This is a genomic window from Amycolatopsis deserti, from assembly GCF_014653945.1.
Taxonomy (GTDB): domain Bacteria; phylum Actinomycetota; class Actinomycetes; order Mycobacteriales; family Pseudonocardiaceae; genus Amycolatopsis_E; species Amycolatopsis_E deserti.
The window spans coordinates 223,729-278,437 of the sequence record NZ_BNAU01000009.1 but is presented as its reverse complement, the minus strand read 5'-3'; the positions used below and the strand labels follow the sequence as shown (position 1 = coordinate 278,437).

General features: G+C 72.3%; 57 protein-coding genes (2 of these 57 running past the window's edge). 32 read left to right on the top strand and 25 right to left on the bottom strand.

What is annotated here, in order from left to right:
• Window positions 1–427 carry the 5' portion of a hypothetical protein gene (locus tag IE290_RS32280; protein WP_191248504.1) on the bottom strand. Its footprint begins 47 nt before the window's first position, so only the first 427 of its 474 coding nucleotides appear in the window; its start codon is at window positions 425–427; the stop codon falls past the left edge of the window.
• Between the two features lie 48 nt (window positions 428–475).
• Here IE290_RS32280 and IE290_RS32275 point away from each other — a divergent pair, with 48 nt between their 5' ends.
• Window positions 476–1,069, top strand: a complete 594-nt coding sequence (locus IE290_RS32275) for a TetR/AcrR family transcriptional regulator (protein WP_191248503.1) — start codon at window positions 476–478, stop codon at window positions 1,067–1,069.
• 157 nt (window positions 1,070–1,226) lie between these two features.
• Here IE290_RS32275 and IE290_RS32270 read toward each other — a convergent pair whose 3' ends face one another.
• Window positions 1,227–2,429, bottom strand: coding sequence for an FAD-dependent oxidoreductase (locus IE290_RS32270; RefSeq protein WP_195830860.1), 1,203 nt, complete (start codon window positions 2,427–2,429; stop codon window positions 1,227–1,229).
• Between the two features lie 103 nt (window positions 2,430–2,532).
• Between IE290_RS32270 and IE290_RS32265 the strand changes: the two genes are divergently transcribed.
• The 3 genes from IE290_RS32265 to IE290_RS32255 all read left to right on the top strand — a co-directional run bounded on the left by IE290_RS32265 (window position 2,533) and on the right by IE290_RS32255 (window position 5,064).
• A complete protein-coding gene (locus tag IE290_RS32265) occupies window positions 2,533–3,555 on the top strand; it encodes a glycosyltransferase family 4 protein (protein WP_191248501.1) in 1,023 nt (340 codons plus the stop codon).
• A gap of 501 nt (window positions 3,556–4,056) precedes the next feature.
• A complete protein-coding gene (locus IE290_RS32260; protein WP_191248500.1) occupies window positions 4,057–4,542 on the top strand; it encodes a MaoC family dehydratase in 486 nt (161 codons plus the stop codon).
• 60 nt (window positions 4,543–4,602) lie between these two features.
• Window positions 4,603–5,064 carry a DUF4383 domain-containing protein gene (locus IE290_RS32255; protein ID WP_191248499.1) on the top strand — a complete coding sequence of 154 codons (462 nt, stop codon included), beginning with the start codon at window positions 4,603–4,605 and terminating at the stop codon, window positions 5,062–5,064.
• On the opposite strand, the gene IE290_RS32250 is transcribed toward IE290_RS32255, so the two are convergent.
• Window positions 5,061–5,666: a maleylpyruvate isomerase family mycothiol-dependent enzyme gene (locus IE290_RS32250; protein ID WP_191248498.1), complete on the bottom strand. Its 606-nt coding sequence runs from the start codon at window positions 5,664–5,666 to the stop codon at window positions 5,061–5,063. The genes IE290_RS32255 and IE290_RS32250 overlap by 4 nt on opposite strands.
• Before the next feature lie 75 nt (window positions 5,667–5,741).
• Here IE290_RS32250 and IE290_RS32245 point away from each other — a divergent pair, with 75 nt between their 5' ends.
• Both IE290_RS32245 and IE290_RS32240 read left to right on the top strand, forming a co-directional pair.
• Complete coding sequence (locus IE290_RS32245; protein ID WP_191248497.1) at window positions 5,742–6,161, top strand: MarR family winged helix-turn-helix transcriptional regulator; 420 nt, start codon at window positions 5,742–5,744, stop codon at window positions 6,159–6,161.
• Between the two features lie 532 nt (window positions 6,162–6,693).
• Window positions 6,694–7,548 carry a hypothetical protein gene (locus tag IE290_RS32240; RefSeq protein WP_191248496.1) on the top strand — a complete coding sequence of 285 codons (855 nt, stop codon included), beginning with the start codon at window positions 6,694–6,696 and terminating at the stop codon, window positions 7,546–7,548.
• Here IE290_RS32240 and IE290_RS32235 read toward each other — a convergent pair.
• The 4 genes from IE290_RS32235 to rfaE2 form a co-directional block, all read right to left on the bottom strand.
• Window positions 7,545–7,703 carry a hypothetical protein gene (locus tag IE290_RS32235; RefSeq protein WP_191248495.1) on the bottom strand — a complete coding sequence of 53 codons (159 nt, stop codon included), beginning with the start codon at window positions 7,701–7,703 and terminating at the stop codon, window positions 7,545–7,547. The two genes, IE290_RS32240 and IE290_RS32235, sit on opposite strands and share 4 nt — an antisense overlap.
• Window positions 7,704–7,771: 68 nt before the next feature.
• The gene (locus tag IE290_RS32230) at window positions 7,772–8,485 is read right to left on the bottom strand and encodes a methyltransferase domain-containing protein (protein WP_191248494.1); all 714 of its coding nucleotides are present in this window, start codon (window positions 8,483–8,485) and stop codon (window positions 7,772–7,774) included.
• A gap of 5 nt (window positions 8,486–8,490) precedes the next feature.
• A complete protein-coding gene (locus IE290_RS32225) occupies window positions 8,491–9,291 on the bottom strand; it encodes a glycosyltransferase family 2 protein (RefSeq protein WP_191248493.1) in 801 nt (266 codons plus the stop codon).
• Window positions 9,288–10,793 (bottom strand): D-glycero-beta-D-manno-heptose 1-phosphate adenylyltransferase, encoded by a 1,506-nt coding sequence (gene rfaE2 / locus IE290_RS32220; RefSeq protein ID WP_191248492.1) that lies wholly within the window; start codon window positions 10,791–10,793, stop codon window positions 9,288–9,290. Before rfaE2 ends, IE290_RS32225 begins: the two co-directional genes overlap by 4 nt.
• Before the next feature lie 94 nt (window positions 10,794–10,887).
• On the opposite strand from rfaE2, the gene IE290_RS32215 reads away from it, so the two are divergent.
• On the top strand, window positions 10,888–11,982 hold the full coding sequence (locus IE290_RS32215) for a glycosyltransferase family 9 protein (RefSeq protein WP_191248491.1): 1,095 nt from the start codon (window positions 10,888–10,890) through the stop codon (window positions 11,980–11,982).
• Here the strand turns inward: IE290_RS32215 and IE290_RS32210 are convergent, their stop codons facing one another.
• Window positions 11,983–13,086 carry an FUSC family protein gene (locus IE290_RS32210; protein ID WP_191248490.1) on the bottom strand — a complete coding sequence of 368 codons (1,104 nt, stop codon included), beginning with the start codon at window positions 13,084–13,086 and terminating at the stop codon, window positions 11,983–11,985.
• A 32-nt stretch (window positions 13,087–13,118) separates the two neighbouring features.
• Between IE290_RS32210 and IE290_RS32205 the strand changes: the two genes are divergently transcribed.
• A complete protein-coding gene (locus IE290_RS32205; protein WP_191248489.1) occupies window positions 13,119–13,595 on the top strand; it encodes a GNAT family N-acetyltransferase in 477 nt (158 codons plus the stop codon).
• Between the two features lie 5 nt (window positions 13,596–13,600).
• Here IE290_RS32205 and IE290_RS32200 read toward each other — a convergent pair whose 3' ends face one another.
• Window positions 13,601–14,347: an ANTAR domain-containing response regulator gene (locus IE290_RS32200; RefSeq protein ID WP_191248488.1), complete on the bottom strand. Its 747-nt coding sequence runs from the start codon at window positions 14,345–14,347 to the stop codon at window positions 13,601–13,603.
• A 312-nt stretch (window positions 14,348–14,659) separates the two neighbouring features.
• Window positions 14,660–15,088: a cupin domain-containing protein gene (locus IE290_RS32195; RefSeq protein ID WP_191248487.1), complete on the bottom strand. Its 429-nt coding sequence runs from the start codon at window positions 15,086–15,088 to the stop codon at window positions 14,660–14,662.
• A 60-nt stretch (window positions 15,089–15,148) separates the two neighbouring features.
• Between IE290_RS32195 and IE290_RS32190 the strand changes: the two genes are divergently transcribed.
• Window positions 15,149–15,946, top strand: coding sequence for an SDR family NAD(P)-dependent oxidoreductase (locus IE290_RS32190; protein ID WP_191248486.1), 798 nt, complete (start codon window positions 15,149–15,151; stop codon window positions 15,944–15,946).
• On the opposite strand, the gene IE290_RS32185 is transcribed toward IE290_RS32190, so the two are convergent.
• Complete coding sequence (locus IE290_RS32185) at window positions 15,943–16,608, bottom strand: alpha/beta fold hydrolase (RefSeq protein WP_191248485.1); 666 nt, start codon at window positions 16,606–16,608, stop codon at window positions 15,943–15,945. The genes IE290_RS32190 and IE290_RS32185 overlap by 4 nt on opposite strands.
• Before the next feature lie 113 nt (window positions 16,609–16,721).
• Between IE290_RS32185 and IE290_RS32180 the strand changes: the two genes are divergently transcribed.
• From IE290_RS32180 to IE290_RS32170, 3 genes are all read left to right on the top strand, one after another.
• Window positions 16,722–17,366 (top strand): TetR/AcrR family transcriptional regulator, encoded by a 645-nt coding sequence (locus IE290_RS32180; protein ID WP_191248484.1) that lies wholly within the window; start codon window positions 16,722–16,724, stop codon window positions 17,364–17,366.
• A 325-nt stretch (window positions 17,367–17,691) separates the two neighbouring features.
• A complete protein-coding gene (locus tag IE290_RS32175; RefSeq protein WP_191248483.1) occupies window positions 17,692–18,768 on the top strand; it encodes an NAD-dependent epimerase/dehydratase family protein in 1,077 nt (358 codons plus the stop codon).
• A gap of 11 nt (window positions 18,769–18,779) precedes the next feature.
• Window positions 18,780–20,369 (top strand): phytoene desaturase family protein, encoded by a 1,590-nt coding sequence (locus IE290_RS32170; RefSeq protein WP_191248482.1) that lies wholly within the window; start codon window positions 18,780–18,782, stop codon window positions 20,367–20,369.
• A 544-nt stretch (window positions 20,370–20,913) separates the two neighbouring features.
• Here IE290_RS32170 and IE290_RS32165 read toward each other — a convergent pair.
• Together IE290_RS32165 and IE290_RS32160 are read right to left on the bottom strand one after the other, a co-directional pair.
• Window positions 20,914–21,348, bottom strand: coding sequence for an SRPBCC family protein (locus IE290_RS32165; RefSeq protein WP_191248481.1), 435 nt, complete (start codon window positions 21,346–21,348; stop codon window positions 20,914–20,916).
• Between the two features lie 56 nt (window positions 21,349–21,404).
• The gene (locus tag IE290_RS32160) at window positions 21,405–21,770 is read right to left on the bottom strand and encodes an STAS domain-containing protein (RefSeq protein ID WP_191248480.1); all 366 of its coding nucleotides are present in this window, start codon (window positions 21,768–21,770) and stop codon (window positions 21,405–21,407) included.
• Between the two features lie 235 nt (window positions 21,771–22,005).
• Between IE290_RS32160 and IE290_RS32155 the strand changes: the two genes are divergently transcribed.
• On the top strand, window positions 22,006–22,437 hold the full coding sequence (locus tag IE290_RS32155; protein WP_191248479.1) for an ATP-binding protein: 432 nt from the start codon (window positions 22,006–22,008) through the stop codon (window positions 22,435–22,437).
• 6 nt (window positions 22,438–22,443) lie between these two features.
• On the opposite strand, the gene IE290_RS32150 is transcribed toward IE290_RS32155, so the two are convergent.
• From IE290_RS32150 to IE290_RS32130, 5 genes are read right to left on the bottom strand one after another with little or no spacing between them, the layout of a single operon-like run.
• Window positions 22,444–23,739, bottom strand: a complete 1,296-nt coding sequence (locus IE290_RS32150; RefSeq protein WP_191248478.1) for a PP2C family protein-serine/threonine phosphatase — start codon at window positions 23,737–23,739, stop codon at window positions 22,444–22,446.
• Window positions 23,736–24,734 carry an ATP-binding protein gene (locus IE290_RS32145; protein ID WP_191248477.1) on the bottom strand — a complete coding sequence of 333 codons (999 nt, stop codon included), beginning with the start codon at window positions 24,732–24,734 and terminating at the stop codon, window positions 23,736–23,738. The genes IE290_RS32150 and IE290_RS32145 overlap by 4 nt, the downstream gene beginning before the upstream one ends.
• The gene (locus IE290_RS32140) at window positions 24,731–25,156 is read right to left on the bottom strand and encodes an anti-sigma regulatory factor (RefSeq protein ID WP_191248476.1); all 426 of its coding nucleotides are present in this window, start codon (window positions 25,154–25,156) and stop codon (window positions 24,731–24,733) included. Before IE290_RS32140 ends, IE290_RS32145 begins: the two co-directional genes overlap by 4 nt.
• Window positions 25,153–25,530 (bottom strand): STAS domain-containing protein, encoded by a 378-nt coding sequence (locus IE290_RS32135; protein ID WP_191248475.1) that lies wholly within the window; start codon window positions 25,528–25,530, stop codon window positions 25,153–25,155. The genes IE290_RS32140 and IE290_RS32135 overlap by 4 nt, the downstream gene beginning before the upstream one ends.
• Window positions 25,530–26,399: an STAS domain-containing protein gene (locus IE290_RS32130; protein WP_191248474.1), complete on the bottom strand. Its 870-nt coding sequence runs from the start codon at window positions 26,397–26,399 to the stop codon at window positions 25,530–25,532. The genes IE290_RS32135 and IE290_RS32130 overlap by 1 nt, the downstream gene beginning before the upstream one ends.
• A 148-nt stretch (window positions 26,400–26,547) precedes the next feature.
• On the opposite strand from IE290_RS32130, the gene IE290_RS32125 reads away from it, so the two are divergent.
• The 4 genes from IE290_RS32125 to IE290_RS32110 all read left to right on the top strand — a co-directional run bounded on the left by IE290_RS32125 (window position 26,548) and on the right by IE290_RS32110 (window position 31,998).
• Window positions 26,548–26,916: an STAS domain-containing protein gene (locus IE290_RS32125; protein WP_191248473.1), complete on the top strand. Its 369-nt coding sequence runs from the start codon at window positions 26,548–26,550 to the stop codon at window positions 26,914–26,916.
• A gap of 158 nt (window positions 26,917–27,074) precedes the next feature.
• Window positions 27,075–27,500: a DUF6292 family protein gene (locus IE290_RS32120; RefSeq protein ID WP_229874839.1), complete on the top strand. Its 426-nt coding sequence runs from the start codon at window positions 27,075–27,077 to the stop codon at window positions 27,498–27,500.
• 86 nt (window positions 27,501–27,586) lie between these two features.
• The gene (locus IE290_RS32115; RefSeq protein WP_191248472.1) at window positions 27,587–27,940 is read left to right on the top strand and encodes an STAS domain-containing protein; all 354 of its coding nucleotides are present in this window, start codon (window positions 27,587–27,589) and stop codon (window positions 27,938–27,940) included.
• 53 nt (window positions 27,941–27,993) lie between these two features.
• Entirely contained in the window at window positions 27,994–31,998 is a 4,005-nt protein-coding gene (locus IE290_RS32110) for a SpoIIE family protein phosphatase (RefSeq protein ID WP_191248471.1), read from the top strand.
• A gap of 616 nt (window positions 31,999–32,614) precedes the next feature.
• Here the strand turns inward: IE290_RS32110 and IE290_RS32105 are convergent.
• Window positions 32,615–33,010 carry a DUF3224 domain-containing protein gene (locus tag IE290_RS32105; RefSeq protein ID WP_191248470.1) on the bottom strand — a complete coding sequence of 132 codons (396 nt, stop codon included), beginning with the start codon at window positions 33,008–33,010 and terminating at the stop codon, window positions 32,615–32,617.
• 61 nt (window positions 33,011–33,071) lie between these two features.
• Between IE290_RS32105 and IE290_RS32100 the strand changes: the two genes are divergently transcribed.
• From IE290_RS32100 to IE290_RS32085, 4 genes are all read left to right on the top strand, one after another.
• Window positions 33,072–33,872 (top strand): helix-turn-helix domain-containing protein, encoded by an 801-nt coding sequence (locus tag IE290_RS32100; protein ID WP_191248469.1) that lies wholly within the window; start codon window positions 33,072–33,074, stop codon window positions 33,870–33,872.
• A gap of 780 nt (window positions 33,873–34,652) precedes the next feature.
• Window positions 34,653–35,552: a sugar kinase gene (locus tag IE290_RS32095; RefSeq protein WP_191248468.1), complete on the top strand. Its 900-nt coding sequence runs from the start codon at window positions 34,653–34,655 to the stop codon at window positions 35,550–35,552.
• Between the two features lie 174 nt (window positions 35,553–35,726).
• Entirely contained in the window at window positions 35,727–36,482 is a 756-nt protein-coding gene (locus tag IE290_RS32090; protein WP_191248467.1) for an IclR family transcriptional regulator, read from the top strand.
• Window positions 36,469–37,074, top strand: a complete 606-nt coding sequence (locus IE290_RS32085) for a bifunctional 4-hydroxy-2-oxoglutarate aldolase/2-dehydro-3-deoxy-phosphogluconate aldolase (protein WP_191248466.1) — start codon at window positions 36,469–36,471, stop codon at window positions 37,072–37,074. Before IE290_RS32090 ends, IE290_RS32085 begins: the two co-directional genes overlap by 14 nt.
• Here IE290_RS32085 and IE290_RS32080 read toward each other — a convergent pair.
• Window positions 37,061–38,137, bottom strand: coding sequence for a carboxylate-amine ligase (locus IE290_RS32080; protein WP_191248465.1), 1,077 nt, complete (start codon window positions 38,135–38,137; stop codon window positions 37,061–37,063). The genes IE290_RS32085 and IE290_RS32080 overlap by 14 nt on opposite strands.
• Before the next feature lie 118 nt (window positions 38,138–38,255).
• Between IE290_RS32080 and IE290_RS32075 the strand changes: the two genes are divergently transcribed.
• Window positions 38,256–39,269, top strand: a complete 1,014-nt coding sequence (locus IE290_RS32075) for an NAD(P)/FAD-dependent oxidoreductase (protein WP_191248464.1) — start codon at window positions 38,256–38,258, stop codon at window positions 39,267–39,269.
• On the top strand, window positions 39,259–39,879 hold the full coding sequence (locus IE290_RS32070; protein WP_191248463.1) for an SAM-dependent methyltransferase: 621 nt from the start codon (window positions 39,259–39,261) through the stop codon (window positions 39,877–39,879). The genes IE290_RS32075 and IE290_RS32070 overlap by 11 nt, the downstream gene beginning before the upstream one ends.
• A gap of 810 nt (window positions 39,880–40,689) precedes the next feature.
• Here IE290_RS32070 and IE290_RS32065 read toward each other — a convergent pair.
• Window positions 40,690–41,805, bottom strand: coding sequence for a sensor histidine kinase (locus tag IE290_RS32065; RefSeq protein WP_191248462.1), 1,116 nt, complete (start codon window positions 41,803–41,805; stop codon window positions 40,690–40,692).
• Window positions 41,805–42,461 carry a response regulator transcription factor gene (locus IE290_RS32060; RefSeq protein WP_191248461.1) on the bottom strand — a complete coding sequence of 219 codons (657 nt, stop codon included), beginning with the start codon at window positions 42,459–42,461 and terminating at the stop codon, window positions 41,805–41,807. Before IE290_RS32060 ends, IE290_RS32065 begins: the two co-directional genes overlap by 1 nt.
• A gap of 120 nt (window positions 42,462–42,581) precedes the next feature.
• Between IE290_RS32060 and IE290_RS32055 the strand changes: the two genes are divergently transcribed.
• Genes IE290_RS32055 through IE290_RS32040 form a run of 4 tightly spaced genes read left to right on the top strand, consistent with a single transcriptional unit; the run spans window position 42,582 to window position 46,085 of the window.
• On the top strand, window positions 42,582–43,115 hold the full coding sequence (locus IE290_RS32055; protein WP_191248460.1) for a hypothetical protein: 534 nt from the start codon (window positions 42,582–42,584) through the stop codon (window positions 43,113–43,115).
• Complete coding sequence (locus IE290_RS32050; RefSeq protein ID WP_191248459.1) at window positions 43,112–44,191, top strand: peptidoglycan-binding protein; 1,080 nt, start codon at window positions 43,112–43,114, stop codon at window positions 44,189–44,191. The genes IE290_RS32055 and IE290_RS32050 overlap by 4 nt, the downstream gene beginning before the upstream one ends.
• Window positions 44,188–44,865: an ABC transporter ATP-binding protein gene (locus IE290_RS32045; RefSeq protein WP_191248458.1), complete on the top strand. Its 678-nt coding sequence runs from the start codon at window positions 44,188–44,190 to the stop codon at window positions 44,863–44,865. Before IE290_RS32050 ends, IE290_RS32045 begins: the two co-directional genes overlap by 4 nt.
• Window positions 44,862–46,085, top strand: a complete 1,224-nt coding sequence (locus tag IE290_RS32040; protein WP_191248457.1) for an ABC transporter permease — start codon at window positions 44,862–44,864, stop codon at window positions 46,083–46,085. Before IE290_RS32045 ends, IE290_RS32040 begins: the two co-directional genes overlap by 4 nt.
• Here the strand turns inward: IE290_RS32040 and IE290_RS32035 are convergent, their stop codons facing one another.
• The 3 genes from IE290_RS32035 to acs form a co-directional block, all read right to left on the bottom strand.
• Window positions 46,086–46,721, bottom strand: coding sequence for a class F sortase (locus IE290_RS32035; protein ID WP_191248456.1), 636 nt, complete (start codon window positions 46,719–46,721; stop codon window positions 46,086–46,088).
• Window positions 46,718–47,317 (bottom strand): excalibur calcium-binding domain-containing protein, encoded by a 600-nt coding sequence (locus IE290_RS32030; protein ID WP_191248455.1) that lies wholly within the window; start codon window positions 47,315–47,317, stop codon window positions 46,718–46,720. Before IE290_RS32030 ends, IE290_RS32035 begins: the two co-directional genes overlap by 4 nt.
• A 157-nt stretch (window positions 47,318–47,474) precedes the next feature.
• Window positions 47,475–49,283: an acetate--CoA ligase gene (gene acs, locus IE290_RS32025; RefSeq protein ID WP_191248454.1), complete on the bottom strand. Its 1,809-nt coding sequence runs from the start codon at window positions 49,281–49,283 to the stop codon at window positions 47,475–47,477.
• A gap of 129 nt (window positions 49,284–49,412) precedes the next feature.
• Here acs and IE290_RS32020 point away from each other — a divergent pair, with 129 nt between their 5' ends.
• The 5 genes from IE290_RS32020 to IE290_RS32000 form a co-directional block, all read left to right on the top strand.
• Window positions 49,413–50,618 (top strand): helix-turn-helix domain-containing protein, encoded by a 1,206-nt coding sequence (locus IE290_RS32020; RefSeq protein ID WP_191248453.1) that lies wholly within the window; start codon window positions 49,413–49,415, stop codon window positions 50,616–50,618.
• Between the two features lie 78 nt (window positions 50,619–50,696).
• Complete coding sequence (gene adh / locus IE290_RS32015) at window positions 50,697–52,214, top strand: aldehyde dehydrogenase (protein WP_191248452.1); 1,518 nt, start codon at window positions 50,697–50,699, stop codon at window positions 52,212–52,214.
• Window positions 52,214–52,573, top strand: a complete 360-nt coding sequence (locus tag IE290_RS32010; RefSeq protein WP_191248451.1) for a DUF779 domain-containing protein — start codon at window positions 52,214–52,216, stop codon at window positions 52,571–52,573. The genes adh and IE290_RS32010 overlap by 1 nt, the downstream gene beginning before the upstream one ends.
• 215 nt (window positions 52,574–52,788) lie before the next feature.
• On the top strand, window positions 52,789–54,081 hold the full coding sequence (gene mdo, locus IE290_RS32005) for an NDMA-dependent methanol dehydrogenase (protein ID WP_191248450.1): 1,293 nt from the start codon (window positions 52,789–52,791) through the stop codon (window positions 54,079–54,081).
• Between the two features lie 63 nt (window positions 54,082–54,144).
• On the top strand, window positions 54,145–54,709 hold the 5' portion of the coding sequence (locus tag IE290_RS32000; RefSeq protein ID WP_191248449.1) for an AAA family ATPase. 467 nt of this gene lie beyond the right edge of the window; 565 of the gene's 1,032 nt are visible here — the first part of the coding sequence; its start codon is at window positions 54,145–54,147; its stop codon lies off the right edge, out of view.

Here is a 54,709-nt window from a genome sequence, read left to right as displayed (position 1 = left end):
CGAACCCGTAGGCCACGTGCGGGACCAGGTCGCTGATCCAGTCGGCGACGCTCCAGCGGCGCGGGTCGGTGATGCGCAGGACGGTCATCGGCCCGTTCGCGGCGACCAGCGCGGCGCCGGTCGCGGCGAGGCCGCCGCGGAGCACGTCCGGCCGCCAGCCCGCGCCGTGCGCCGCGCCGTAGGCGGCGCCGACCGCGGTGCCGGTGACCAGCCCGAGGAGAGCGCCGAGGCCGACTTCCCGGGCCTGCTTCTGCTGTTCGCCGCCGGGGATCCGGACCCCGAGGGTGCGCGCGATCTTCTCGACCGCCTCCTCCGGCAGCGAGCTGGCCGCTCGCCCGCGGACCACCATGTCGACGTAGGTCGCGGCGTTGAGCGCGGTGGCCCCGGCCGCCCCGGCGGCGGCGCCCCGCAGGATCGAACTCAGCATTCCGGCCGGATACCCCCGGCGCGGGCGGGCAACCTCTAGGATCGGGGCATGTCCCGGCCCATGACCTTCACCGAGCGTGCCCGCCGGGAGCAGATCATCGAGTGCACCATCGACCTGATCTCCAGCAAGGGCTACCGCGGCACGTCGCTGTCCGCGATCGCCGAGCGGGCGGGCATCTCCAAGGCCGCGGTGCTCTACCACTTCTCGTCGAAGGAGAACCTCGCGCAGGCCGCGCTGGAGGAGGTGTTCCGGCAGTTCGGCGACTACGTGCGGGACCGGGTGGACCGGCAGCCGGACGCGCGGTCGGCGGTGACCGCCTACGTGCGGGCCATGATCGGGTACCAGTCGGCGCACCGGCGGCACGTCCGGCTCATCACCGAGGTGCTGCTCGACGACGCGAACGGCACGAGGCTCAAGACGCCCGGCTCGCACGACGCCGGCGGCCGCTGGCAGGTGCTGGCCGGCCTGCTCGAGGACGGCCAGCGCGCCGGGGAGCTGCGCGAGTTCGACACCCGGACGATCGCGCTGGCGATCGGCGGCGCGATCGACGGCGTGGTGTCGCACTGGCTCGCGCACCCGGAACTGGACCTGGACGCGGCCGCCGACGAGCTGGAGCGGTTCGTACTGGCGGCGATCTCCTAGCGGTCGCGCCCCGGGCGACTGCCGAGAGGCTGTCCCCCGGTCAACACCATCCGGCGGCTACCAACCTCCTGACCAGGTGCACCTAGTCCGGGAAGGCGTCAAGCACCTTCACCCCACGCGCCCGACACACCGGCCACCGTCGACAACGTCCCTGCACCTAGCGGCGCGCGAAGGCGGGTGCGCGTTCCGGGCGCACGCCGATCCCGCCGAGGTACGCGGCGACCACCGCGAGCGCCGGGATCCGTTGCACCGCGCGCAGCGGCGGCGGCACGCGGGTCAGGGTGCCGTCGAGCGCGGGCTTGAGCAGCATCTCGTGCTCGCCCAGCTGTGCCCGCTGAGCCACCCGCGTCGGGAACTCGCGTCGCTTTTGGACCTTCGCCAGGTCCTGTGTGGACACCCGTCCGGCGGACAGCGGCCCGGCGAGGATCCGGGCGGCCGCGACCGCGTCCTGGATCGCGAGGTTCACCCCGACCCCGCCCACCGGCGACATGGTGTGCGCGGCGTCGCCCAGGCACAGCAGGCCGTCGACGTACCACTGCGGCAGCCGGCCCATCGACGTCTCGAGCAGCTTCACGTCGTCCCACGAGCGGATGTCGGCCAGCACCTCGGCGTCCCAGCCGAACAGTTCGGCGAGCCGACCGCGGAACCACTCGAGGCCGCGGGCGCGCAGCTGCGCGTCCTCGCCCTTGCGGATCAGGTACGAGGTCTGGTGGTACTCGCCGCGGTCCATCGTCACCGCGACCTGCCCGTTGCCGAACACCCCGAACACCCGGCCGTCGCGCTCTTCGTGCGGTGGCGCGGGAATCCGCACCTGCCACACGTCCATCGGCAGGGGGAATTCGAGCGGTCGCAGACCGGCCTCCCGGCGCACCAGGGAATCCCGGCCGTCGCACGCGACCACCAGATCGGCGGACAGCTCACCCTCGCCGTCGGCGTCGCGGTAGGTCACGCCGGTGACGCGGCCGTTGGTCCGGCGCAGACCGGTCACTTCGGTGTTCATGCGCAGGTCGATCGGCTCGGCCGAGGCCAGCAGGTCCAGGAAGTCCCACTGCGGGACCATCCTGATGTGCTTGTGCCGGCCGGGCAGGCGGCCGAAGTTCGCCGCCACCACGGTTTCGCCGGCGACCCGCATCCGCATCTCGGTCAGTTCCGGGCCGGGTACCGCGGCGAACTTCTGGCCCAGCCCGAGTTCGTCCAAAAGGCGCAGCGTCGACGGATGAACGGTGTCCCCGCGGAAGTCCCGCAGGAAGTCCCCGTGCTTCTCCAGGACGGTCACCTTGACTCCGGCCCTGGCCAGCAGGACGCTGAGCATCATCCCGGCCGGGCCCCCGCCTACTACACAGCATGTCACGTGTTCCACACGGACCATGCTAACCGATCGGTCAGAGTCTTGACCGGACGGTTAGGTGTGGGTGATCACAGAACGGGTAGATGATCCGGTATGCCGACTACGTGAGGTGGCGATGCGACGCCTGAGCGTGGCACTGGTGGTGGACAACGAGGGGTTCGGCAGCGCGGAGGTCTACGTCCGGCGGCTGCTGCGGTTCCTGCCGCCGTGGGTGGCGCCGAGCCTCGTGGTGGGCGAGGGTCTCGCCGGCGCGTTCCCGGAGCGGGTGCCGAAGCAGATCGTGCCGTCGGCGGTGCGGAGCGTGTGGGCGCCGCAGATCGAGGGCGCGCTGCGAGCGCTTTCGCCGGACGTGGTGCACGTCAACCTGGCCGACGCGGGGGCGAACCTGGCCGCGCTGCAGGCCGCGGAGTCGGTGGCGCCGACCGTGGCGACGCTGCACCGCACCGGGGGCGCGCCGGAGTCGAGCGTGGTCTGGGACTGCTACCGGCGGCTGGCCGGCGCGGTGGCGCCGTCGCGGATCGTCGAGGCGCGGCTGCGGGAGCTGGGCACGCCCGCGGAGCGGGTGCGGCGCATCCGGCCGGGTGTCGAGGTGCCGCCGGAGCCGGTCGAGCCGTCGGACCGGGCACCGGTGGTGATCGGCGCGATCGGGGTGACGGGGCTGGACCTGCTGCCCGCGGTGGCGGCGCTGCGGCGGCGCGGGCGCGAGGTGCGGGTGCTGGTCGCCGGCGACGGGCGGGACCTGGCGGAGCGGGCGCGCGGGCTGCCGGTGCGGTTCCTCGGGCGGTTGCGGGATGTCAGCGCTTTCCTGCGCGGGCTGGACGTGTTCTGCCTTCCGTCGCGGCGGGACACGTTGTCGCTGGCGGTGCTGGAGGCGATGGCGCACGGCCTGCCCTGCGTGACGACGGCCGTCGGGGAGACGGTGGAGGAACTGGCCGGCGCGGCGATGATCGTCCCGCCTGGGGACGCGCCGGCGCTGGCGGGCGCACTGGACCGGGTGAGCACGGACCTGGCGCTGCGGCGCAAGCTGGCCCACGCGGCCCGGGAGAAGGCCGCGGAGGACTTCGAGGTGCGACGGATGGCCGCGGAGACGGCGGAGGCACTGGCGGCCGCGCACGCGTTGAGCAGCCCGGCTCGCTGAGGCCGGGTGCCGGTGGCTGGAGGACTCGCCCGCCGGAGGTTGCCAAGGCGATGGCGAACTCGTCGCCAGGAGCCGATGCCCGGGGGCTTGGCTGGCGCGTGGATCGAGTCCGCGGTGCCAGGCGACGCGTGCGGGTCAAGTCGCCGCCTGCGTGGCGAGCCGGTGCCCGAGGGGCGAACGGGTGTCTGCGGGGCGAACGGGTGCCTGCGGGCTGTGGCACGCGGTGGCCGTGGACCGGGTGAACGGGCCGATGGCAAGCTCGTCGCCAGGACGGGGTGGCCGGGGCGCCGTGTGCGGAGCCGATGCCCGAGGGGCTTGGCTGGCGCGTGGATCGAGTTCCCGCGGTGCCAGGCGACGCGTGCGGGCGAAGTCGCCGCCTGCGTGGCGAGCCGGTGCTCGCGGGCGAACGGGTGCCTGCCGCGCGCGGGGCGAATGGCTACCAGCGGGCCGAGCCGCCGTCACTCGTGCTGGGCCGGTCCTCCTGCGTGCGATGCTGACGCCATGACGATGACCCTCAGCGAGGCCGACTTCGCCGCGCCGATCGACCACCGCTTCTTCGAGGACTACCAGCCGGGCGCGGTGTACGAGTACGGCCACCTCTCGGTCACCGAGAAGGAGATCCTCGACTTCGCCGCCCAGTTCGACCCGCAGCCGATCCACACCCAGCCGGCGTGGGCGAGCACCGGGCCGTTCGGCGGGCTCATCGCCAGCGGCTGGCACACCGCGGGCCTGCTGATGCGCCTGTTCGCCGACCACTACCTCTCCCGCAACGCCAGCCTCGCCTCGCCCGGCGTGGACGAGCTGCGCTGGCCCGCGCCGGTGCGGCCGGGCGACTCGCTGCGGCTGCGCGCCACGATCCTGTCGGCGCGGGCGTCACGTACCAAGCCGGACCGCGGGCTCGTCCACACCCGCGGCGAACTGCTCAACCAGGATGACCAGGTCGTGTTGAGCCTCGTCGCGATGAATCTCATCGGCCGCCGTCCGTGAACTGGTTTCGAAACGGTATGCGGGGCTATCCGGGAACCAATTCGTCCCTGAGGAGTAGCCATGACCGGGAGTTTCGCAACCGCGACCAGGGCCCGTAGGCCCGTGCAGGCCGCGGCCACCGTCGTCGCCGCCGTGTTCCTGCTGGTCGGGATTCTCGGGTTCATCCCGGGCATCACCACGAACTACGGCGACCTGACCTTCGCCGGCCACCACTCCGACGCGATGCTGCTCGGTGTGTTCGCGGTGTCCATCCTGCACAACATCGTGCACCTGCTGTTCGGCATCATCGGCCTGGCGCTGGCCCGCACGCCGGGCGGAGCCCGCGGGTTCCTGGTGCTGGGCGGCTTCGTGTACCTGCTGCTGTGGGTCTACGGGCTGGTCATCGACCAGGACAGCGGCGCGAACTTCGTCCCGCTCAACAACGCCGACAACTGGCTGCACCTGGGCCTGGGCGTCGGCATGATCGCGCTCGGCTGGGGTCTGACCGCCGTCGAGCGCGGCCGGGAGAAGCGCACCGCCTAGATGCCGGTCAGCTGCGGGATGGTCGCGGTGCGGCCGGCCAGCAGCATGACCAGGGCCTGGATCGGGCCGCGGACCTCCGCGCCCTCGCCCGCGCTCCACTCGGCGTCCGTCGCGATGAGACGGTGACCGGCCAGGCGTTTGCGGGCGTGGAACGGAAAACCGATCTCCCACAGGTGGTCCGCGGCCGCGACCGCCGCGTCGGCGGGCATCGGCAGGCGCCGGCCCAGCGGCATCGCGATGTCCTGGGTGTGGACGTGCACGTCCATCAGCGCGTTGTCGAGGGACTGCCCGGGCGCGAGACGGCGCACGCCGATCGCGCCCCGCAGCATGTCCACCACCTCGGACGGCGAGCGTCGCGCCGACTCCCGCTTGGTCAGGTCGTGGACCATGCGGTTGAAGCTGCCGCGTGCCCGGATCGCGGCCTTGAGGACGGTGCCGACGCTGGCGTAGGGGGCCAGCGCGACGTGCGTGGCGACGTCGTGGACCGTCCAGCCGTCGCACAGCGACGGGTAGGTCCGCTCGACGTCGGTGAGGGAGGCGAAGAGGTCGGCGAGGCGCTCGCGTTCCGCGTCGATCGCCTGCCACTTGTCGTTGTGGTCCATGGAAACCTCGCCCGAAAGTGGTAAGATGGTCTGACTACTTTAATCAAAGTCACTGACTATCGTCAAGGAGCGTGCGTGAACACCGGACTGCTGCTCTACATCCCGTACCGGCACCTGGAGAACCGGGTGATGGACGCGATCCGCGCCGCGGGGTTCGACGTGACGCTCGCGCAGGCGCGGCTGTTGCAGCGGCTGAACCCGGGCGGCAGCCGGCTGACGGAGCTGGCCGAGGCGGCGCAGGTGACGAAGCAGACCGCCGGGTTCCTGGTCGACCAGCTGGAGCGGGCCGGGTACGTGCAGCGGATGCCGGACCCGCGCGACGGCCGGGCGCGCCTGATCCACGCGACGGACAAGGCCCGCGAGGCGGCGCCCCACGCGGAAGCCGAGATAGCCCGAATCGAGGCCGAGTGGGAGAAGCACGTGGGCCGGCGGAGGATGACCCAGCTGCGCGAGACGCTGGAGAAGCTGTGCGAGATCACGGACCCCTACCGCTGAGGGGGTTGGCGGGGGCCGTGGGGCGGCGGCGCAGCTGCGGTCGGTGGGGCGCTGCGCCACAGAGTGGACGGGGTGTGGGGCCCGGGCGATGCGTGGTGCGGCGGGCGTGGCCGTGCGGCGGCGCGCCGCAGTTGGGGCTCCTGCGGAGCCGCGCCGTGCGGCGATGGCGACGGCGGGTGGGCGAGCGCAGCGGTGGGCAGTCGGGTGCGGCTGTGTCGCAAGGCGACGGGGGGCCGCGCGGCGGGTGCGGCCCGCGCACCGGCGCCCAGCCCGATGGTGTGTCGCGCGGATACGGCGAGGCCGCCTACGGCGAAGCCGCGGCGGCGCAGCCTGCCCCGCCCGGAGCGCGGCCGCTCGGTTGCGCCCCAGCTGCGCCGCAGGCGACGGCAAGGGATCGGTTGAGGTGAGCGTGATGCGTAGGCGAACACGGCACGTCCGGCGGCTGCGGCCAGCGTGGATGCCCAGCCTAGCCGGCACCCGTCCACGGCACGCCTCAGCCCGGGGCCACCCGTCGGCGACGAAGGTCGTTTCCGTGCCGTTTCGTCCCAGCTCGCCCTCGACCGCCGCTGTTTATCGGGTTGTCGAGAACGGGCGCGTCGCCTTCGTCAAGGTTCTTCAGGCTCCCCGGCATTCCCCGGTGTTCGCCGCCCTGCCGGGCCATCTTCGGGACCGGCTCACCCGCGAGTTCCCCTGGCGCGCGGAAGCGGACTTCCTCCTGTCCGGCTTCGAACTGCCACCCGCGCTGCGCACCCCCGACGTCTACCGCATCGACGAGCTCGGTGACGGCCGCGTCGCGATGTGGCTCGAGGACGTCCAGTGCGCCGACCTCCCCTGGGACCCGCCGCGCTTCCAGCACGCCGCCTACCTGCTCGGACGATGGGCCGGCCGCCGCTTCGGCGGGCCGCCCGGTCCGGCGCTGCGCATCCTCACCGAGGGGCGGCTCCAGCTCGACGCCTTCACCCGCCTCACCACGAACGACCAGCGCACGCTCGCCGGCCGCGTGCCCGCCCTGCTCGACCGCCTCGACGCGCTACCCCAGGCCACCGGCCACAGCGACGCCTGCCCGCAGAACCTCCTGATCCCGCGCGCGGCCCCGGACACGTTCGTGGTGATCGACGTCGGCTGGCAGTGCCCGTTCCCGGTCGGCGCCGACCTGGGGCAGCTCCTCATCGGGCTGGCCGACGAGGGCACCCTCCCGGTCACCGCCCTGCCCGCGCTGCACGAGCTGGTCATCGACGCCTACCGCGACGGGCTGCGCACCGAAGGTCACCAAGTGAGCCGCGACGAAATCACCTTCGGCTGCGACGCCACACTGGCCATCCGCAGCGCCTTCCACACGCCGCCCGAACTGTCCGCGTACCTGACGCGGCTCGGCCTCGCGCTCTAGGACTGCGCGTCCGGAACCGACGTCTCCGGCTCGTCGTGCTGCCAGAGCGCCGACCACACCAGCCCGCGGTTCTCCGTGCCGCCGGTCCGCGTCGTGCTCTCGGGTTGCTCCGGCCACAGGTTGATCGCACCCGCCGGAATCCTGTGGGTCGTCATGCGGTTCACGGTATGCATCACGCATTTCACGCCAGTCGAGGGGAGTGCGCTGGTGCGAGTCAGGTCACTCAGTCGAAGAATCGGGACAGATGTCCCGCGTCCGGTTCCTCCACCGAACCGTCCTTGACCGGCCGCAGCTCGGCGAAGATGCTCGCCCCGTCGCAGCCCGCGTGCAGCGGGAACCAGGTGCGCGACGAGCCCGGCCGGCGGCAGATGCCCTTGATCGTCTGCACGTCCAGCAGCCGCACGTGCGTCGGATCGGCCACCGCGTTCACGTAGCGCCACCACGGGGATAGCACGTAGGCGATGCCGCCCGGGCGCAGCACCCGGTGCACCTCGTCCACCAGCGGCAGGAAGTCGATCAGGTGCTCCAGGATGTGCACCAGGAACACCCGGTCCGCGCACGAGTCCGCGAACGGCAGCGGCCCGGACAGGTCGGCCACCACGTCCACCTCGCCGGTGGTCACCAGATCCACGCCCAGGTTGCCCGGGTACTGCTTCTGCCCGCCGCACCCCAGGTCCAGGATCAGCGGATCCCGCCCGCCGACCCGCACGCGGTCCCACACCGCGAACACCCCGTCCAGCCGGCCGATCAGCTCACGCGCGGTGTCCAGGTGCGCGCGTTCGCCGACCTCGCCGGTCAGGTGCGCGACGCCGCGGTCGAAGCGGACCTCGAGGTCGAGGCCACGCAACCGCTCGTCGCAGGAGAGCAATTCTTCCGCCGCCCGCTCCAGGTACTCGTCCTGGAGCCGGAGGCGCGTTTCGGAAACGGGCTCGGTCATGATCCTCACGGGGGAACGACGTCGTAGGCTTCGGTGTCCCGGTTCACCACGGTGGTCGGTGACTCCAGGTGCACGGCGCCGGTGGGCAGGATGCCCGCCGCGCCGTACTTGGCCGCGACCTTCATCTGGGCCAGCACGTCCTCACCGCAGTGCTCCGCCGGCAGCTGCTGCCAGAACTCGAACCCGCCGACGTTCACCAGCGCCTCGCGGTCGAACATCGCGCAGCCGCCGACCCACGCCACCTTGTACGCGGTCCACTTCGGACGGTGCCACACCAGTTCCGACAGGTGCGTCGGGTTGGCCGCGTTGTGCAGCGTCCAGCGCTGCCATTCGCGCGTGCCGGGCGTGATCTGCTCCGGCTCCGGGCTTCCCTCCCACTCCTCGTACGGCTCCAGTTCGTCCGGCCGCCGATCGTCCAGGTAGGACAGTCCGGTGACGGCGTTGCCGACCATGCCGCAGCCCAGCTCGGTGATCGCCGAGTGCAGGCGGGTGATCGCGCCAGGGTCGAGCCACACGTCGTCGTCCAGGAACAGCACGAAGTCCGCTTTCGACTGGTCCAGCAGGTAGTTCCGCTGCTGCGCCAGCCCGCGGCGGGGGAGGTTCCGGCTCAGCTCGACCGGGTGCCCGTGGTGCCGCAGCACCCGCACCATCGCCTGGGCCGGTGGCGAGTCGTAGGACGCGTCCCCGTCGGACTGGTCGGCCACGTGCACGGCGAAGTCCGGGAAGTCCTGCGCGGCCAGCCCGGACAGCGTCACGGCCAGTTCGGCGGGCCGCTCGCACGTCGGGATGAGCACGTCGACCCTCACGCGCCCTCCCCGACCGGGGCCGAGGTCCGGATCTTCTCGATGACCGAGGTCGTGGAATGGTCCGCGACGTAACCGAGCACGCGGACCTCGCCACCGTAGGACCGCACGGTCGGCGCCTCGGGCAGCATGTTCTCCGTGTAGTCGCCGCCCTTGACGTAGAGCTGCGGCTCGAGCAGCTTCAGCATCTCCACCGGAGTGTCCTCTTCGAACACCGCCACGTGGTCGACGCAGCTGAGCGCCGACAGCACGGCCGCGCGGTCCTGCGCGGTGTTCACCGGCCGGTCCGGGCCCTTGAGCCGTCGCACGCTCTCGTCGGAGTTGACCGCGACGATCAGCACGTCCCCCAGTCGCTTGGCCTCGTTGAGGTAGGTGATGTGCCCGCGGTGCAGCACGTCGAAGCAGCCGTTGGTGAACACGACCCGCCGCCCGGACTCCCGGTGTGCGGCGACGGCGCGGGCGAGCTCGTCGGCGGGCACCGCGGCCTCGCGTTCCCGGCTCAGCGCCAGGGACAGCTCGGCCGGCGTGCAGATCGCGGTGCCGTCCTTGTGCACCACCACGTTCGCCGCCGCCTGTGCCAGCTCCATGCAGCTCGTGGTCGGCAGGCCCGCGGCCCGCGTCAGCACGAGCGCCGCGGCGAACGTGTCACCCGCGCCGCTGGCCTGGCTTTCCGGCGCGGGATCGGCCCACGTGCGGTAGCCGCGGCCCTCGCCGGTGAGCAACATCGCGCCGTGCCGGTCCATGGTCACGACCGCGGCCGCCGCGCCGGTCTTGTCGAGCAGCGTCCGCCGCTCGTCCTCGAACAGGCGCGCCCGCTCCTCGCCGGGTTCCGGCAGCTCGGCGCCGAGCAGGTGCGCGGCCTCGGCGGCGTTGGGCGTGACGAGGTCGGGGCCGGCCGGCCGCCAGTGCTCGAAGTCGTGCGCGTCGACCACCAGCAGCGGGATGTCCGCGCGCAGCCGCGCCACCGCGTCCCGCAGGGGCTTGCCGAGCAGGCCGTTGCCGTAGTCGCACACCATGAGCGCGTCCGCGCCGGCCAGCGCCTTCTCCAGCGCCTGGGTGAGGCGGTTCGTCTGGACCGCGGGCAGGTCGTCGCGGTCGCCCTCGTCGAAGCGCAGCATCACCTGGTCGTCGGCGACCACGCGTTGCTTGCTGATGCTGCGTCGCGATGGTGCGGTGAGCAGGTTCTGCGTGTCGACGCCGTGGGAGTCCAGCAGTGCGGCCAGTTCCCGGCCGGGGTCGTCGTCGCCGACGACGCTGACGAACCGGACCCGCGCGCCCAGCGCGGCCAGGTTCGCCGCGGTGTTCGCCGCCCCGCCCGGCGACAGGGCGCGCGCCCCCACGTCGACGACGGGTGCCGGGGCCTCGCGGCAGATGCGTTCGCAGGTGCCGGACAGCCACACGTCCAGGATCGCGTCCCCGAGCACCACGACCGTGGGCGCGGTCTCCGACAGCAGCCGGACGAGGTCCGGCGTGATGGGGGCCACGTCCTTGGTCTCGCCTGCCATGTCCACCTCCTTCTCCTCCTGCTCCACCAGTAGCCGGATCTTGGACGGCGAAACATTTCCGTTTGCTGCCTGCGGAATCGGGCACCTTCAGCGCGTGGTGAACTCGGAGCCAGGGCCGGCCGTCGGCCCGATCGAAGCGAAGTGGCCGGATGTGCGCAGGATCGCCGTGCTGCGCGGTGGTGGTCTGGGGGACCTGCTGTTCGCGGTGCCGGCGATGGCCGCGCTGCGCGGCGCCTATCCGGACGCCGAGATCGTGTTGCTGGGCACGGAACTGCACCGCCAGCTGTTCGCCGGGCGCCCGTCGCCGGTGACCGAGGTGCGCCCGCTGCCGCCGTACCCCAACGTGCACGAGCCGGCGGGCCAGCCGTTCGACGAGTCCGAGCAGCAGGCGTGGTTCGACGCGCTGAAGCCGGTCGACCTGGCCGTGCAGCTGCACGGCGGCGGGCGGAACTCGAATCCCTTTCTGCGCAAGCTGGAACCGCGGTACCTGGTCGGCGCGCGGACCCCGGACGCGGCGGAGGCGGACCGGTGGCTGCCGTTCCGCTACTACCAGCACGAGGTGCTGCGGGCCCTGGAGGTCGTCGGGCTGGCCGGGGCGCGGCCGGTGGAGCTGGAGCCGTCGATCACGGTGACCGACGCGGACCGCGCGGCGGCGGCCGCCGCGCTGGAGGGACTGCCGGAGCCCCTGGTCGTCGTGCACCCCGGGGCCGGTGACCCGCGCCGGCGGTGGCCCGCGGAGCGGTTCGCCGAGATCGCGGCCAAGCTCGCGGCCAACGGGCGTGGGGTGGTGGTGATCGGCGCGCCGGACGAGCGTCAGCTGGTGGAGCGGGTGGCCGCGATGGCCGGACCGCCGGTGCGGCCGCTGACCTCGCTGAGCATGTCCGCGCTGGTCGGGGTGCTGGACCGGTGCTCGGCGTTCGCCGGCAACGACAGCGGGCCGCGGCACCTGGCGGCGGCGGTCGGCGCGCCGACGGTCAGCGTCTACTGGATGGGCAATGTGGTCAACGCCGGGCCGCTCGGCCGGTCGCGGCACCGGGTGCTGATCTCGTGGATGTCGCACTGCCCGGTGTGCGGCGTCGACTGCACGCGCGAGGACCTGCCCCGCTGCGAACACGACGACTCCTTCGTGGCGACGGTGTCCGTCGAGGACGTGCTGGGTGAGCTGGAGGAACTGCTCGCCGGGCGGTGATCACCGCCGCGGCGCGACGGTCTCCAGCACGCGCATCGAGCGGGCCACCGCGAGCAGCGCGGCGTCCTCGGCCTGCCGCGTCACGGTGGTGACCCGGTCGAGTCGCACCCGGCCGTCCAGCTCGCGGTGGTGCGCGGCCAGCTCGTCCAGGTAGCCGGGCAGGTCGGTGAGCCGGTCGTCGGTCTGGTCCAGGCACCCGACGGCCCCGGCCAGCTGGTCGAGCAGCCGCGCGTACCCGGCGGTGAACTCGTGGTCGGCCTCGTCCTGCTGGGCCGCCGTGACCAGCGCCTCGGCGATGCGCTTGACCTGCTCGGAAACCTCCGTCAGCGCGCTCAGCGGCGACTCGAAGGACGACGGCAGGGGGCTGCGCCCGCGGCGGCGGTGCACCAGCCAGCGGATGTTGAACCGCACGCTCTCCCGCCCCCAGCTGACCGCCTCGTCGGCCTTCCGCACCGTCGAATCCAGACGCCGGGCGCGCCGCAGCCACTGCGTGGCCGTGTCGTCGTCCCAGTCGTCACGCAGGTCGTCCGCGATCGACCGCAGCAGGTCGCGCACCTCGGCGGCGAGCGCGGTCACCGCGTCGCGCGTGTGCCGGAGGTGCACCGGCGGCAGGATCACCGTGTTCACCGCGAGCCCGATCACCGCGCCGAGCACGCTCTCGCCCATCCGTTCGGCCAGGTAGAGCAGGTTCCCGGCGGTGCCGTAGGAGATCATCAGCAGCGCGGTCACCCCGACCCAGATGCCGCTGCCGCCGAACCGGTGCCACTGGCCGATCAGCATGCCGACGAACACCGCGGCCGCGAGCGCCAGCACCGGCTGCGGGATCAGGTGGGCCGCGGCGTAGGCGACGGCCAGCCCGAGCAGCAGCGCGGCCGTCTGCTGCGCGGCGTTGGTCAGCGAGCGGTAGACCGTCGCGGTCATCAGGAACACCGCGGCGTAGGGCGCGATGAACGACTGCGGCGACGGGATCACCAGGCGCGCTACGAGCCACGCGAGCACCGCGGCGAGCGCCATCTTCAGCGCCTGCACGATCGCCTCGCGCTCCCGCCCGGGGAAGCGCAGCGCCCGGGTGAACCAGGACCAGGGGGACAAAATTCGTGTCATCGGTGTGGCGATACCCGGTCACACTGGTCGCCATGCGCATCAGGACGGCCACCGCGGCCGATTTCGACCGGCTGCCGGAGATCGAACGCTCGGCGGGGGAGTGCTTCCGCGACATCGGTATGCCCGAGATCGCCGACGACGTGCTGCCGACGCCGGCGGAACTGGCGAGCTACCCGTTCGCCTGGGTGGCCGGCGACCCGGACCCGGTGGCGTACCTGGTCGCGGCGCCGGTGGACGGGGCGTTGCACATCGAGCAGGTGTCGGTGCACGCCGCCAGCGCGCGGCGCGGCATCGGGCGCGCGCTGATCGAGGAGGCCGCGCGGGCCGGTTTCCCCGCGCTGACGCTGACCACGTTCGCCGAGGTGCCGTGGAACGCGCCGTACTACGAGCGGTGCGGCTTCGTCCGCCTGGCCGAGGACGAGCTGACGCCGGGGCTGCGCCGGATCCGCGCGGCGGAGGCCGCCCGGGGGCTGGACCGGTGGCCGCGGGTCGCCATGCGCCGCGGCTGACGCGGTCAGCGTGACCGCACGGAGTCCAGCAGATCGAGGGCCACCTGGCGGAGTTTGATGTTCTGCCGCTGCGACTGGTCCACCAGCCGGTCGAACGCCTCGGCCGCGCCGATGCCGTGCACCGCCATCAGCACCCCCTTGGCCTGGTCGATCTCGGCGCGCGAGGTGAGCGCGTTCTCCAGGTGCCGGATCTGCTGGCGCGCGTGGTACCAGCGCCGCGCGTTGCTGATCGCCGCGGAGGCGGCGCCGGTGAACAACCGCATCAGCTTCTGGTCGAACGGGTCGAAGGCGCCGTCGATCCGGCTGTACAGGTTGAGCGAACCGACCAGTTCGTCGCCGTCGCGGGTGCCGCTGCCGAGCAGCAGCGGCACGGCGAGGAACGTCAGGACGCCGCGATCCTGCGCGGCGGCGGCGAATTCCGGCCAGGGTCCAGTGTCCGGTTTGGACACCGCGCGGACCGGTTCGCGCGTGGTGACGGCACGCAGGCACGGTCCGTCGCCCGCCGCGTACTGGGCCTGGTCGATCCCGATCAGCTCGTCGTCGGTGATGGCCGCGGTGCGCGGCCCGGCGTCGTCGAGCAGGGTGACGCTGACCGCGTCGGCGTCCGCGATCGCGTTCACCGCGGTTTCGGCGAGCCGCCGCAGCACCGCGTCGAGGGGCTCCTCGTCGTCGAGGCCGACGCGCAGGTTGTCCAGTGCGAGGGTGACGTCGTCGAGTCTGGCCAGTGGCGCCGGCCGCTCGGGTCTGGTCATGTGTCGGTTCTCTCCGCGTGTGCGCTGCCCGGCACACCGCCGGACCGCCGCGCGGGCAGCGGGCGGTGGACGGATGCCGCGATGGGGTGGGTGATCCGGGATCCGGGATGGATCAGAACCGGAGCCTTCCCACTGCGGATGAGCGCGGACGTGTCCGCCGGAGTTCGTTCATCGCCAAGCCCTTCGCCTCTGTGGTGCCGTCCGCCGTTCGGACGGCGTGGGCGCCGGCTGCTTGACGCTGGCGAGGATCATACGTGGCCCCGGGATGGCGACCAACCAGAGCCCGGAGAAGTGGGGTTGAGCCGGAGTGGCTCAGGAATCCGGTTTGTCGACCGGAGCCCACAGGCTGGGCAGGTTCACCACGATGCCCTCCTGGCTGCTGCGCGCGATGATCACGACCGCGTCCTCCTCGCCGGGGTTCTCCTCGCGGTGCGGAACCCACGGCGGCACGAAGATGTAGTCGCCCGGTTCGGTCTCCAGCCGGATCTCCTCGTCGCCTTGCGCGAACACGAACACCGGGTGCCCGGACTTCACGTAGATCGCCGTCTCGGCTTCACCGTGGTGGTGGTCACCGGAATTGGTGTGCGGGCCCACGTGCGTCTCGCCCATCCAGACCTTCTCCGACCCGGCCGTCTTGCCGGACACGGCCTCCAACCGGCGCATCCCGCTGGTCTGCGCGGTGTCACCGCTCAGCTCGCTGCCCTTGATGTGCCGCAACGGGCGGTGCCAGGCGTCGGTCACGGCCGCGTCCTCCTGCTCCCGGGAAGGTTCCTCCTCCCACGGTAGGGGTATCCGCCCGCCATGACCAACGCACAGAGCAGACCCCTCGCGGTCGTCACCGGTGCCTCCACCGGGATCGGCCGCGAGCTGGCGAAGCAGTTCGCCTCGCACGGCTACGACCTCGTGATCGCCGCGGAGAACGCGGAACTCGACGACGCCCAGCGCGAGCTGATGGCGCTCGGGGCGCAGGTCCTGGCCGTGCGGGGCGATCTCGCGAGTTACGACGGAGTGGAGAACCTGGTCGCCGCGGTGGCGTCGGTGGACCGCCCGCTGGCCGCGCTGGCCGTCAACGCCGGTGTCGGGGTGGGCGGGGCGTTCGTCGACGGGACGCTGCGGGACGAGCTGAACGTGATCCACCTGAACGTGACCTCGGCGGTGCACCTGACCCGGCGCCTGCTGCCGGGCATGGTCGCGCAGGCGGCCGGGCGGGTGCTGTTCACGTCGTCGGTCGCGGCGATGACGCCCGGCCCGTTCCAGGCCGTCTACAACGCGACGAAGGCGTTCCTGGCGTCGTTCGCCGAGGCGCTGCGCGAGGAGCTGAAGGACAGCGGGGTGACGGTCACGGCGTTGCTGCCGGGGCCGACGGACACCGAGTTCTTCGAACGCGCCGGGATGACCGACACCAAGATCGCGCAGGGCCCCAAGGACGATCCGGCGGAGGTCGCCGAGCAGGGCTTCGCGGCGATGATGGCAGGCAAGGACAAGGTGATCGCCGGTTCGGCGCGGAACAAGGTCCAGGCCGCGGCCGCCCGAGCCGTGCCGGACACCGTGAAGGCGGCGATGCACCGCCGGATGGCCGAACCGGGTTCGGGCAGCTAGTCCTCTGTGGACTGCTCCAGGAGCACCGCGGTGAGGTCCTCCGGCGCGGTGACCATGCACTCGTGGCCGGTGCGCAGTTCGGTGACCGGCCACCCCGCCTCGCGCGCCAGCCGCGCCAGCGGCATCCGGTCGTTGTCCAGGCACACGACGGCGTGGCAGGGGATGGCCTCGACCGCGCCGGTCAGGCTCGTCGGGTCGGCGAACGAGCGGCGCGGGTGCGGGACCAGGTTCGCCGCCAGCCATTCGGCGTCGCCGGGATCGGTGACCCCGGTGGCCGAAGCGGGTGGCACGCCGATCAGCCCGTCGGCCGTCATCGAGTCCACCCACCGCGTGAACCACTCCGGGGCGAGGCTGTCCAGCGAGTCGCCGTCGCCGCCGAACCACGCGTCGACGAGCACGATCCGCGCGACCCGGTCCGGGACCTGGTCGGCGGCCTCCCGGACGACGAAACCGGCGTAGCTGTGCCCGACGAGGATGACGTCGTGCAGGTCTTTGAGCAGGGCGGCCACCTCGGCGGCGTGCGTGTGCAGACCGGCGGTGGCGTCCATCGCGAGGTCCGGGGTGAGGACCCGGTGCCCCCGTGCCCGCAGTGGGGCCGCCACGCGGTCCCAGCACCAGCCGCCGTGCCACGCGCCGGGGACCAGGACGTAGGTCTCGTTCATTTCGCTCCTCGGGTTGGTGGACGGCCGTACGGTAAGTTTCACCTGATTGGCTGTACAATTCCGTGATGGGAGTTGATCCGCTGGTGGACGGTCGTCCGGGATACACTGGCCGGATGACGGACGCGCATGTCGACAAGCGGGTGCAGCGCGGGCTGCGGTCGCGGCGGGTGATCCTGGACCGAGCGATGGACATCGCGTCGGTGGAGGGGCTGGAGAGCCTGTCCGTGCGGCGGCTGGCGACCGAGCTGGACGTGAGCAAGAGCGGGGTGTTCGCGCAGTTCGGGTCGAAGGAGGAGCTGCAGCTGGCCACGGTGCGCGCCGCGGTCGAGGTGTTCGTCGGCAAGGTCGTGAAGCCCGCGCGGAAGGCCCCGGCGGGGATCCGGCGGGTGTGGGCGCTGGCTGAGGCTTGGCTGGCGTACGTGCGGCAGCCGGTGTTCGAGGGCGGGTGCTTCTTCATCGCGACGGCCGCCGAGTTCGACGCGCGCCCGGGCCGCGTGCGCGACGCGATAGCGGCCGGCCGGCGCGACTGGCAGACCCTCTACCGCACGACGATCGCCGAGGCGCAGGAGATGGGCGAGATCGCCGCGGACGTGGACGCCGCGCTGCTGGCCTTCGAGCTGGACGCGCTCACCCGGGCGGCCGCGGAAGACGCCCTCCTGCACGACGACCCATCCCGCTACGACTACGCCCGCACCGCGATCCGCAACCGCCTGGCAGCGGTGGCGACCCCCGAGGCGCCCGCCCTGCCGGAGGGCTGACGCCGGGGCGCGCTGCGCCGGAGAGCCGGGGTGGTGGGTTCCCGGGGGAGGGCGCTCGGTGGGTGGCATGCCGGAGGCGCCGGCTCGACTGGAGGGCTGACGCCGGGGGCGCGCTGCGGCGGAGAGCCGAGGCGGTGGGTTCCCGGGAGGACGGGCAGCGGTGACGAGGCTCGGCGCGCGGTGCCGGAGGGCGCACGCTGACGTGGCCGGCGGTGGCGACTCCCCGGCGAGCCGAGCGGCTGCCGGAGTTCCGCGAAACCCCGCGGCGCCGGAGAAGTTCCGTCCCCCGCGGTTAGCGCACGCGCCCGGGTGGAACACGTCCGCCATGAAGGTCGTCGTCACTGGGGCGTCCGGCAGCATCGGCACCGCGTTCCTGCGCGCGGCCGCCCGCAGGCCGGACTGGGAGATCGTCGGGCTGGCGCGGCGTGTTCCGGACGGCCGTCCACCCTACGACCGCGCCCACTGGGTCGACTGCGACCTCGACTCCGACGACGCCCCGGACCTCCTGCCGAAGGTCTTCGCCGGGGCGGACGCCGTCGTCCACCTCGCCTGGGCCATCTACCCCGGTGTGGACGAGCCGCCGCGCAACCGTACCAACATCGAGGGCTCCCAGGAGGTGCTGGCCGCCGTCGCGGAGGCCGGGGTGCCGCAGCTGATCTGCGCGTCCTCCGTCGCGGCGTACACACCGGCCCCGCGCTGGACCCGCGTCGGCGAGGACTGGCCCCGCACCGGCGTCCCGGGCAGCGCCTACAGCCGCGACAAGGCCCGCCTGGAACGCCTCGTCGAACTGTTCGCCCGCCAGCACCCGGACGTCCGCGTCGCGGTGTTCCGGCCGTGCGCCGTCGCCCAGTACGACTCCGGCGGACAGCTCGCGCGCTGGACACTGAGCCCCCTCCTGCCGCCCGCGCTGATCGGCAACCGCCTGCTCCCGGTGCCGCTCTGGACCGGGCTGCGCGCCCAGGTCGTGCACGCCGACGACGTCGCGGACGCGATCTGCCTGATGCTCGACCACCAGGCGGAGGGCGCCTTCAACCTCGCCGCCGAACCGGTCCTCGGCGTCAACGACCTCGCCGATCTGTTCGGCGGCTTCCGGGTGCCGGTGCCGCGACGGCTGGTCACCACGCTCGCCCTGCCGACCTGGCGGCTCGGGCTGCAGCCGATGCACCCGGGCTGGCTCACCCTCGCCGACCGGGCGCCGCTGATCGACACCACCCGCGCCCGCGCGCACCTGGGCTGGGAACCGCGCTACGACGCGAAGGAGGCGCTCGCCGAACTGGTCACCGGCATGCGCGACGGCAGCGGCACCGGCAGCGGGCCGCTCGCGCCGCGGGGTGCGGAATCGTGGCCGGCGCGGTTGGCTGGGATCAGGCTGGGCCGGCCCAGCCGCCAGACGCAGGCCTAGAAGGGAGCGTCGTGACCGAAACCGTGGACGCGGTCGTCGTGGGGGCGGGCCAGAACGGCCTCGTGGCGGCGAACGTGCTGGCCGACGCCGGCTGGAGCGTGCTCGTGCTGGAGGCCGAGCCGGAGCCGGGCGGGGCCGTGCGCAGCGCCGAGATCACCGCGCCCGGGTTCCTCAGCGACCTGTGCAGCGCGTTCTACCCGCTCGGCTACGCGTCGCCGGTGCTGCGCGAGCTCGGTCTGGACTCCTACGGCCTGGTGTGGAAGCACGCGCCGCTGGTGCTCGCCCACGTCCTGCCCGACGACCGGTCCGTGGCGCTGTCCCGGGACCTCGACGAGACGGCCGCGTCGGTCGCGACCTTCGCCCCCGGGGATGGTGACGCCTGGCGTGCGGCGTTCGACCAGTGGCAGCGCGTGCGGCACGACCTGCTGGAATCGGTCCTGCGCCCGTTCCCGCCGGTGCGCTCGGCGGCGACGCTGGTGCGCAAGATCGGTGTCGCGGAAGCCCTCCGGCTCGTCCGGATGGTGACCCTGCCGGTGCGGCGCCTGGGCGAGGAACTGTTCGACGGCGACGGCGCGCGGCTGCTGTTCGCCGGCAACGCGCTGCACACCGACCTCGGCCCGGACAACGCCGGCAGCGGTGTGTTCGGGTGGCTGCTGGGGATGGCCGGGCAGGACGTGGGTTTCCCGGTGCCGGAGGGTGGCGCGGAGCGGATCATCACCGCCCTCGTGCGGAGGCTGGCCGACCGCGGCGGCCGGGTCGAGTGCAACCGCCGGGTGCGCAACGTGCTGATCGCCGGCAACCGCGCGATGGGCGTGCGGGATGAACACGGCGAACTGGTCCGGGCCAGGCGGGCGGTGCTGGCGGACGTGCCGGCGCCCGCGCTGTACCGGGAGCTGGTCGGGGAGGAGCACCTGCCCGCGCGGCTGGTGTCCGACCTGGACCGCTTCCACTGGGACAACGCCACGATCAAGGTCGACTGGGCCCTGTCCGGGAAGATCCCGTGGACGGCCGAGCAGGCGCGCCGGTCGGGCGTGGTGCACCTGGACGCTGATCTGGATGGCCTGACCGCCTACGGTGCCGACCTGGCCTGCCGCCGGGTGCCCGAGCGGCCGTTCCTGCTGTTGGGCCAGATGACGACGACCGACCCGTCCCGCTCGCCCGCGGGAACGGAGTCGGTGTGGGCGTACACGCACGTCCCCAGGGGCGAGCGGTGGGACCGGAGCAGGCTGGAGCGGTACGCCGACCGGATGCAGGAGATCGTCGAGCAGCGAGCACCCGGTTTCACGAGCCTCATCAAGGCGCGGTGCGTGCAGGGGCCGGGCGAGCTGGAGGCGCACAACCCGAGCCTCGTGGAGGGCGCGATCAACGCCGGCACCGCGGCGATCCACCAGCAGTTCGTGTTCCGGCCGGTGCCCGGGCTGGCAAGGGCGGACACGCCCGTTGATCGACTGTACCTGGCAGGCGCTTCGGCTCACCCCGGTGGGGCCGTGCACGGCGCACCAGGGGCGAACGCGGCCCGCGCGGCGCTGGCGCGGAACGGGGTAGCGGGCGGACTGTACGGGGGAATGATCAAGGCGGCGCACCGGGCGATCTATTCGTGAAGCGGCGGCCGGACCGGCAGCACCCCACCTCACCTCACCAACCGCCGCCCGGCAACGCAAGAAGACCGACTACCCCAACCAGACCTCCCCCGCCCCCGATCCACAGCCGATCTTTGGTCGCCGATCAGGCGTGTCAAGGTACTCTTTCCCGCCTTGACACGTCTGCTCGGCGACCGAAACACAATCAGGCATCGGGGGCGGGGGTGGTCGGAAGGTGACCTTTTGGCGCCGTGAGGCGCTTTTTATCCGCCCGCAGGGCGGACTCCCCGCCTGCCGAAGGCGGCGCGGCTTTAAAGATCAAAAGATGTCCTCGCCGGACGGGCAGGCTCCGGGATGACGGAAAGCCCCTCATCTCACCTTGGCGAGGTGGGAGCTGGGTGGTCATCCCGTCGCCTTCCGGTTTGTGCATATCACCTTGAGCCAGGGCCGCAAGGTTGGCATGTCAACTCACGCGAGCACGGAGGTTGCGGCCCTGGCTCAAGGTGATCGTCACGTGTCAGGCGACGGGATGACCACCCAGCTCCGCTGTGGTGCAAAGACCGCGTCAGCGGTGCGTTGCGATGTCGGCCAGGCGTTTGAGGCTTTCGGTGTTCCTCGGTGCCAGCAAGCCGGCCTGGATCGGCCCGGGCAGGACGCTCAGTGGGCCGCGTACCAGCTTCTCCGCCATCTGGACCTCCGTGCCGCCGTCGGTGTCCGGTGTCAGCGTCAGCGTGATCTTCGCGGAGCCCATCGGCCACATGCGGGCCTCCAGTTCGAGGAGGCTGTTCTCCTCGACCGCGAGCACGCAACTCACGTCCTGCACGCTCACCGGCCACGGCCCGACGCTGTGGTGGATCCGCGAACCCACCTGCGGCCAGTGGCTGTCCACCTGCCGGATGTGCGCGGCGCCCACCACCCAGCCCGCGTAGGTCCAGCCGTCGGCGAGGACGGCGAACACCTTGTCGGGCTGGACGGGAATCCGCCTGCTCACCACGATCATGTCTCGCTCCCCGGCTCGGTTCACCGGCAGCGAGTACCCCGCGCCAGCCGGGGCAATCAGCTCGCTTCGGTCGCGGGCGGCGCCACGGCCTCCTCGACCGACGACGTGATCCGCAGCTGCTCGTCGAGCCGGGTCACCTGCAGCGGCCGCAGCACGGCGCGGCTGGTGGCCACGACCCGCAGCTCCACCGAGTTCTCCTCGCACTTCTGCTGCGCGTTGACCAGCAGGCTCAGCCCGATCGACCCCAGGAAGGTCACCTCGGACAGGTCGACCACCACCGGCCCCGGCGGCTGGGTCTCGGCGCAGGCGGACTGCACCGCGCTGTCCAGATCCGGCGCGCTGGTCAGATCCACATCGCCCGCCGCGGACACCACGATGGCACCGTCGACGAGGCGACGCGTGACACGCAACTCGGTGGTCACCCGAGATACCTCCTACTGTCGTCGTTCACCGCGTCCTGCCGTCGGCGGACCACAAGGAAGCTGCACCGATACCTGGAAAGCCGCCACGGCAACAGGCTGGCGGCTCAACCGTCCGCCGATCCTAACCGGGCTGCACCGCGGGTGCGGATCGGGGCGGAAAGTGGTTAACCGGCCCCCTCCGGGGAACCTCCACCACAGCCGATACGCGAGCAAGGACCGCTGGCGGGAGGACACTGTGAGGACCGACGGCTCGCGCCGACCGACGAAGCACCACAGCAGGCCGTCCGAGTGGCGGCGGGCGGTGACGCGGTTGCCGGAGGAGGCACCGGCGGCGGGTCAGGCCAGGCACTTCGCCGCCTCCGCGCTGCGCGCCTGGGAGGTGCCGCCGGACACCCGCGAGGACATCGTGCTCGCCACGTCCGAACTGGTCACCAACGCCGTCGAGCACGGGCACGGCGAGGTCGCCGTGGTGCTGCGCCAGCACGACGACCGCGTGGTGCTGCGCGTGTGGGACGAAGACCTGCACGTCCCGGTCCCGCGACCGGCCGAACAGGATTCGGTGCGCGGCAACGGCCTGGTGATCGTCGACGCGGTCAGCGAGTCCTGGGGCTACGAGACCGGCGCGAACGGCAAGTGGGTGTGGGCCGAGTTCGCCCTGCCCCGCTGAGGAAGCTCAGCGGTGCGCGGGCAGGTGCCGCGCGCCGTGCGAGGACCGCGCGTCCGGCCGCGCCGACCAGCGGCACAACAGCAGGCACACGTCGTCGTCGTGCTCGTCCTGGCCCAGCATCTCGGCCAGGATCCGGTCACCGGCCTCGTCCGTGGGCAGCCCGGTGACCTCGGCGAACGCGCCGGTCAGCCGCTCCAGGCCGTCGTCGAGGACCTCCGCCCGGCGCTCCACCAGGCCGTCGGTGTAGAGCAGCAGGTCGCTGCCCGGGGCGATGGTCTCCTCGTACTCGGTGATGTGGAACGTGAACGGCACCCCCAGCATCGGCGCGTTCGGCCGCTCCAGGGAGCGGACCCCGTCCTTGCCGCAGGTCAGCATCGGCAGGTGCCCGGCGCTGGCCCAGCGCATCCGGCCGGTCGCCAGCTCCAGATCGGCCACCACGGCCGTGGCGAACAGCGTGCTGTCCAGGCCGCGCAGCAGGTGGTGGGCCAGCCGCAGCGCCTCCGCCGGGCCGTGCCCCTCGGCGGTGTAGGCGCGCAGCGCGTTCTGCAGCTTCCCCATCACCACGGCCGCGTCCAGGCCGTGCCCGGTGACGTCACCCACGGTGAGCACCATCGTGCCGTCGGCCCGGGTGAACGCGTCGAACCAGTCGCCGCCGATGTTCACCCCGGTCGCGGCCGGCCGGTACCGCGCGCACAGCTCCAGGTCGTCCGGGGCGCTCAGGGTCGGCAGCATCGCGTGCTGCAGCCGCTCGGCCAGCTCGCGCTCCCGCTCGTACTCGCCGGCGTTGCGCAGGCCGACCGCGGACCGCGCCGCTACCTCGGTGAGGAAGGACACCTCGTCGTCGGTGAAGTCGCTGTCCCGGTTCAGCTCGAGCACGCCGAGCAGGTGCGGGCCGACCGTCAGCGGCAGCAGCAGCCGCTTCGGCTCGACGTGCGGCTGGTGCCCGGTCGCCACCCGCTTCACGTCCGCGTCCGGCGCGCTCTCCGGCCGGGGTAAGCGCTTGAGGGTGCGGCTCTCGCTCGTCGCCAGCCACACGCCGGCGCAGTCGGCCAGGCTCTCCCGCTCGATGAGCCCGACCAGGGCCTCCACGACCTCCCGGCCCCGCAGCGAGGCCGACACGCTCCGGCTGACCTCGTCCAGGAACGCCGAGCGCTGCCGCTGCAGCTCGACCTCGGCGTGCAGGGCCAGCAGGCCCGCGTTGGTCTGTTCCAGCTCCGACTGATGCAGCCGCAGCTCCCGCTCCTGCCGTTCGACGGTTTCGCGCAGCTCGCGCAGCAGGTCCTCGGTGGTGGCCTCGGTCACGGTCCACCACCTCCCGCGACGACGACCACGCACGCGTCGTCCCGCTCGCGGCCGCGCTGGCCCAGGATCCACCCGGCGACGGTCGCCGGGTCGTGCGTGAACAACCCGGGCCAGTCGGTGCTGCTCCACTTGTCCGAAATGCCGTCGGTGTGCAGGATCAGCCAGCTGCGCGGCGACCACGGGTACACGGAGTCCGACGGCCGCGGCCGGGCGGCGACGCCCACGATGCCGTGGCGGGACACGATGCGCTGCACGGACGTGTCCGGGTCCGCGTAGAACCGGGTGGACACGTTGCCCACCCCGCAGAACCGCATGCGCCCCTCCGCCGGTGTCAGCTGCGCGACGGCCACGGTCGCGCCGCGGGTGGAAGCGAGGGACGGCTGCATCAGCTCCAGGATACGAGCCGGCCGCAGCTCGGTGTGCGCCACGACGGTGGAGATCGCCGCGTCACTGGCCTTGGCCGCTAACTGACCGTGTCCCAAGCCGTCACTCACCGCGATGGTCACGCTATCGTCCGCCGTTTGCGCCGTCCAGCGGTCGCCGCACTCGGTTTCACCCGGGGCGGTGAGGACCGCGCTGCCGATCCGCAGGCCACCCCGCAACGGCGACGGGCCCCCGTGCCACCGCGCGAGCACCGAGGTGCCCTGGCCGCGCCGGCTGTAGACGTCGAACACGTCCGCGGCGCGGCGCACCGCGCCCAGGCCACCGCCGAGGGTGCCGGTCGTCGAGTAGCCGTCGCGCATGCTGTCCTCGATCCGGCCGATCCCCGGGCCGCGGTCGGCCGCCACCACGTCCAGCCTGCCCAGCCCGGGCACCACGCTGAACACCCCGCGCCCGGCGTGCTTGAGCAGGTTGGTGGCCAGTTCGGTGGCGGCGAGCGACACCCGGTGGACCCGGTCCAGGGGCAGCCCGGCACGGGCCGCGGCCGACGCGGCGATGACCCGCGCGCGCCCGACGTGGCTGGGTTCGGTCACGACCAGGTCGTCGCGGGTCACGGGCCCGTGGTCCGGCGGGCGGACATGCTGATCTCCACCCTGGTCCCGCGGCCGGGCGCGGAGTCGATCCGGAACTGGTCGGCCAGCCGCTTGGCGCCGCCCAGGCCCAGGCCGAGGCCGGAACCGGTGGTGAACCCGTCCGCCATGGCCGCCTCGATGTCCGGGATGCCCGGACCCTTGTCGGTGAAGGTCATCCGCACCGTCGGGTTGCCGCCGGGGTCCTCCACGGCGATTTCCGCCTGCCCGCCGCCCCCGTAGACCAGCGCGTTGCGGGCCAGCTCGCTGGCGGCGGTGACCAGCTTGGTCTGCTGCACGAGGCTGAACCCCGCGGTGGACGCCGCCTCACGGGCGGCGTGCCGCACATGCACGATGTCGTACTCGTCGTGGATGGCGACCGTGCTCGTCGAAGGCGCGCGTGTCACCGCAGCGCCGTCCGCGCGGGCCCCGGTGGTGGGGCGAGGAGCGAAAGACCCTCCTCGACGGAGAGCGCGGTGAGCAGCCCGGGCAGGGTCAGGCCGAGTTCGACGAGGGTGATCGCCACGGCAGGGCGCATGCCGACCACGACGGTGCGCGCCGCCATCAGCGAGGTGATGGCGGCGATGTCGTGCAGCGTGCGGGCGAGGAACGAGTCGATGATGTCCAGCACGGACACGTCGATGAGCACCCCACGGGCGCGGGTCTCCACGACCTTCTCGGTGAGCGCCGACTCGAACTCGGCCACGGACTGGTCGAGGAGCTCCTCCTGGATGGTGACCAGCAGGACACCGTTCAGGTTGACGATGGGGACACCGGCCATCAGACCACGCCCGGACCCGCCGCCGACCCGACCTGCAGACCAAGCCGGTTCAGGGCGTAGGCCAGCGCGTCGGCCAGCCGCGCCCGGGTGGCGACCTCGCCGAGGTCGATGCCCAGCTGCACCATCGTGTTCGCGATCTGCGGGCGGATGCCGCTGATCACGCACTCGGCGCCCATCAGCCGGGCCGCCATCGCGGTCTTGAGCAGGTGCTGGGCGACCATCGTGTCGACCGTGGGCACGCCGGTGATGTCCAGGATCGCGACCTTGGCCTGGTGGGTCATGATCGACTGCAGCAGGCTTTCGGTGGCGACCTGGCTGCGCATGCTGTCCAGGGTGCCGATCAGCGGGATGGCCAGCACGCCGTCCCACAGCTTGATGACCGGGGTGGACAGTTCGGTCAGCTGCTCGCGCTGGATCGCCAGGGTCTCCTTGGCCGCGGCCAGCGCGGACTCGACGAGCACCAGCCGGAGCGTGTCCACGGCGCTGGAGAGCAGCACGGCGCCCGCTGTGAGCAAGTCCGCATCGGCCTCCTGCCGCCACAGGCGCAGCAGCGGCTTCTTGAGGTCGCTCACCTCGACGGCGGTGCGCGCGCTCACGCCTTCGTTGCCGTCCAGCTGCGAGGCGAGCGCGGTGAGCAGCGAACGCAGGTCGTTGAAGCCCTCGGCGGCGGGGCTGTCCGCGTCACCAGCGGCGATGGCGCGCCGCAGGCCACGCAGGACCTCGGCGCTGTCGCCGGCGGCCTGGTCGGAATCCTGCGCCACGGAGCGGAAGAACGACGAGTCGGCCCACTGCGCGACGATCGTTTCCTTTTGGGCGTCAAGGAAATCGCTGACCACGGCGGTGATCTGGCGGTCGGAGGTTGTCGTCATCGCTCCCAGGCTCCAGCATGGTGGACGGTCGCGGGCACGCGAGCACAATCCACGAAGTTCGTTGCTTTGCGGCAAACTTATTGCACACGGCCGCCGGGCGACAACCGGGGCCGAAGCCGACGCCACGATTTTGGAGTGAGTTCGAACCATGACGACGGACGAAGGCGCGACCAGCTCCGCCACGGCTTCCGTGGTGCGCACGGAGGCCAGCGGGGACAGCGGACGTGTGCTGCTGCTCGGCGAGATCGACCACGGCGCGGTGGACCAGCTGGACCAGGCCGTGGAGAAGCTGCTCGAATCGGGCGCGATCCACCTGGTGCTCGACTTCGCGGGCCTCAACTTCTTCGATTCGGCCTGCATCAGCGCCCTGATCAGGGCGAAGACCAGCGCGGAGGAGCGGGGCGGCACCGTGAAGCTGGCCAACGTGGACCGCTACGCACGGCGAATCCTGGACATCACCGGGCTGCTGGGGTCGTTCACCATCGAGGGTGAGGAGTCACCCAGCCCGCGTGCGTGACCAACGCCTCACGCACACCCACCGTGAAATCACGGGTTTGGGCCTCGCGAGCCCGGGGTAGCCCGGCTGGGCCAAGAGCGGTTTCAAACCCGTCAAGGGGCCGGTTTCCGGCGCGGCGTCAAGCAGCGGCGCTTCCGTCCGGGTACCTGGTGGGCGAAGTGCGAGGGCAGATGTACCTGGAATACGAGGACGCGCAGGCGCGGGGACTGCGACGGTACGTGCGACTGGTGACCGAGGCTCTGGGATTGGGCGGCAACGCCTACTTCGTGCAGATCGATCCACCACCGGCCAACGCCTATCTGGCACTGGAACGGCGCCTACCGGAGTTCCCCGACCGCGACGCGGCCCTCATCTGGAGCGAGGACACCGGCTGGTCGCTGGTCGTCGAATCGCACTGCGGCGAGGACCTGATCGTCCTGGCCTACCTCGGCACCGACGTCCTGCCCGCGCCGCGCGTGGTGGCGCGGTTCGCCGAGGACCTGTGCGACGGCGTCGCGACCGGTGTCCTCGAGCCACCGGCCTGGGATCCGGCGGACGTCGGGGAACGGCTGGCCGCCTACGCGGCACCAGCGCTGGCCGGCTGACGCCGCACGCAGATCGTGCCGACTTCCCGGGCTCGCATTAGGCTGAACGCACCGCAGGTGCCCCTACGCGTGTCCGGGAGGTTTCGGTGCCCGAAGAAGCATTCTCGGTGCGTCACCAGGTGACCGGGGAGGCCGTCGTGGTGACCGTGTCCGGTGGCGTGGACCTGTGTTCGGCGCCCGCGCTGATCAGCGAGATGGACCAGGCCCGCCGCGCGGCCACGCCGCCGAAGCCGGTGATCGTCGACCTGTCCCGCGTGGACTTCCTCGGCTCCGCCGGGTTGTCCCTGCTGGTCGAGGCCGAGCAACGGTGCGCCGAAGCGGGCACGCCGCTGCGCCTGGTCGCGTCGAGCCGCGTCGTGTTGCGTGCGCTGGAGGCGGCCGATCTGCGGCAGGTGTTCACGGTTGCCGAGACCGTCGAGTGCGCCTTGGGTGAGGGCTGACCCGGTCCATGACGCGTCCCGCTGATACGTCTTATTTGGACACACTGGGGGAGATGGGGGCGATGGTCGCCGGCCGTGACTGGTCGGCGAGCGCGCTCGGCCCGATCGCGGACTGGCCCGCCGAACTGCATTCCGCGCTGCGCCTGGTGCTGTCGTCGCGGTTCCCCATGCTGGTGTGGTGGGGGCCGGAGCTGACGATCTTCTACAACGACGCCTACCGCCCGGCCATGGGCGAGAAGCACCCGCGCTACCTCGGGCGCCCGGCGTCGGAGTGCTGGGCCGAAGCGTGGACCGAGCTGGGCCCGCTGACCCGGCACGTGATGACCGGCCAGGGCGCCACCTATTCGGAGAACCAGCTGCTGTTCATCGACCGGCACAACTACCTGGAAGAGACGTACTGGACGTTCTCCTACAGCCCGATCTCCGACGACCGGGGCGAGGTGCTGGGCATCCTGGTCGCGGTGCAGGACACCACGGTGCAGGTGGTCCGGCAGCGACGGCTGGCGGTGCTCAACGATCTCGGCGAGGTGTCCGCGGCCGGGTCGGTGACGCAGACCGCGCGCTCGGCGGTCACCGCGCTGAGCCGGCACGGCGCCGATCTGCCGTTCGCGCTGGCCTACCTGTTCGACGACGGGCAGGCGTCGCTGGCCGCGGCCTACGGGGTCGGCCCGGGGGAACGTGCCGCGCCCGCGGTGCTGGACCGCGGTGAGGCAGAGGTGTGGCCGTTGTGGGACGGCGAAGCCCGCGTGTGCGGCGGGTTGCGGGACCGGTTCGGGCCGGACTTCGTGCAGCCGGTGGTCGTCGGCACGGCGGCGCCGGACCAGGCGGTGGTGCTGCCGCTGGTCGCGGCCGGGCGCGCGGAGCCGGTGGGCGCGCTGGTGCTCGGCGTGTCGGCCTACCAGGCGCTGGACGCGGACTACCGCGCGTTCCTCGAACTGCTCGGCGGGCAGGTGTCGAGCCTGATCACCGACGCGCTCGCCTACGAGAGCGAGCGGCGGCGCTCGGAGGCGCTGGCCGAACTGGACCGCGCGAAGAGCGAGTTCTTCGCCAACGTCAGCCACGAGTTCCGCACCCCGCTCACCCTCATCGCCGGCCCGGCCGAGGACGCGCTCGCCGACACCGGCGAGCCGTTGCCGCCGGGGCAGCGCGAACGGCTGGAGCTGGTGCACCGCAACGCCGGGCGGTTGCGGCGGCTGGTCGACGACCTGCTCGACTTCGCCAAGATCGAGGCCGGGCACCTGCAGCCGGCGGCGGCGCCACACGACTTGGCCGCGCTGACCACGGAGATCGCGGAGAGCTTCGCCCCGGCCGTGCGGCGCGCTGGGCTGCGGTTCGAGATCGACTGCCCGCCGCTGCCGCGCGCGGTGACGGTGGATCCGGACATGTGGGAGAAGGTCGTCCTCAACCTGCTGTCCAACGGGCTCAAGTACACCCGCGAGGGCGGGGTCGCGGTCCGGCTGCGGGAGCGGGACGGGCACGCCGAGCTGACCGTTGCCGACACCGGCGTCGGCATCCCGGCCGACGAGCTGCCCCGGCTGTTCCAGCGGTTCCACCGGGCGCGCGGGCGCGAGGGCCGGTCCCACGAGGGCGCCGGGATCGGGCTGGCGCTGGTGTGGGAACTGGTGCGGTTGCACGACGGCACGGTGTCGGCCGATTCGGTCGAGGGGGCCGGCAGCACGTTCACGGTCCGGTTGCCCCTCGCGGCGGTCGCGCCACCGCCCACCGACCGCGCGCTGATGGCGGCGCCCGCCTACCGCGACGAAGCGCTGCAGTGGCGTGCCGGCGGCGAAGACGCACCGGAGCCGGTGGCCGGCGACGGGTCCGGCCCGACGCTGCTGGTGGTCGAGGACAACACGGATCTGAGCCGGTTCATCGCGCGGTTGCTGCGCCCGTTGGGCCGGGTCCTGCTGGCGCGCGACGGAGTCGAGGGGCTGGAGCTGGCGCGACGGCACCGGCCGGACCTGGTGCTGTCCGACGTGATGATGCCGCGGCTGGACGGGTTCGGGCTGATCCGGGCGCTGCGCGCGGAACCGGCCACCAAGTCGGTGCCGGTGCTGTTCCTGTCCGCGCGCGCCGGGGTCGAGGCGGCGGTGTCGGGACTGGAGGCCGGCGCCGACGACTACCTGCCGAAACCGTTTTCCGGTGCGGAACTGCTCGCGCGGGTGCGGGCGAACCTGGCGCTGTCCGGTCTGCGGCGGCGCGAGTCGGAGTTCCGGCGCGCGTTGTTCGAGTCGTTGCGGGAAGGCGTGTTCGTCGCCGAGAGCGGTGGCGAGGTGGTCGAGGTCAACGCCGCGTTCACCGCGATCACCGGCCACGGCGCGGAAAGCCTGCCGATGGCGTGGCCGTACCCGTGGCTGGGCGAGGACGCGGCCCGCGTGCCTGCTGACGATCTGGTGGGCTACCTCGGCGACGGTCACGAGGTGTCAGTCGTGGTCCGGCGTCCCGACGGCGGTGAGGCGTGGGCGGCGCTGACCCTCACGCGCGTCGCCGAGGGCGACGGGCGCGCTTGGCTGCTGGGGACGTTGCGGGACGTCACGGTCGAGAAGAAGGCGGCGGACCGGGAGGCGGTGCTGGCCGCGTTCGCCGCGGACCTGGCGGCCGCGACCGACGTGTCGGAGGTGCTGCACGCCGGGGTGTCCGCGTTGCGGGCGATCCTCGGTGCGACGCGCGTGGTGGCGGCGGTGTGGCCGACGGTGGAAAGCGGCGGGCTGCTCGCCGGAGATCCGGAGGCCGGCTCGTTCGACGAGCTGGACCCGGAGCTGTACGAGCGGCTGGACCGGGCGCGCCGTCAGCCGCCCGGGCAGATCTGGCCGGGCGCCGCGGGGCGCGAACTCGGCGCCGCGCTCGGTAGTGGTGATTCGGTGGTGTGGGCCGAGCGGGTGGACCAGGTGCTGGGCGCCGAGGACCGGGCGCTGTTCGGGATGCTGGTGGCGCAGCTCGCGCAGGCGCTCGGCCGGGCCCGCAGCTACGACGAGGCGCGCGCGGTCGCCCTGACGTTGCAGCACGCCATCCTGGGCCCGACGGATCTGCCGGGCGGGTTCGCGGTGCGGTACGAGCCGGCGGTGCGGCCGCTGGAGGTCGGCGGCGACTGGTACGACGTGGCGCGGTTGCCGGACGGCCGGATCGCGGTGGTCGTCGGGGATTGCGTGGGGCGTGGGCTGGCGGCGGCGTCGGTGATGGGGCAGTTGCGCAGTGCGTGCAGTGCGTTGTTGCTCAGCTACGGCGATCCGGCGCGTGCGCTGGACCAGCTGGACGGGTTCGCGCGGCAGATCCCGGGCGCGTTGTGCACGACGGTGTTCTGCGCGGTGGTGGATCCGGTGGCCGGGATCGTGACGTATTCCAGTGCCGGGCACCCGTCGGCGGTGCTGAGCCACGCGGACGGCAGCGATCAGCTGCTGGACCAGGCGTTGTCGGTGCCGCTGGCGGTGCGCCGGTCGAAGGACCGCCCGCGCGCGACAGTGCCGCTGCGGCCGGGTTCGGTGTTGTTGCTGTACACGGATGGCCTGGTGGAGCGGCACGGGCAGCCGATCGACGAGGCGATCGAGGGCGCGCGGGTGGCGCTGCGGGAGGTGCCGCGGCGGCAGTCGGCCGAGATCACCGAGCACCTGCTGGACCGGCTGCTGCCGCCGTCGGGGCACAACGACGACGTGGCGGTGCTGGTGTACGTGCACCCGCCCGGGCCGTTGCGCCTGAACCTGCCCGCGGTGCCGCGGAGCCTGGTCGACATGCGGTGGGAGCTGCGGCAGTGGCTGGCCGAGTCCGACGTTCCGGACGAGCCGGCGCAGGACGTGATCCTCGCCGTGGACGAGGCGTGCACCAACTCGATCGAACACGGGTACTCCGGAAGCGGCGAGGGCACCCTGACGCTGACCGCCACGGCCGCCGAGGGGACCGTGGAGGTAGTGATCACGGACGACGGCACCTGGCGGCCGCCGCCCGCGGACCCGGGAATCCGCGGCCGCGGGGTCGGCTTGATGCGCGCGCTGATGACGGAGGTGGACATCACCCCCGGCGAGCAGGGCAGCGAAGTCCGCATGCGGCGCAACTGGAAGAACTGACGCCGGTCTGCCGACCGAGGCGGAGCTGGGTGGTCATCCCGTCGCCTGACACCGGAACGATCACCTTGAGCCAGGGCCGCAACCTGCATGCTCACCGGCGGCCGAGCTACGCAACCTTGCGGCGCTGGCTCAAGGTGATATGCACAAACCGGAAGGCGACGGGATGACCACCCAGCTGCCCACCCACCCGAGGTGAGACGACAACGGTCCCCGTCATCCCGGAGCCTGCCCGTCCGGCGAGGACATCTCTTGATCTTTAAACCCGCGCCTTCTGTTGGCGGGGAGTCCGCCCTGCGGGCGGAGGGCGCCTTACGGCGCCGAACGGTCACCTTGGGCGACCTCCCCCGCCCCCGATTCCTGATTGTGTTTCGGTCGCCGAGCAGGCGTGTCAAGGCGGGAAAGAGTACCTTGACAACCCTGGTCGGCGACCAAAGATCGGCTGTGGATCGGGGGCGGGGAGGTCTGGGGCGTAGTCGGCCCACTTCCGTTGCCGGTCGCCGGATCGCAGGGCTGCCGCGCGGCGGGCCGACCCGCGGACCCCACTGACGTTGCCGGCTGCCGGAAGGGTGGGGCGTGGTCGTCCGGCTTGCGTTGGCAGCCGCGGCACCCCGCCGAATCAGGGCAGCCTGTAGTCCAGCACGAAGTGGTGGTCCGGAAGGATTTCGCCGCGACCGGTGATTCCCGTCAGCTCATCGCCGCCGGAGCCGGGCACGATGGTCCACTCGCCGCCGGAGTCGTCGCCATGCGCGGTGGCGTTGTGGGTCAGCAGGAAGCTGCCCTTGCGCCCGTGGACGCTGCACTCGAACCGCTCGATGCCGACGTAGATCGCGCTCGCCTCGCCGCCCGGTGGGGGCTCCACCTGAAGCATGATGGCTTCGACGACGCTCGTGCCCTCGAGATCGCCGGTGAATTCCTTGAGCCACCGCGTCCGAGCCATCGATCCGCCGGCCCACTCGCGCGGGGTGGTTTCGCTGCTTCGGCTGGTGAAGGTGCATTCCGCGCGTGTCGTCATCACCGCACGCTAGGCGCCCTCCGGCGGCCGGTCTTGAAGAAACGCGACTACCCTCGCAGGCGTGGTCGAGCCGGTCGAGCGGGACAGCCGCGGCATCCTGCACCCGAAGGCGGGGCTGCGGCGGTTCGAGCTGACCCGGTTCCCGCCCTCGCCAGGGGTGGATCGGTTCGTCGACCGCTACTGGCTCGTTTCGTGGGACTTGCCCGACGTCTACGAGCAGCACGTCCTCGTGCACCCGGTGGTCAACGTCGTGTTCGACGACGTGGGCACGGTCACCGGTGTGCGGACCGAGCGCTTCACCCGGCGGCTGTCCGGGCGCGGGCGGGCGCTGGGCGTGATGTTCCGGCCCGGCGGGTTCCGGCCGTTCCTGGGCCGGCCGCTGTCCACGATCACCGACACGGTGCGCCCGGTCGCCGAGGAGTTCCCGGCGCTGCACCCGGCCGAGCCCGCGGTGATCGCGGCGCTGAAGGACGACACCGACGGCGCCGAGATCGCGAAGCTGGTCGACGCGGCCCTCGCCCCGCTGGTGCCGGACGAGCGTCAGCCGTCGGAGGACACGACAGCCCTCGCCGAACTCGCGGCGCGCGACCGGAATCTGCGGCGCGTCGAGGACCTGGCCGCCCGGGGCGGGTTGAGCGTGCGGCAGTTGCAGCGGGCGTTCGCCGACCACGTCGGCGTGAGCCCGAAGTGGGTGCTGCGCCGCTACCGGATCTACGACGCGGCCGAGCGCGCGGCGCGGGCGGAGTCAGTGGACTGGGCGGCGCTCGCGGCGGACCTCGGGTACGCCGACCAGGCCCACCTGACGCGCGAGTTCACCGCCGTGGTGGGGGAGCCGCCGGGCCGGTACGCGCGCCACTCCTGACGGCGCTCGGCGCGACCGGCAGGCTACGGCGGCCCCGGGAGGGTGGCTCGTGCGGGATTGCCGGGGGCGCGGCGCTTTACGCGGCCGAGCGGGTGGGCGGCCGGACGGCCGCATGGATGGCCAAGTGGCAGAGTGGCTCGACCACTTGGCCCCGCGCGGGCCGCTGGGCAAGTGGGTGCAAGTCGGGTGGTTCGGCCACGTTTCGGCCGAGTGGCGGAGTGGCTCGGCAACTGGCCGGGAGGGCGGCTGCGAAAGGTGAGTGGGTGGAGTGGCTCGACCACTGGGCCGGTGGAGTGGCTCGCCCACTGGGCCGCGCGGGCGGCTGGGCAGGCAGGTGGAGGTCGGGATTTGGCCGAGTGGCGGGAGTGGCTTGACCACTGCCTGGCGGGGGTAGCTGGCCGCGGGGTAGCTGGGCGGCGGGCTGGCCGCCTAGATAGCAAGTGGTGCAGTGGCTCAGCCACTGCACCGAACGGGTGGCTCAGCCTGGAGGCGGTGAGTGGCTCAGTGGCTCAGCCACTTGGCCGCGTGGCGGAGTGGCTCGGCCACTGGCTAGCGGGCTAGCTGTGGTCGGCTGGCCTCCTGGCTAAGTGGCTCAGCCACTTAGCCGACCGAGTTCTGATCTGAGACCTGCTGGTCACAGCCGCGGGGTGCCGGTGGCCGCTGATCCGCTGATCCCTGGGTCCGGAACTCGGCGCAGCGAGCCCTCGTCAGAAGCACCTCACTACCGCTGATATATTGCAATAAGAACAACTGCATTGCAACATCTGCAACGGAGGCCGAATGGATGTGCTGACGGTCGGCGAGACCATGGTCATGGTCACGCCCGAGGCGGGCGGTCGTCTGGTCTCCGGAAGCCGCTTCCTGCTGCGGCCGGGCGGGGCGGAGTCGAACGTCGCGGCGTTGTTGGCTCGCCTCGGGCACAAGGCGGCTTGGGCGAGTGCGCTCGGTGCCGACCCGCTCGGTGACCTCGTCCTCGACGACCTCCAGCGCCACGGCGTCGACACCTCCCTGGTCCGCCGCGACGAGCACCGCCCCACCGCGGTCTACTTCAAGGACCCCACCCCGGCCGGCACCCGCGTCTACTACTACCGCGCCGGCTCGGCCGCCTCCGCCATCACGACCGCCGACATCGCCCGCTGGACCGCCCACCCGGCGCGGCTCGTGCACGTCTCCGGCATCACCGCCGCCCTCTCCGGCCAGGCCCGCGAAGCCACCCGCGCCCTCGTCCGCGGTCCCGGCCTCGTCAGCTTCGACGTCAACCACCGCCCCCAGCTCTGGCACGGGGACGCGCCCGAGGTCCTGCGCGATCTGGCCCAGGACAGCGACATCGTCTTCGTCGGCCGGGATGAGGCCGAGGCCCTGTGGGGTACGACCGACGCGGAGAGCGTGCGCGCCCTCCTCGACCGGCCCCGCTACCTGGTGGTCAAGGACGCGGCGGTCGAGGCGGTCAGCTTCACGCCGAGCGGAGTCCACCGTGCACCGTCCACAAAGGTCGATGTGGTGGACGCCGTCGGCGCCGGGGACGCGTTCGCCGCGGGGTGGCTCAGCGGTTTCCTCGACGACCGCGACGAAATCACCCGACTGAAGCTGGGGCACTACGCCGCCGCTCGGGTGCTCGAGGAGCCGTCGGATTTCGCCGAGTTGCCGTCGGCTGCCGAGATCATCGCGGAGTTGGCCTGATGTCCCAGATCGCTCGGGTACTCGAGGAACCGTCGGACTGCGCCGAGTTGCCGCCCGCCGCCCAGATCATCCCGGGGCTGGCCTGATGTCCCAGATCGCCGCACGGGTGCTCGCAGGACCCTCGGACTTCGCCGAGTTGCCGCCCACGTCCGAAATCATCTCGGAGCCGGCCTGATGTCCCAGACCGTCGCCCGCGCGATCGACATCGTCGCGTTCGTCTCCCGCCGCCACCGTACGCTCGGCGAGATCGCCGACCACCTCGGCGTCCACAAGTCGACCGCGTTGCGGATCCTGCAGACCCTCGAGGACGGCGGGTTCGTCCGGCGCGTCCCGGACCACCGCTACGCCATGGGCTTCCAGCTCATCGCCTACGGCCAGCTCGCCCTGGACCAGGTCGAGGCCCGCGCGCTGGCCCGGCCGATCCTGCAGGAGCTGAGCGACCGATCCGGCCACACCGTCCACTTCGCGGAACTCGCTGGCGACCGCGTGGTGTACGTGGACAAGATCGACGGCCGCGGCAGCGTCGCGATGGGCTCGCGCATCGGGTTGCCGGCCATCCTGCACACCGCCGGCGTCGCCAAGGCGATCCTCGCCCACCAGCCGGATCGCGCGCGCTGGCTGTCCATTTGCGACTACGAACGCTTCACGCCGACCACGCTCACCGGCCCCGAGGAACTGTCCGCCGAGCTGGACCGCGTCCGCGAACGCGGCTGGGCCGAGGACGACGGCGAACACGAGGACTTCCTGAACTGCGTGGCACTGCCGGTGTACGACGCGCGCGGCCAGGTGACGCACAGCCTGTCCGTCACCGCGCTCAAGGTCGTCGCCCCGCTGGCCGAGCTGCGTGCCCACCTCGACGAATACCGGACCGCCGCCCACCGGATCTCCCGGGCACTGGGCTGGGGAGGAGACGACCATGGACGCCGCTGACTTCTTCGCCGCGCACCTCGACCGCAACCCCGTGCTGGGCATCTTCCGCGGCCTCGATCCACAAACGACTGTGGACATGTGCACGCGTGCTTGGGAGTTCGGGGTCGAACTGGTGGAGATCCCGGTGCAGACGCCGGACGCGATGCCCTCGCTGCAGGCGGCCGTCGAGGCGGCGGCCGAGCGGGGCAAGAGCGTCGGCGCGGGCACGGTGACCACAGTGGACCAGCTGGCCGCGGTGCGGGAGGCCGGCGCCGAGTTCACCGTGGCGCCCGGACTGCACCCGGACGTGGTCGCCGAGTCGCAGCGGCTCGGCCTGCCGCACCTGCCCGGCGTGGCGACGGCGACCGAGATCGCGAACGCTCTGGCCCTGGGGAACACCTGGCTGAAAGCGTTTCCCGCCCGCCAGCTGGGCGCGGACTGGATCACCGCCCAGCTCGCGCCGTTCCCCTCGGTGCGGTTCGTGGCCACCGGCGGCATCGACGCCGGCAACGCCGCGGACTTCCTCGCCGCCGGGTGCCGGGCCGTCGCGGTCGGCTCGGCCCTGGCGGATCCGGAAGCCTTGGCCGCGCTGAAGCGAGCTATCGCAGGCTGAGCAGGTCCACCACGTCGGTGAGCGACTCGTTGGCGGCGTAGGCGCGCCGCTGGCGCTGGGCGCCGTTGCCGTGCTCGCGCACCCAGGCCAGCGACTCCACCACGAAGCCGATGTCGCCGGTTTCGGTGAGGGCGCCGCGAACCCGTTCGACGAGCTGGCCGACCAGCGCGGGCGTCGGCGTGAGGCGACCGGTCTCGGGGTGCAGCGCGGAGCCGTCCAGGCCGTCCCGGGCCGCGCGCCACAGATTGGCCCGCAGCACCTCGACGGGCACCGGGGGCGGTGCGTAGTCCAGTTCGGACAGTGCGGTGAGGACGAGACCGCGCACCAGCACGGCCAGCGTGGTCGCCTCGCGCGCGGTCGCCGCCACGTCGCTGATGCGGAATTCCAGCGTGGGACGCTTCTCCGACAGCCGGATGTCCCAGTAGATCATGCCCCGGTCCATCATCGCGCCGGATTCGAGCATCGCGGCGACGCGGGACTCGTACTCGCCGAGCGAGCCGAACAGGGGCGGCGGTCCCGCGGACGGCCAGCGTGACCACAACACGTGCCGCCAGCTGCTGTACCGGGTGTCGTGGCCGCTGTCGAACGGGGAATTCGCGGTGAGCGCGAGCAACACCGGCAGCCACGGCCGGACGTGGTTGCTGATCCGCACCCCGGTGCCCCGGTCCGGGATCTTCACGTGCACGTGGCACCCGCAGGTGGTGCCGGTGCGCGCGATCAGGCCGAAGTGCTCGCCCATCCGCCGGTAGCGCGGGGTCGGGGTGAGGCTCGGCGGGTGCTCCTCGGCCAGCAGCGGCGTCCCGGTGGCGATCAGGCGCAGCTGCCGTTTCGCGGCCTCGCCCGCCAGCCGCGAGCGGAAGTGCGTGAGCTGGTCGAGCAGCTCCTCCGCGCCGTGGCACACTTCCGTCGCGAGCTCGACCTGGCAGCGCGCGAGTTCGCGCTGCACGTCGCCGTCGGGCCGCTCGAAAGCCTCGACGATCTCCGGGCCGCGGTCCGACAGGTGCCCCCGCTCGTCGACGAGCAGGAACTCTTCTTCGACGCCGAACGTCGGTATCTGGTCCAAGCCTCGCCCTCTCCACTCGGTGGCCGCTGTTTACCCGCTCCCCGGCTCTTCAAGCCCGGTTTGCCATCCCGGCAAAATTTCTTGTCACCTCGTCCCGGCCGCGCGGATAGTCGCGGACATGAACGAGAAGTACGACGTTGTGGTGGTGGGTGGCGGCGCGGCAGGTCTGGCCGGGGCGCTCGCGCTGGCTCGGGCGCGCCGGTCGGTGCTGGTGGTCGACGCGGGCCACCCGCGCAACGCCCCGGCCGGGCACGTGCACAACTACCTGGGCCGGGAGAGCACCCCGCCGGCCGAACTGGTCGCCATCGGTCGCGACGAGGTGACCGGCTACGGGGGCGAGGTCGTGGCGGGAACGGTGACCGCGGCCGCCCGCACCGAGGACGGGTTCGAGGTGACCCTGGACGACGGCCGGTCGGTCCGCGCGCGCCGCCTGCTCGTGACGACCGGACTGGTCGACGAGCTGCCGGACATCGACGGGGTCGCCGAGCGGTTCGGGCGCGACGTGCTGCACTGCCCGTACTGCCACGGCTGGGAGGCGCGCGACCAGGCGATCGGCGTGATCGGCAGCAACCCGCTCGCGGTGCACGCGGTGCTGTTGTGGCGGCAGCTCAGCGCGGACGTGACGTTGTTCCGGCACCAGGCGCCCGAGCTGACCGACGAGCAGCGCGAAGAGCTGGCCGCCCGCGGGATCCGCGTGGTCGAGGGCGAGGTCGCGGCCGTCGAGGTGACCGACGACCGGCTGACCGGTGTCCGGATGGCCTCCGGGGAGGTGGTGCCGCGGGAGGTGGTCGTGGTCGCGCCCCGGTTCACCGCCCGCGCCGGGCTGCTCACCGCGCTCGGGCTCGAAGTGACCGAACAGGTCGTGCAGGGCCACGTCATCGGCACGTACGTGGCCGCGGACCCGACCGGGGCCACCGCGGTGCCCGGCGTGTGGGTCGCCGGGAACGTCGCGAACGTGACCGCGCAGGTGATCGTGTCGGCGTCCGGCGGGATGACGGCGGGCGCGGCGATCAACGCCGACCTCGTCGCGGAGGACACCCGCCAGGCGGTCGCCGCGCACCGGGCCGGGGTGTTCGCGCGCGAGGGCGAGGTCGGCGAACTCGTGGGAGGTGCGCGGCGCCATGGGATCTGAGGAGTACGGCGAGGAGTTCTGGGAGGAGCGGTACCGCTCGCGCACGACCGTCTGGAGTGGACGGCCGAACCCGCAGCTGGTCGCCGAGGCCGGGGAGCTCCCGCCGGGCGCGGCGCTGGACATCGGGGCCGGCGAGGGAGCCGACAGCTGCTGGCTCGCCGGGCGCGGCTGGCGGGTGACGGCGCTGGACCTGTCCGAGACCGCGCTGCGCCGCGGGGCGGAGCACGCCGAGCGGGCCGGGGTCGGGGAGCGGATCGAGTGGGTGCGGGCCGACGTGCGGACCTGGGACCCGGGTGACCGGCGCTTCGACCTGATCTCGGCGCAGTTCCTGCACCTGCGGAACACGGAGCTGCGTGAGCTGGTCGGGCGGCTCACCGGGTGGGTCACCCCGGGCGGCACGCTGCTGCTGGTGCACCACGACGCGCGCGACCTGGAGACCACGATGGGGCGGCCGAACCTGCCCGAGCGGTTCAGCAGCGCGGAGGAGGTGGCGAGCTGGCTGCCCGCCGGGTGGACGGTGGAGGTCGCCGAGGCGCGGCCCCGGGAGGCCACCGACCCGGACGGCAACGCGGTGACGATCCACGACGCGGTGGTGCGGGCGCGGCGGTAGGGCTCGCGGGGCCGGGGCCGCGCGGCCAGGGGAGGGGCTGGGGGTCGCGGTGGTGCCGCCGTGGCCGGGCAACTTGCCCGGGGGTTTTCGGGGCTGGGGTTCGTGCGGGGCAGGGGGCCCGGCGGGTTCATCGGGACCGGTTGGTTGCCCGCTTGGTCCATCCCCCTCGCGGGGGTACCCCCGCGGCCGGGCAGGACGGCCCGGCGGTTCGTGATCGGCCCCCGGGCCGGGGTCGCGCGGCCAGCGGGAGGGCCAGGGCTGCTCAGCCAGGGGCGAGGCCGGGAGTCGCGGGGGTGCCGCCGCGGCCGGGCAGGACGGCCGGCGGTTCGTAATCGGCCCGTGGGCCGGGCCCGCGCGGCCAGCGGGAGGGGACGGGGCTGCTCAGCGACGGGGCGAGGCCGGGAGTCGTGGGGGTGCCGCGGTGGCCGGGCAGGGCGGCCCGGCGGTTCGGAATCGCCCCCCGGGGCGGGGGCGGGGCTGCTCAGCCAGAGGGCGAGGCCGGGAGCCGCTGGGGTGCCACCGCTGCCGGGCAGCACGGCCGGCGGTTCGAAACCAGCCCTGGGGCGGGGGCGGGGCCGCTCAGCGACGGGGCGAGCCCGCGAGCCGCGGGGGTACCGCCGTGGCCGGGTAACTCGGCAGCTTGCCCGGCGGTTCGGGATCGGCCCCGCGGCGGGGGTGGCCCGCCACGGAAGCCGCGGCGGACGCGTCTCCGGCAGGCCCGCGGCCGCGCCGCCGAGCCCGGGCGGCGCACCGGACGGCGCTCGGTGGCGGCTGCACTTCCGGCCAGGAGAGGGGCAACGGTTCCGCTGGTCACGCCTCCGGCAGATCCACCGTGACCCGCAGCCCGCCCGCCGGTCCCGGCTCCGCTCGTACCGAGCCGTCGTGCGCGGTGGCTATCGAGCGGACTATCGACAGCCCCAGGCCGGCGCCGTTCGCGTGGGACGTGCGGTCCCCGGTCAGGCGGCGGAACGGCTCGAACAGCCCGGGCAGCGCCTCGGCGGGCACCGGCGGACCCGTGTTCTCCACGACGAGCGCGCCGTCCACCTCCGTGCGTACCGAACCACCCGGCTCGTTGTAGAGGATGGCGTTGTGCACCAGGTTCGTGACCAACCGCTCCAGCAGAACCTGTTCGCCCAGCACGGTTTTCGGCCGCAGTGACCGGTGCAGCGTCACCCCGCGCGAGTCGGCCAGGCCGCTCATCGAGTCCAGCACGTGCTCGGCGACCTCGTCCAGCCGCACCGGCGCGCTGCCGGCCAGCCCCTGATCACTGCGCGCGAGCACCAGCAGGCCCTCGATGATCCGCTCACTGCGCTCGTTGGTCACCAGCAGGTGCCTGCCCAGCCGTCGCAGATCCGGGCTCGCATCCTCTTCGGCCATCGCGACGTCCACCAGCGTGCGCTGCACCGCCAGCGGCGTGCGAAGCTCGTGCGAGGCGTTCGCGACGAACCGGCGCTGGCTGTCGAACGACGCGGCGAGCCGGTCGAGCATGCTGTCGAAGGTGTCGGCCAGTTCCTTCAGCTCGCCGGGCGGGCCGTCCAGGTTGATCCGCCGGTCCAGGTTGCCCGCCTCGAGCCGCCGCGCGGTCGCCGTGATCGCGTGCACCGGCTGCAACACCCGGCCGGCCATCAGCCACCCGAGCAGCACGGCCAGCGCCCCGGTCAGCAGCAACGCGAAACCGGACACCACGATCAACGTGCGCACCGCGGAATCCCGGTAGTCCGAAATGGACTGGGTCAGGTCCGGGCCCTTCACGTGCAGCGGCGCCGACCCCGCAGGCGGGGTGTTCTCACTGCTGGCGAACGCGGACGCCTCCGGCAGGTACCGCGCCACCAGCACGTAGTTGACCAGCAGCAGGATCGCCCCGGCGAGCAGGAACAGCGCGCCGAACATGAGCGAGAAGCGGGTGCGCAGCGACAGGTTCCGCATCAGCCGATCCGGTAACCGGCGCCGGGCACCGTCTCGATCACCGGCGGGTCGCCGAGCTTGCGCCGCAGCGTGCCGATCGCGACGCGGACGGCGTTGGTGAACGGGTCTGCGTGTTCGTCCCATGCCTTCTCCAGCAGGTCCTCGACGCTGACCACGGCGCCCTCCGCCCGCATCAGCACTTCCAGTACCGCGAACTCCTTGCGGGACAACGACAGGTGCCGCCCGTCCCGCGACGCCTGGTGCCGGGGCAGGTCCAGCACCACACCCGCCCGCGACAGGACCGGCGGCAACGCGGGCCGCGCCCGCCGGGCGAGCGCCCGCAGCCGCGCGACGAGCTCGCCGAACGCGAACGGCTTGGTCAGGTAGTCGTCGGCGCCGGTGTCCAGCCCGCTGATCCGGTCGTCGATCCCGGCGGCCGCTGTGAGCATCAGCACCCGCGCCTCGCCACCGCCGTCCAGCAGCGCCCGGCACACCGCGTCGCCCGGCGTGCCCGGCAGGTCGCGGTCCAGCACCACCACGTCGTAGCCGTGCACGCCCACGCGTTCCATCGCCGCGTCGCCGTCGTAACAGACGTCGACGGCCATCGACAACCGCCGCAGCCCGTCGGCGATCGTGTCCGCCAGCAGCCGCTCGTCCTCCACGACGAGTACTCGCATCCCGTCCCCTTCCCACGGCCAGTCTGCCCGCGTCGGGGTAAGCGGGGGATAAGCGAATTCGCTTAACGCCGCCAGCGCGCCCGTTCGCTAGACCTGTGGCTCCGACGAAGGAGGAAAACGATGCGAGTTCGACTGGTGCTGGCGGCCGCCGGCCTGCTGGCGGTGCTGACCGCGTGCGGTTCGGACGGAGGCGGCAGCGGGGTGGCGTCCCTGTCGTCGCCGGCTTCGACGACGAAGTCCGCCCCGGCCGCGGGAACCGAAGAGGACCAGGCCCGGGCCTTCGCCAAGTGCATGCGGGAACACGGCGTCGACATGCCGGACCCGAAGACCGACGGCGGCGGCATCAACGTCACCGTCCCGGAGGGCGTCGACCGGCAGAAGGCCGAGGAGGCCACCGAGGCGTGCAAGGGCCTGCTGCCCAACGCGGGCGCGCCGAAGGCGATCAGTCCCGAGGACCTGGACAGGCAGCGCCAGCTGGCCAAGTGCCTGCGGGAACACGGCGTGAACGTGCCGGACCCGACGGCCGACGACCCCGGCATCAAGATCCAGGGCAGTGGGCCGGACGACCCCAGGTATGTCGCGGCGATGGAGGCGTGCCAGCAGTACGCGGGGAAGGGCGGGGAGACGCAGAACAACGAGGAGGGCGGGCGGTGAGCACCGGGCCGCAGCAGGTGCGCCGCCGACGCCGCCTGCGCTGGATCGGCGCGGGCGCGGTGGCCGTGGCGTTGCTCGGGGCCGGCACCGCGGTGATCGTCGCCCGGGTGGGGGCGAGCCCGGCCACGGCGATGCCGGAGGGGCCCGCCGCACCGGCGACCGCCGAGGTCGTGCGCACCGACCTGGCCGAACAGGACACCGAGGACGGCACGCTCGGCTACGGCGTCGAGCGGTCACTGACCGGCAAGCTGCCGGGCACGATCACCGGTCTGCCCGCGGCGAACGACGTCATCGAACGTGGGGAGAGCGTGTACGCAGTGGACGCGAAGCCGGTTCCCCTGTTGTACGGGAGCATCCCGTTCTACCGGGAACTGGCGGCGGGTATGACGAAGGGCCCGGACGTGCAGGTGCTGGAGGAGAACCTGCGCGCGCTCGGCTACACCGGGTTCGGCACGCCGGACACGAGCTTCACCGACGCGACCGCGACGGCGCTGAAGCGGTGGCAGAAGGCGCTGGGGCTGGAGCAGACCGGACGGCTGTCGCCGGACGCGGTCGTGGTGCGGCCCGGCGCGGTGCGCGTCGCGTCGGTGACCGCGCAGATCGGCGACCCGGCCGGCGGCGAGATCGCGAAGCTGACCGGGACCCAGCGGGTGGTGACCGTGCAGCTCGTGATCAGCAGGCGCGGCATCGCCAAGCAGGGCGACAAGGTGGAACTGAACATCACCGGAGGTGGCGCGACGCGGGGCACCGTCAGCTCGGTGGGCAGCACCGCGACGCCCGGCGAGGAGGGCGAGGAGGCGACCGTCGACGTCGTCGTGACGCTCGACGACCCCGCCGCGGCCGGGCAACTCGACTCCGCGCCGGTGGACGTCACGTTCACCACCGGCAGCCGCCCGTCGGTGCTGGCGGTGCCGGTGGGCGCGCTGCTCGCGCTCGCCGAGGGCGGGCTGGCGGTGGAGGTCGTGGAAGGCGACGGCACGCGCCTGGTCGGCGTCCAAACCGGACTGTTCGCGCGCGGGCTGGTCGAGGTGCGCGGGGATCTGCGCGAGGGTCAGCGGGTGGTGACGACGTCGTGACGGTGCTCGAACTGGCCGATGTCGGCAAGACCTACCCCGGCGGGGTGCGGGCTCTGCGGGGCGTGTCGCTGCGGGTGCGCGACGGCGAGATGCTCGCGATCGTCGGGCCGTCCGGTTCCGGGAAGTCCACGTTGCTGCAGCTGATGGGCACGCTCGACCGGCCGAGCTCCGGCACGGTCTCGGTGCGCGGCCACGACGTGGCGGCCCTGCCGGACCGGCAGCTGTCGGCCCTGCGGGCGGCGTGGATCGGGTTCGTGTTCCAGCGGTTCTTCCTCACCGAGGGGCTGACCGCGCTGGACAACGTGGCGAGCGGGCTCGCCTACGCGGGCGTGCCGCGGCGCCGGCGGGCCGGACTGGCGAGGGACGCGCTGGAGCGGGTCGGGCTGGCGCACCGGGCGGCGCACCTGCCGGGCGAGCTGTCCGGCGGCGAGCAGCAGCGGGTCGCGATCGCCCGCGCCGTGGTGACCCGGCCGCCGATCCTCCTCGCCGACGAGCCGACCGGGAACCTCGACACCACCACGGGCGACGGGATCCTCGCGCTGCTGGGCGATCTGAACGCCGCCGGCACGACCATCGTGGTCATCACGCACTCGGCCGAGATCGCCGCGGGAATGCCCCGGCGCGTGGAGGTTCGTGATGGCGAGTTGCGATCGGACAGCGGGGTGGCGGCATGACTGCGCGCACCCTCGTCCCGGCGCCGACGCCGGAGCCGTTGCCCAGGCCGACGCGGCTCGGGCCGCGGGACGTGCTCGGCCACGGCATGCACGGCATGCGCACCAGGCCGTTGCGGGCCGCGCTGTCGGCGCTCGGCATCGCGATCGGGATCGCCGCGATCGTGGCCGTGGTCAGCATCCCGGCATCCGGTTCCCGCGCGCTGCAGGACCAGCTCGCCGCGCTCGGCACCAACCTCCTGCACGCCGAGCCCGGCCAGCGGATGCTCGGCGACGGCGTCGCCGAACTGCCCGCCGCCTCGGTCGCCCTCGTGCGCCGCATCGGCCCGGTCACCGCGGCGGCCGCGACCGGGCGCACGTCCGCGACCGTCCGCCGGACCGGCTGGATCGACGCCGAGGAGACCTCGGGGTTGAGCGTGCTCGCCGCCACCCCGGACCTCCTGCCGGTCCTCGGTGGGCACCTGCACGCCGGGTCTTTCCTGGACGCGGCGAACTCGCGGTTCCCCGCCGTCGTGCTCGGGTCGGTCGCCGCGACCCGGCTCGGCGTGCTGGAACCCGGTCGCCAGGTGTGGATCGACGGCCAGTGGTTCACCGTCGCCGGAATCCTCGACGCGATGCCGCTCGCACCGGAGATCGAACGCGCGGTGCTCGTCGGCTGGGACGTGGCGCAGGCGCGCCTCGGGTTCACCGGTCATCCGACGACGGTGCACGTGCGGGCGGAAGAGTCCGAAGTGGAGAACGTCCGGTCGGTTCTCGGCGCCACGCTGAGCCCGCAGCGGCCCGGCGAGGTGCAGGTGACCCGGCCGTCGGAGGCGCTGGCGGCGAAGCGGCTGTCCGAGTCGTCGTTCAGCGCGTTGTTCCTGGCGCTGGGCGGGGTCGCGCTGCTGGTCGGCGGGGTCGGCGTGGCGAACACGATGGTGATCTCGGTGCTGGAACGGCGACGCGAGATCGGGCTGCGGCGGGCGCTGGGCGCGACGCGTCGGCAGGTGCGGGGCCAGTTCCTCGCCGAATCGGTCCTGTTGTCCCTGCTCGGCGGGGTGGTGGGGGTGCTGGCCGGGGTCGCGGTGACCGCCGGGTACGCGCTCACCCAGGACTGGCCCGCGGTGCTGCCGCCGCTCGCGCTGTTCGGCGGCGCCGGGGTGGCGGCCCTCGTCGGAGCGATCGCCGGCGCGTACCCGGCGATGCGCGCCGCCCGGCTCACGCCGACGGAGGCGTTGGCGTGATCAGCCTCGGTAGGACTGCGACAAGCGCGCGTAGGCGACCACGTTGTCGGCGTAGTTGCGGGTCGACCGGTCGAAGTCGCCGCCGCAGGTGATCATCCGCAGCTCCGGGCCCGCGGTGTCGCCGTAGACCTCGTCGGTCGGGAAACGCGACTTCGGGTACCGCTCGACGCGGTAGACCGTGAACACGGCGGTGGTGCCATCCGCCCGGCGCACGATCGCCTGGTCGCCCGGCTTGGTGTCCTTGAGCCGGTGGAACGCGCCGGGCACGTGGTTGTAGTCGACGTGCGCGGCGAGCACCGCGGGCCCGGTCTCGCCCGGGGACGGGCTTCCGGTGAACCAGCCGGTGGTGACCGCGTCGCCGGGGACCTCGAGTTCACCGTCGTCGGTCAGGCCGAGGTCGATGATCGGGCCGGTGCTGACCCCGATCGACGGCACATCGAGCCGGACCGGCCGGGACCGCGGCAGGGGCCCGTCGACCGGGGTGGTCACCGGGGCGGCGCTGGAGGTCTGCGCCGGCACCGACGACGCCGGGGGCGCTGCCGGCGCGGGCTGCGGCTCGGCCGGGGAGCCGCAGGCGGTGAGGGTGGCGCCGATGGCCGCGAACGCGAGCCATCGACGCCATCGCACGGTGCTCATCGTCCGGCGCGCCGCCGGAGGAGCAGCATGGTGCCGGCGCCACCGCCGACGAGCACGAGCGCACCCACCGCGACGGCCGGGCCCGCGTCGGTGCCCTCGTCACCGCCACCGGTGTCCACGCCACCGACCGGCTTGACCTTCACCTGCGAGCCGCCGCCGGTGGTGTTCTTCTCACCGAACTTGGTCTCGCACGCGATGCCGTCGTGGTCGGCGTCCAGGCGGTGCGGGTCGCTGCGGTCCGCGTCGAGGACGGCCTGGGCCTGCGCCTGGGTGGCGAAGTCGGCGCAGTCCAGGTCAGCCGGGGTGGTCTTGGTGCTGGTGGCGACCGGCGGCGCCTGGGTGGCGGTGCTCGCGGGCGTGGACGGCTGCCCGGCCGGCTTGTGCGGCAGGTCTTCGCAGGCGATCCCGTCGTTGTCCCGGTCCAGATCGTGGGGATCCGAGCGGTCCTGGTCGAGAATGGCCTGCGCGTCCTCCTGGTATTCGAAGTCGGAGCAGTTGTAGTCCTGTTGCTCGACCGCGAAAACCGCGGGCGCTGGGCCCAGCAGTGCGATACCCGCCACGGCGGCCGTGCCGAGGACGCGACTGATCATGCGCATTGGGGACGTCCTTTTCCGGGAAAACGATCTAGGGGAGATTCAGCCGCTTTGTCGTTCCGGAATGCACGAACGTTACCGGCGCAATTCCGGAAATTGTTTTCCCGATTACGCCGGTATTTGGCCGTTGTTCACTGTACAAGTCGTGGTTGGCGGCCGATCACGTGGCCGACTTCTGACCCGCGATCTGCGCCATCACACCGGAATCCGCCAGCGTGGTGACGTCGCCGATCTCCCGGTTCTCCGCCACGTCCCGCAGCAGGCGGCGCATGATCTTGCCGGAGCGGGTCTTCGGCAGCTCGGGCACCACCATGATCTGCCGGGGCTTGGCGATCGGCCCGATCTCCCGCGCCACGTGGTCCCGCAGCTCCTGGACGGACACCTCGGCGGCGTCGCGCGGGATCACGAACGCCACGATGCCCTGGCCGGTCGTCGGGTCGGCCGCGCCCACCACCGCGGCCTCGGCGACCGCCGGGTGGGACACCAGCGCCGACTCGACCTCGGCCGTGGAGATGCGGTGCCCGGAGACGTTCATGACGTCGTCCACCCGGCCCAGCAGCCAGATGTCCCCGTCGGCGTCGTACCGCGCGCCGTCACCCGCGAAGTACGCGCCGGTGAAACGGGACCAGTACGTTTCCCGGAACCGCGCGTCGTCGCCCCACACGCCGCGCAGCATCGACGGCCACGGCTGGTCCAGCACCAGGTATCCGCTCTCGCCCGGCGCCACCTCCTTGCCCGCGTCGTCCACCACCATCGCGGAGATCCCGGGCACCGGCGTCTGCGCGGAGCCCGGCTTGAACTCCGGCGATCCGGGCGGCGGGGCGATCATGATGGCCCCGGTTTCGGTCTGCCACCAGGTGTCCACGATCGGCGCCGTGCCCGCCCCGATGTGCTCGCGGTACCACCGCCACGCCTCGGGGTTGATCGGCTCGCCCACCGATCCCAGCACCCGCAACGAAGACAGGTCGTAGCGCGCCGGGATGTCCTCGCCCCACTTCATGAACGTCCGGATCAACGTGGGCGCGGTGTAGTAGATGGACACCCCGTACTTCTGCACGATTTCCCAGTGCCTGCCTTCGTGCGGCGTGTTCGGTGTGCCCTCGTAGACCACCTGGGTGGCGCGGTTCGCCAGCGGCCCGTACACGATGTAGGAGTGCCCGGTGATCCAGCCGATGTCCGCGGTGCACCAGTAGACGTCCTCGCCCGGCCGGTGGTCGAACACCACCTGGTGCGTGTACGCCACCTGCGTCAGGTAGCCGCCCGTGGTGTGCAGGATCCCCTTCGGCTTCCCGGTCGTGCCGCTGGTGTAGAGGATGAACAGCGGGTGCTCGGAATCGAACGCCTCCGCGAAGTGCTCGGTGGACTGGCCGTCCACCAGCTCGTGCCACCACACATCGCGTTCGCCCATCGGAACGTCCTCGCCGGTGCGGCGCACGACGACGACCTTCTCCACCGCCGATCCGGCCAGGGCCTCGTCGACGTTCGCCTTCATCGGCACGGCCTGGCCCCGCCGGAACTGCCCGTCCGCGGTGATCACGACCTTGGCCTCGGCGTCTTCGACACGCGACCGCAATGCCGACGGCGAGAACCCGCCGAACACCACCGAGTGGGGAGCACCCAGCCGCGCGCACGCGAGCATCGCCACGATCGCCTCGGGGATCATCGGCAGCTGGATCGCTACCCGGTCCCCGGCCCGCACCCCGAGCGAGGCCAGCGCGTTGGCGGCCCGGCACACCTCGTCCCGCAGCTGGGCGTACGTGATGTCCCGCGAGTCACCCGGCTCGCCCACCCAGTGGATCGCCACCTGGTCCCCGAAACCGGCCTCGACGTGCCGGTCCACGCAGTTGTGGGCGGCGTTCAGCCGGCCGCCGGTGAACCACTTCGCGTACGGGGCGCCGGACCAGTCCAGAACCTCCGACCACCGCACGTCCCAGTGCAACCGTTCCGCCTGCTCAGCCCAGAAGTCCATGCCGCAGAGCCTGACCGGCGAACGTTGGCGGGAGGTTGGAACCCTCCGGGCGGGTAGGTGCGCCCGCGCGGTTCGTCAGGCATCATGGAGCACCATTGCGCCGGGCATGAGGACGATGAGGTCGCGGAAATGGCAGAGCGTAGTGCGCTCCACCAGCGCCGGGCGGCCCTGGAACGGGAATGGGCCCGCTGGGTGCCGGCACAGGCGCGTCCGGAAACCCTGGAACTGCGCAGCGAGGTCGCCGAGTCCTGGGCGCGCTCGCTGTCCATCGTGGATCCCGCGCGGGACAGCGCCCCCGCCGCCGGGGACGAGGTGCGCTCCCGCTGGCGCGAATCGCCGCTGCGCGCCCCGGTCACCGAACTGGCCGACGAGCTGCGCAGCATCGCCGACGACGCCGGGTTCGTCGGCGCCGTCACCGACGAGTCCGGCACGATCCTATGGACGTGTGGCGGGCGCGTCATGCGGCGGCGGGCGGAGCGGGTGAATTTCGCGCCCGGCGGCCGCTGGGACGAACCGGACATGGGCACCAACGCCTTGTCGCTGGCGCTGCGCACCGGCCGTCCGAGCAGCGTCTTCTCCGCCGAGCACCTGGTCGCGGCCCTGCACGGCTGGGTCTGCTACTGCGCCCCGATCCGCGATCCGCGCGGCCGTCACCTGGGCGTTCTCGACCTGTCGACCACCTGGGACCGGTCGCACCCGCTGGCGATGTCGACGGTCCGCACGCTGGTCACCGCCATCGAGTCGCGCCTGCAGGCCACCCCGCCCGCGGCGCCGGGCATCCGGCTGTCCTGCCTCGGCTCCGGGAGCGCCACGTTCGACGGCACCCCGCTGAGGTTGTCGCCGCGGCAGCTGGAGGTGCTCACGCTGCTCGCGCTCGAACCCGGCGGGTTCTCGCCGGACGGGCTGCGCGAAGCGCTGTACGGGGACCTGCCGGTCACCAGCACGACCCTGCGCGCCGAGGCCTCCCACCTGCGGCGGATGCTGGGCGGCGCGCTCGCCAACCGCCGCTACGCCCTCACCACACCGATCGACTGCGATGCCCTCGACGTGCTGAACGCGCTCAAGGCCGGGGACACCGCGACGGCGGTGCGCCGCTACAGCGGGCCGCTGCTGCCCGCGTCCGAGGCGCCCGGCATCACCCGGTGGCGCGACCACCTGGAGGTCGCCGTGCGGGAGGCGGTGCTGGCCTCGCGTGAGCCGGACCTGGCGTTGACCTACGGCGAGCGGCACCCGTTCGACCTGCAGGTTCACGAGCACGCGCACCGCCTGCTCGCGCCCGGCGACGGGCGGCGCGGCATCGCGGCGGCCCGGCTGCACGAGGCCCTGCGCGACTGAGCGCCAACGTTTCGCCAACCCGGGTTCGGCACGGTGGCACCCATCACACCGATGTGATCGAGTGAATGGAGTGCATCCATGGCCTACGCCAAGCCCGGTGCCGACGGCAGTGTCGTCAGCTTCGCCGCGCGGTACGACAACTTCATCGGCGGTGACTGGGTCGCACCGGCCGAGGGACGCTACTTCGAGAACCCGTCGCCGGTCGACGGCAAGGTGTTCTGCGAGGTGGCGCGCTCGTCCGCGGCCGACATCGACCTCGCCCTCGACGCCGCCCACGTCGCCGCCGAGAAGTGGGGCGCCACCTCCACCACCGAGCGCGCCAACATCCTGAACAAGATCGCCGACCGCATCGAGGACCACCTCGAGGAGCTCGCGGTGGCCGAGACCTGGGAGAACGGCAAGCCGGTCCGCGAGAGCCTGGCCGCCGACCTGCCGCTGGCCGTCGACCACTTCCGCTACTTCGCCGGCGCGATCCGCGGCCAGGAAGGCAGCATCGCCGAGATCGACGCCGACACGGTCGCCTACCACTTCCACGAGCCGCTGGGCGTGGTCGGCCAGATCATCCCGTGGAACTTCCCGATCCTGATGGCCGCGTGGAAGCTCGCGCCCGCCCTGGCCGCCGGCAACTGCGTGGTGCTCAAGCCGGCCGAGCAGACCCCGGCGTCGATCCTCAAGGTGATCGAGCTGATCGCCGACCTGCTCCCGCCGGGCGTGCTCAACGTCGTCAACGGCTTCGGCGTCGAGGCAGGCAAGCCGCTTGCGTCCAGCTCCCGGATCGCCAAGATCGCGTTCACCGGTGAGACCACCACCGGCCGGCTGATCATGCAGTACGCCAGCGAGAACATCATCCCGGTCACCCTGGAGCTGGGCGGCAAGAGCCCGAACATCTTCCTGCCGGACGTGGCCGACGCCGACGACGACTACCTGGACAAGGCCGTCGAGGGCTTCGTGATGTTCGCGCTCAACCAGGGCGAGGTGTGCACCTGCCCGTCGCGGGCGCTGGTGCACTCCGCGATCTACGACGAGTTCATCAGCCGGTGCGTCGAGCGCACCAAGGCGATCACCGGTGGCAGCCCGCTCGACCCGTCGACGATGATCGGCGCGCAGGCGAGCAACGACCAGTACGAGAAGATCCTGTCCTACATCGACATCGGCAAGAAGGAGGGCGCCGAGGTCCTCACCGGCGGCGGCGCCCGTGAGGTGGCCGAGCACCCGGGCGGCTACTACATCGAGCCGACGATCTTCCGCGGCACCAACGACATGCGGATCTTCCAGGAGGAGATCTTCGGCCCGGTGGTGTCGGTGACGACGTTCGACTCGGTCGACGAGGCGCTGAAGATCGCCAACGACACCCTGTACGGCCTGGGCGCCGGCGTGTGGACGCGGGACGGCAACACCGCCTACCGCCTGGGCCGCGGCATCAAGGCCGGTCGCGTGTGGACGAACTGCTACCACGCCTACCCGGCGCACGCGGCGTTCGGCGGCTACAAGAAGTCCGGCATCGGCCGCGAGAACCACAAGATGATGCTGGACCACTACCAGCAGACCAAGAACCTGCTCGTCAGCTACTCGGCCAAGAAGCTCGGCTTCTTCTGATGGCGCAACGGGTCGCGATGACCGGGGCCGCGCTGGCCCTGCTGCGCCGGCTGATCGAGCAGCACGGACCGGTGATGTTCCACCAGTCCGGCGGATGCTGTGATGGCAGCGCCCCGATGTGCTACCCGGACGGCGAGTTCCGGGTGGGCGAGTCGGACGTGCTGCTCGGCCACGTCGGCGACGGCACGCCGTTCTGGATGAGCGCCGACCAGTACGCCTACTGGCGGCACACGCACCTGACGGTGGACGTCGTGGCCGGCCGGGGCAGCGGGTTCTCGCTGGAGGCGCCCGAAGGCGTGCGCTTCCTGATCCGGTCCCGCCTGCTCACCGACGAAGAACTGGCCCTGCTGGACAACTGAAGAACCGCGAAAAAGGCCCGGACCCCGCGTCCGGGCCTTTTTCGCGTCCAGGGGCACCTGACCGATCGGGCAGGTACGGCCCCCGCCGGTCGTGCGGAGTCGCGCTCCCGGGCGAGGAGTATTGCGCCACAAGCGTTTCCGCGCTGCTCCGGGCGGGCTAGCTTCGGTGTGCGCGTCACCACAGTCGCTCGTCGCGCAGGAAGGAAAAGTGCGTCATGCAGGTCGACGAATTGCTGAAGCCGTTCCCCATCAAGGAGTTCCACCCGTTCCCGCGGGCGTTGCTCGGCCCCGGGGCCCACGAGATGATCGGCCCGGAGGCGCTGAAGCTGGGCTTCAAGAAGACCCTGGTGATGACGAGCGGGCTGCGCGGGTCCGACATCGTCCACAAGATCACCGAGTCGATGAAGTACCACGGGCTCGAGGTCGTGCTCTACGACAAGGTCGAGTCCAACCCCAAGGACTACAACGTCATGGACGCGGTCAAGCTGTACCAGGAGAACAAGTGTGACAGCTTCGTCTCCATCGGCGGCGGGTCCTCGCACGACGCCTGCAAGGGCGCGCGCATCTCGGTCGCCCACGACGGCCGCAACGTCAACGACTTCGAGGGCTTCAACAAGTCCGAGAACCCCCGTAACCCGCCGCACATCGCGGTGTCCACCACGGCCGGCACCGGCTCGGAGACGTCCTGGGCCTACGTCATCACCGACACCACCACCGACCCGGACAACCCGCACAAGTACGTGGCGTTCGACGACGCCTCGGTCGCGACGCTCGCGATCGACGACCCGGTGCTGTACTACAGCTGCCCGATCGACTACACCGCTCAGTGCGGTTTCGACGTGCTGGCCCACGCTTCCGAGCCGTACGTGTCGCGGCTGAACTTCGAGCCGTCGCTGGGCAACGCGTTGCGGGCCATCAAGCTCACCGCGGAGAACCTGCGCCAGGCCACCTGGAACCCGAGCGAGCTGTCCGGCCGCGAGGGCATGATGTACGCGCAGTACATCGCCGCGCAGGCGTTCAACTCCGGCGGCCTCGGGATCATCCACTCGATCTCGCACGCCGTCAGCGCGTTCTACGACACCCACCACGGCCTCAACAACGCGATCGCCCTGCCGCGCGTGTGGGCGTTCAACATGCCGGTGGCGTACAAGCGGTTCGCCGACATCGCCGAGGTGATGGGTGTGGACACCCACGGCATGACCGACGTGCAGGCCGCGGACGCGGCGCTGGCGGCCGCGATCCGGCTGCTGCGCGACGTGGGCATCCCGGAGAAGTTCACCGACGTCACGCAGGACAGCTACTCGAAGAACCGGCTCGGCCAGGGCCCGACGAAGTTCTACGAGCAGGCGAGCGTCATCAAGGGCGACGACGAGGACGTGGACCGCATCACCAACCACGTCCTCGGCGACGCCTGCACGCCCGGCAACGCCAAGGAATGCACCTTCGAAACGGTGCGCCCCGTCGTCGATCACTGCATGAACGGCGACCTGGACGACCTGCTCAGCTGAATCAACGGCCGGGGGCGGTTCGGACGGGGCCGCCCCCGGCACCCCTACCGAGGAGGGTTTGGCGTGACCGCATTCGACTCCGTCGAGGAAGCCGGCAAGGCACTGGCCGCACAGGGCTACCTCACCGACGACCGGCTCGCGACGATGGTGTTCCTGATGACCCGGCTGGAGAAGCCGGTGCTGCTGGAGGGCCCGGCCGGGGTCGGCAAGACGGAACTGGCGAAGTCGCTCGCCGCGGCCACCGGGCGCCGGCTGCTTCGCCTGCAGTGCTACGAAGGGCAGGACGAGGCCAGCGCGCTGTACGAGTGGGACTACGGCAAGCAGCTGCTCTACACCCAGATCCTCCGCGAGAAGATCGGCCAGCTCGTGGCCGACGCGCCGGACCTGCACGACGCGGTCGACCGCATCGGCGCGCAGGAGAGCGTGTTCTTCTCCGAGCGCTTCCTCGCCGCACGCCCGCTGCTGGAAGCGGTCCGCTCCGAGGAACCGGTGGTGCTGCTGATCGACGAGATCGACCGCGCCGACGAAGCACTGGAGGCGGTGCTGCTGGAGATGCTGGGGGAGTACCAGATCTCGGTGCCGGAGATCGGCACGTTCACCGCCCGCAACCGGCCGTACGTCATCCTCA

Bases quoted from the DNA above. Each gene is read 5' to 3' on its own strand.
- IE290_RS32275 (WP_191248503.1), top strand. From the start codon at position 476: ATGTCCCGGCCCATGACCTTCACCGAGCGTGCCCGCCGGGAGCAGATC.
- IE290_RS32265 (WP_191248501.1), top strand. From the start codon at position 2,533: ATGCGACGCCTGAGCGTGGCACTGGTGGTGGACAACGAGGGGTTCGGC.
- IE290_RS32260 (WP_191248500.1), top strand. From the start codon at position 4,057: ATGACGATGACCCTCAGCGAGGCCGACTTCGCCGCGCCGATCGACCAC.
- IE290_RS32255 (WP_191248499.1), top strand. From the start codon at position 4,603: ATGACCGGGAGTTTCGCAACCGCGACCAGGGCCCGTAGGCCCGTGCAG.
- IE290_RS32250 (WP_191248498.1), bottom strand. From the start codon at position 5,666: ATGGACCACAACGACAAGTGGCAGGCGATCGACGCGGAACGCGAGCGC.
- IE290_RS32235 (WP_191248495.1), bottom strand. From the start codon at position 7,703: ATGACGACCCACAGGATTCCGGCGGGTGCGATCAACCTGTGGCCGGAG.
- IE290_RS32230 (WP_191248494.1), bottom strand. From the start codon at position 8,485: ATGACCGAGCCCGTTTCCGAAACGCGCCTCCGGCTCCAGGACGAGTAC.
- rfaE2 (WP_191248492.1), bottom strand. From the start codon at position 10,793: ATGGCAGGCGAGACCAAGGACGTGGCCCCCATCACGCCGGACCTCGTC.
- IE290_RS32210 (WP_191248490.1), bottom strand. From the start codon at position 13,086: ATGACACGAATTTTGTCCCCCTGGTCCTGGTTCACCCGGGCGCTGCGC.
- IE290_RS32205 (WP_191248489.1), top strand. From the start codon at position 13,119: ATGCGCATCAGGACGGCCACCGCGGCCGATTTCGACCGGCTGCCGGAG.
- IE290_RS32200 (WP_191248488.1), bottom strand. From the start codon at position 14,347: ATGACCAGACCCGAGCGGCCGGCGCCACTGGCCAGACTCGACGACGTC.
- IE290_RS32190 (WP_191248486.1), top strand. From the start codon at position 15,149: ATGACCAACGCACAGAGCAGACCCCTCGCGGTCGTCACCGGTGCCTCC.
- IE290_RS32185 (WP_191248485.1), bottom strand. From the start codon at position 16,608: ATGAACGAGACCTACGTCCTGGTCCCCGGCGCGTGGCACGGCGGCTGG.
- IE290_RS32180 (WP_191248484.1), top strand. From the start codon at position 16,722: ATGACGGACGCGCATGTCGACAAGCGGGTGCAGCGCGGGCTGCGGTCG.
- IE290_RS32175 (WP_191248483.1), top strand. From the start codon at position 17,692: ATGAAGGTCGTCGTCACTGGGGCGTCCGGCAGCATCGGCACCGCGTTC.
- IE290_RS32165 (WP_191248481.1), bottom strand. From the start codon at position 21,348: ATGATCGTGGTGAGCAGGCGGATTCCCGTCCAGCCCGACAAGGTGTTC.
- IE290_RS32135 (WP_191248475.1), bottom strand. From the start codon at position 25,530: ATGGCCGGTGTCCCCATCGTCAACCTGAACGGTGTCCTGCTGGTCACC.
- IE290_RS32130 (WP_191248474.1), bottom strand. From the start codon at position 26,399: ATGACGACAACCTCCGACCGCCAGATCACCGCCGTGGTCAGCGATTTC.
- IE290_RS32125 (WP_191248473.1), top strand. From the start codon at position 26,548: ATGACGACGGACGAAGGCGCGACCAGCTCCGCCACGGCTTCCGTGGTG.
- IE290_RS32110 (WP_191248471.1), top strand. From the start codon at position 27,994: ATGGGGGCGATGGTCGCCGGCCGTGACTGGTCGGCGAGCGCGCTCGGC.
- IE290_RS32105 (WP_191248470.1), bottom strand. From the start codon at position 33,010: ATGACGACACGCGCGGAATGCACCTTCACCAGCCGAAGCAGCGAAACC.
- IE290_RS32095 (WP_191248468.1), top strand. From the start codon at position 34,653: ATGGATGTGCTGACGGTCGGCGAGACCATGGTCATGGTCACGCCCGAG.
- IE290_RS32090 (WP_191248467.1), top strand. From the start codon at position 35,727: ATGTCCCAGACCGTCGCCCGCGCGATCGACATCGTCGCGTTCGTCTCC.
- IE290_RS32085 (WP_191248466.1), top strand. From the start codon at position 36,469: ATGGACGCCGCTGACTTCTTCGCCGCGCACCTCGACCGCAACCCCGTG.
- IE290_RS32075 (WP_191248464.1), top strand. From the start codon at position 38,256: ATGAACGAGAAGTACGACGTTGTGGTGGTGGGTGGCGGCGCGGCAGGT.
- IE290_RS32070 (WP_191248463.1), top strand. From the start codon at position 39,259: ATGGGATCTGAGGAGTACGGCGAGGAGTTCTGGGAGGAGCGGTACCGC.
- IE290_RS32065 (WP_191248462.1), bottom strand. From the start codon at position 41,805: ATGCGGAACCTGTCGCTGCGCACCCGCTTCTCGCTCATGTTCGGCGCG.
- IE290_RS32060 (WP_191248461.1), bottom strand. From the start codon at position 42,461: ATGCGAGTACTCGTCGTGGAGGACGAGCGGCTGCTGGCGGACACGATC.
- IE290_RS32055 (WP_191248460.1), top strand. From the start codon at position 42,582: ATGCGAGTTCGACTGGTGCTGGCGGCCGCCGGCCTGCTGGCGGTGCTG.
- IE290_RS32040 (WP_191248457.1), top strand. From the start codon at position 44,862: ATGACTGCGCGCACCCTCGTCCCGGCGCCGACGCCGGAGCCGTTGCCC.
- IE290_RS32035 (WP_191248456.1), bottom strand. From the start codon at position 46,721: ATGAGCACCGTGCGATGGCGTCGATGGCTCGCGTTCGCGGCCATCGGC.
- IE290_RS32030 (WP_191248455.1), bottom strand. From the start codon at position 47,317: ATGCGCATGATCAGTCGCGTCCTCGGCACGGCCGCCGTGGCGGGTATC.
- acs (WP_191248454.1), bottom strand. From the start codon at position 49,283: ATGGACTTCTGGGCTGAGCAGGCGGAACGGTTGCACTGGGACGTGCGG.
- IE290_RS32020 (WP_191248453.1), top strand. From the start codon at position 49,413: ATGGCAGAGCGTAGTGCGCTCCACCAGCGCCGGGCGGCCCTGGAACGG.
- adh (WP_191248452.1), top strand. From the start codon at position 50,697: ATGGCCTACGCCAAGCCCGGTGCCGACGGCAGTGTCGTCAGCTTCGCC.
- IE290_RS32010 (WP_191248451.1), top strand. From the start codon at position 52,214: ATGGCGCAACGGGTCGCGATGACCGGGGCCGCGCTGGCCCTGCTGCGC.
- mdo (WP_191248450.1), top strand. From the start codon at position 52,789: ATGCAGGTCGACGAATTGCTGAAGCCGTTCCCCATCAAGGAGTTCCAC.